Source organism: Polaribacter sp. Z022 (genome assembly GCF_023555495.1).
In the GTDB taxonomy this organism is placed as follows: Bacteria; Bacteroidota; Bacteroidia; order Flavobacteriales; family Flavobacteriaceae; genus Polaribacter.
On record NZ_JALCZO010000001.1, the window covers coordinates 403,699 to 461,252 of the forward strand.

61 protein-coding genes (1 of these 61 running past the window's edge) are annotated in these 57,554 nt (G+C 28.3%); 28 read left to right on the forward strand and 33 right to left on the reverse strand.

Annotated elements, in window-relative coordinates:
* A protein-coding gene (locus MPF13_RS01755; RefSeq protein WP_249980594.1) for a lantibiotic dehydratase family protein crosses the window boundary here: on the reverse strand, positions 1-1,509 show its 5' portion. The gene continues 714 nt to the left of window position 1, outside the view; only the first 1,509 of its 2,223 coding nucleotides appear in the window; the start codon lies at positions 1,507-1,509; its stop codon lies off the left edge, out of view.
* A gap of 285 nt (positions 1,510-1,794) precedes the next feature.
* Between MPF13_RS01755 and MPF13_RS01760 the strand changes: the two genes are divergently transcribed.
* From MPF13_RS01760 to MPF13_RS01825, 14 genes are all read left to right on the forward strand, one after another.
* Positions 1,795-2,955: an HlyD family secretion protein gene (locus MPF13_RS01760; protein ID WP_249980595.1), complete on the forward strand. Its 1,161-nt coding sequence runs from the start codon at positions 1,795-1,797 to the stop codon at positions 2,953-2,955.
* 55 nt (positions 2,956-3,010) lie between these two features.
* Positions 3,011-3,328 carry a DNA-binding protein gene (locus MPF13_RS01765; RefSeq protein ID WP_249980596.1) on the forward strand — a complete coding sequence of 106 codons (318 nt, stop codon included), beginning with the start codon at positions 3,011-3,013 and terminating at the stop codon, positions 3,326-3,328.
* Between the two features lie 177 nt (positions 3,329-3,505).
* Positions 3,506-3,661: a hypothetical protein gene (locus MPF13_RS01770; protein WP_249980597.1), complete on the forward strand. Its 156-nt coding sequence runs from the start codon at positions 3,506-3,508 to the stop codon at positions 3,659-3,661.
* Positions 3,662-3,671: 10 nt separating this feature from the next.
* Complete coding sequence (locus tag MPF13_RS01775) at positions 3,672-3,809, forward strand: hypothetical protein (RefSeq protein ID WP_249980598.1); 138 nt, start codon at positions 3,672-3,674, stop codon at positions 3,807-3,809.
* 217 nt (positions 3,810-4,026) lie between these two features.
* Positions 4,027-5,139 carry a hypothetical protein gene (locus MPF13_RS01780; RefSeq protein ID WP_249980599.1) on the forward strand — a complete coding sequence of 371 codons (1,113 nt, stop codon included), beginning with the start codon at positions 4,027-4,029 and terminating at the stop codon, positions 5,137-5,139.
* Between the two features lie 295 nt (positions 5,140-5,434).
* Positions 5,435-5,632 (forward strand): hypothetical protein, encoded by a 198-nt coding sequence (locus MPF13_RS01785; protein WP_249980600.1) that lies wholly within the window; start codon positions 5,435-5,437, stop codon positions 5,630-5,632.
* 20 nt (positions 5,633-5,652) lie between these two features.
* Complete coding sequence (locus MPF13_RS01790) at positions 5,653-5,850, forward strand: hypothetical protein (RefSeq protein ID WP_249980601.1); 198 nt, start codon at positions 5,653-5,655, stop codon at positions 5,848-5,850.
* Positions 5,851-5,907: 57 nt separating this feature from the next.
* The gene (locus tag MPF13_RS01795; RefSeq protein ID WP_249980602.1) at positions 5,908-6,285 is read left to right on the forward strand and encodes a hypothetical protein; all 378 of its coding nucleotides are present in this window, start codon (positions 5,908-5,910) and stop codon (positions 6,283-6,285) included.
* Positions 6,286-6,318: 33 nt separating this feature from the next.
* On the forward strand, positions 6,319-6,756 hold the full coding sequence (locus MPF13_RS01800; protein ID WP_349666015.1) for a cysteine peptidase family C39 domain-containing protein: 438 nt from the start codon (positions 6,319-6,321) through the stop codon (positions 6,754-6,756).
* A 70-nt stretch (positions 6,757-6,826) separates the two neighbouring features.
* Entirely contained in the window at positions 6,827-7,153 is a 327-nt protein-coding gene (locus MPF13_RS01805) for a hypothetical protein (protein WP_249980603.1), read from the forward strand.
* A complete protein-coding gene (locus MPF13_RS01810) occupies positions 7,146-7,445 on the forward strand; it encodes a type II toxin-antitoxin system RelE/ParE family toxin (protein ID WP_249980604.1) in 300 nt (99 codons plus the stop codon). The genes MPF13_RS01805 and MPF13_RS01810 overlap by 8 nt, the downstream gene beginning before the upstream one ends.
* A 66-nt stretch (positions 7,446-7,511) precedes the next feature.
* Positions 7,512-9,674, forward strand: a complete 2,163-nt coding sequence (locus tag MPF13_RS01815) for a peptidase domain-containing ABC transporter (protein WP_249980605.1) — start codon at positions 7,512-7,514, stop codon at positions 9,672-9,674.
* Positions 9,675-9,714: 40 nt separating this feature from the next.
* Entirely contained in the window at positions 9,715-11,946 is a 2,232-nt protein-coding gene (locus MPF13_RS01820) for a peptidase domain-containing ABC transporter (protein WP_249980606.1), read from the forward strand.
* A 1-nt stretch (position 11,947) separates the two neighbouring features.
* A complete protein-coding gene (locus MPF13_RS01825) occupies positions 11,948-13,240 on the forward strand; it encodes an HlyD family secretion protein (protein WP_249980607.1) in 1,293 nt (430 codons plus the stop codon).
* Positions 13,241-13,281: 41 nt separating this feature from the next.
* Here the strand turns inward: MPF13_RS01825 and MPF13_RS01830 are convergent, their stop codons facing one another.
* Genes MPF13_RS01830 through MPF13_RS01840 form a run of 3 tightly spaced genes read right to left on the reverse strand, consistent with a single transcriptional unit; the run spans position 13,282 to position 14,057 of the window.
* Positions 13,282-13,617: a single-stranded DNA-binding protein gene (locus tag MPF13_RS01830; RefSeq protein WP_249980608.1), complete on the reverse strand. Its 336-nt coding sequence runs from the start codon at positions 13,615-13,617 to the stop codon at positions 13,282-13,284.
* Positions 13,604-13,849, reverse strand: a complete 246-nt coding sequence (locus tag MPF13_RS01835) for a helix-turn-helix domain-containing protein (RefSeq protein WP_249980609.1) — start codon at positions 13,847-13,849, stop codon at positions 13,604-13,606. Before MPF13_RS01835 ends, MPF13_RS01830 begins: the two co-directional genes overlap by 14 nt.
* Positions 13,842-14,057 carry a single-stranded DNA-binding protein gene (locus tag MPF13_RS01840; RefSeq protein ID WP_284041122.1) on the reverse strand — a complete coding sequence of 72 codons (216 nt, stop codon included), beginning with the start codon at positions 14,055-14,057 and terminating at the stop codon, positions 13,842-13,844. Before MPF13_RS01840 ends, MPF13_RS01835 begins: the two co-directional genes overlap by 8 nt.
* A 157-nt stretch (positions 14,058-14,214) precedes the next feature.
* Between MPF13_RS01840 and MPF13_RS01845 the strand changes: the two genes are divergently transcribed.
* Genes MPF13_RS01845 through MPF13_RS01855 form a run of 3 tightly spaced genes read left to right on the forward strand, consistent with a single transcriptional unit; the run spans position 14,215 to position 15,869 of the window.
* Positions 14,215-14,769 (forward strand): GNAT family N-acetyltransferase, encoded by a 555-nt coding sequence (locus tag MPF13_RS01845; protein ID WP_249980610.1) that lies wholly within the window; start codon positions 14,215-14,217, stop codon positions 14,767-14,769.
* Positions 14,759-15,109 (forward strand): hypothetical protein, encoded by a 351-nt coding sequence (locus tag MPF13_RS01850; RefSeq protein ID WP_249980611.1) that lies wholly within the window; start codon positions 14,759-14,761, stop codon positions 15,107-15,109. Before MPF13_RS01845 ends, MPF13_RS01850 begins: the two co-directional genes overlap by 11 nt.
* Positions 15,110-15,164: 55 nt before the next feature.
* Positions 15,165-15,869, forward strand: coding sequence for a hypothetical protein (locus tag MPF13_RS01855; protein ID WP_249980612.1), 705 nt, complete (start codon positions 15,165-15,167; stop codon positions 15,867-15,869).
* A gap of 5 nt (positions 15,870-15,874) precedes the next feature.
* Here the strand turns inward: MPF13_RS01855 and MPF13_RS01860 are convergent, their stop codons facing one another.
* The gene (locus MPF13_RS01860) at positions 15,875-16,339 is read right to left on the reverse strand and encodes a CBS domain-containing protein (RefSeq protein WP_249980613.1); all 465 of its coding nucleotides are present in this window, start codon (positions 16,337-16,339) and stop codon (positions 15,875-15,877) included.
* 106 nt (positions 16,340-16,445) lie between these two features.
* On the opposite strand from MPF13_RS01860, the gene MPF13_RS01865 reads away from it, so the two are divergent.
* Entirely contained in the window at positions 16,446-18,743 is a 2,298-nt protein-coding gene (locus tag MPF13_RS01865; protein ID WP_249980614.1) for a M28 family peptidase, read from the forward strand.
* Positions 18,744-18,800: 57 nt separating this feature from the next.
* Here the strand turns inward: MPF13_RS01865 and pyk are convergent, their stop codons facing one another.
* From pyk to MPF13_RS01890, 5 genes are all read right to left on the reverse strand, one after another.
* On the reverse strand, positions 18,801-20,228 hold the full coding sequence (pyk, locus tag MPF13_RS01870; RefSeq protein ID WP_249980615.1) for a pyruvate kinase: 1,428 nt from the start codon (positions 20,226-20,228) through the stop codon (positions 18,801-18,803).
* 2 nt (positions 20,229-20,230) lie between these two features.
* On the reverse strand, positions 20,231-20,680 hold the full coding sequence (locus tag MPF13_RS01875) for an IPExxxVDY family protein (protein ID WP_249980616.1): 450 nt from the start codon (positions 20,678-20,680) through the stop codon (positions 20,231-20,233).
* A 113-nt stretch (positions 20,681-20,793) separates the two neighbouring features.
* Positions 20,794-21,531 carry a ribonuclease III gene (gene rnc, locus MPF13_RS01880; protein ID WP_249980617.1) on the reverse strand — a complete coding sequence of 246 codons (738 nt, stop codon included), beginning with the start codon at positions 21,529-21,531 and terminating at the stop codon, positions 20,794-20,796.
* Positions 21,532-21,537: 6 nt separating this feature from the next.
* Positions 21,538-22,791, reverse strand: coding sequence for a beta-ketoacyl-ACP synthase II (gene fabF / locus MPF13_RS01885; protein ID WP_249980618.1), 1,254 nt, complete (start codon positions 22,789-22,791; stop codon positions 21,538-21,540).
* Positions 22,792-22,798: 7 nt separating this feature from the next.
* Positions 22,799-23,035 (reverse strand): acyl carrier protein, encoded by a 237-nt coding sequence (locus tag MPF13_RS01890; protein WP_004569249.1) that lies wholly within the window; start codon positions 23,033-23,035, stop codon positions 22,799-22,801.
* A gap of 172 nt (positions 23,036-23,207) precedes the next feature.
* Here MPF13_RS01890 and purN point away from each other — a divergent pair, with 172 nt between their 5' ends.
* Both purN and MPF13_RS01900 read left to right on the forward strand, forming a co-directional pair.
* On the forward strand, positions 23,208-23,780 hold the full coding sequence (purN, locus tag MPF13_RS01895; protein WP_249980619.1) for a phosphoribosylglycinamide formyltransferase: 573 nt from the start codon (positions 23,208-23,210) through the stop codon (positions 23,778-23,780).
* Complete coding sequence (locus tag MPF13_RS01900; protein ID WP_249980620.1) at positions 23,773-24,408, forward strand: ribonuclease H1 domain-containing protein; 636 nt, start codon at positions 23,773-23,775, stop codon at positions 24,406-24,408. The genes purN and MPF13_RS01900 overlap by 8 nt, the downstream gene beginning before the upstream one ends.
* Before the next feature lies 1 nt (position 24,409).
* On the opposite strand, the gene MPF13_RS01905 is transcribed toward MPF13_RS01900, so the two are convergent.
* Positions 24,410-25,789, reverse strand: coding sequence for a TlpA family protein disulfide reductase (locus MPF13_RS01905; protein ID WP_249980621.1), 1,380 nt, complete (start codon positions 25,787-25,789; stop codon positions 24,410-24,412).
* 510 nt (positions 25,790-26,299) lie between these two features.
* Between MPF13_RS01905 and MPF13_RS01910 the strand changes: the two genes are divergently transcribed.
* Entirely contained in the window at positions 26,300-26,527 is a 228-nt protein-coding gene (locus tag MPF13_RS01910) for a helix-turn-helix domain-containing protein (protein WP_249980622.1), read from the forward strand.
* Between the two features lie 83 nt (positions 26,528-26,610).
* Here MPF13_RS01910 and MPF13_RS01915 read toward each other — a convergent pair whose 3' ends face one another.
* Both MPF13_RS01915 and MPF13_RS01920 read right to left on the reverse strand, forming a co-directional pair.
* Complete coding sequence (locus MPF13_RS01915) at positions 26,611-27,423, reverse strand: SMP-30/gluconolactonase/LRE family protein (RefSeq protein WP_249980623.1); 813 nt, start codon at positions 27,421-27,423, stop codon at positions 26,611-26,613.
* A 16-nt stretch (positions 27,424-27,439) separates the two neighbouring features.
* Complete coding sequence (locus tag MPF13_RS01920) at positions 27,440-28,189, reverse strand: SDR family NAD(P)-dependent oxidoreductase (RefSeq protein WP_249980624.1); 750 nt, start codon at positions 28,187-28,189, stop codon at positions 27,440-27,442.
* 352 nt (positions 28,190-28,541) lie between these two features.
* Between MPF13_RS01920 and dgoD the strand changes: the two genes are divergently transcribed.
* Positions 28,542-29,699 (forward strand): galactonate dehydratase, encoded by a 1,158-nt coding sequence (dgoD, locus tag MPF13_RS01925; RefSeq protein ID WP_249980625.1) that lies wholly within the window; start codon positions 28,542-28,544, stop codon positions 29,697-29,699.
* A gap of 80 nt (positions 29,700-29,779) precedes the next feature.
* Here the strand turns inward: dgoD and MPF13_RS01930 are convergent, their stop codons facing one another.
* From MPF13_RS01930 to dinB, 11 genes are all read right to left on the reverse strand, one after another.
* On the reverse strand, positions 29,780-30,955 hold the full coding sequence (locus MPF13_RS01930) for a carboxypeptidase-like regulatory domain-containing protein (protein ID WP_249980626.1): 1,176 nt from the start codon (positions 30,953-30,955) through the stop codon (positions 29,780-29,782).
* 129 nt (positions 30,956-31,084) lie between these two features.
* Complete coding sequence (locus tag MPF13_RS01935) at positions 31,085-31,828, reverse strand: succinate dehydrogenase/fumarate reductase iron-sulfur subunit (protein ID WP_249980994.1); 744 nt, start codon at positions 31,826-31,828, stop codon at positions 31,085-31,087.
* A gap of 22 nt (positions 31,829-31,850) precedes the next feature.
* The gene (locus MPF13_RS01940; protein WP_249980627.1) at positions 31,851-33,863 is read right to left on the reverse strand and encodes a fumarate reductase/succinate dehydrogenase flavoprotein subunit; all 2,013 of its coding nucleotides are present in this window, start codon (positions 33,861-33,863) and stop codon (positions 31,851-31,853) included.
* 12 nt (positions 33,864-33,875) lie between these two features.
* The gene (locus tag MPF13_RS01945) at positions 33,876-34,553 is read right to left on the reverse strand and encodes a succinate dehydrogenase cytochrome b subunit (RefSeq protein WP_249980628.1); all 678 of its coding nucleotides are present in this window, start codon (positions 34,551-34,553) and stop codon (positions 33,876-33,878) included.
* A gap of 276 nt (positions 34,554-34,829) precedes the next feature.
* Positions 34,830-36,692 carry an SLC13 family permease gene (locus MPF13_RS01950; RefSeq protein WP_249980629.1) on the reverse strand — a complete coding sequence of 621 codons (1,863 nt, stop codon included), beginning with the start codon at positions 36,690-36,692 and terminating at the stop codon, positions 34,830-34,832.
* A 216-nt stretch (positions 36,693-36,908) separates the two neighbouring features.
* The gene (locus MPF13_RS01955; RefSeq protein WP_249980630.1) at positions 36,909-37,526 is read right to left on the reverse strand and encodes a DUF6973 domain-containing protein; all 618 of its coding nucleotides are present in this window, start codon (positions 37,524-37,526) and stop codon (positions 36,909-36,911) included.
* Positions 37,527-37,541: 15 nt separating this feature from the next.
* Positions 37,542-38,000 carry a 3-oxoacyl-ACP synthase gene (locus tag MPF13_RS01960; RefSeq protein ID WP_249980631.1) on the reverse strand — a complete coding sequence of 153 codons (459 nt, stop codon included), beginning with the start codon at positions 37,998-38,000 and terminating at the stop codon, positions 37,542-37,544.
* A 3-nt stretch (positions 38,001-38,003) separates the two neighbouring features.
* Positions 38,004-38,525: a YceI family protein gene (locus MPF13_RS01965; protein WP_249980632.1), complete on the reverse strand. Its 522-nt coding sequence runs from the start codon at positions 38,523-38,525 to the stop codon at positions 38,004-38,006.
* Complete coding sequence (locus MPF13_RS01970; RefSeq protein WP_249980633.1) at positions 38,507-39,619, reverse strand: NAD(P)/FAD-dependent oxidoreductase; 1,113 nt, start codon at positions 39,617-39,619, stop codon at positions 38,507-38,509. Before MPF13_RS01970 ends, MPF13_RS01965 begins: the two co-directional genes overlap by 19 nt.
* Positions 39,620-40,069 (reverse strand): GNAT family N-acetyltransferase, encoded by a 450-nt coding sequence (locus tag MPF13_RS01975; protein WP_249980995.1) that lies wholly within the window; start codon positions 40,067-40,069, stop codon positions 39,620-39,622.
* Positions 40,053-41,144, reverse strand: a complete 1,092-nt coding sequence (gene dinB, locus MPF13_RS01980) for a DNA polymerase IV (RefSeq protein ID WP_349666016.1) — start codon at positions 41,142-41,144, stop codon at positions 40,053-40,055. The genes MPF13_RS01975 and dinB overlap by 17 nt, the downstream gene beginning before the upstream one ends.
* Positions 41,145-41,227: 83 nt before the next feature.
* Between dinB and MPF13_RS01985 the strand changes: the two genes are divergently transcribed.
* Positions 41,228-44,335, forward strand: coding sequence for a BspA family leucine-rich repeat surface protein (locus MPF13_RS01985; protein WP_249980634.1), 3,108 nt, complete (start codon positions 41,228-41,230; stop codon positions 44,333-44,335).
* On the opposite strand, the gene MPF13_RS01990 is transcribed toward MPF13_RS01985, so the two are convergent.
* From MPF13_RS01990 to gdhA, 4 genes are all read right to left on the reverse strand, one after another.
* Positions 44,324-45,166, reverse strand: a complete 843-nt coding sequence (locus MPF13_RS01990) for an alpha/beta hydrolase family protein (RefSeq protein WP_249980635.1) — start codon at positions 45,164-45,166, stop codon at positions 44,324-44,326. The genes MPF13_RS01985 and MPF13_RS01990 overlap by 12 nt on opposite strands.
* Before the next feature lie 9 nt (positions 45,167-45,175).
* The gene (locus tag MPF13_RS01995; protein ID WP_249980636.1) at positions 45,176-45,787 is read right to left on the reverse strand and encodes a LysE family transporter; all 612 of its coding nucleotides are present in this window, start codon (positions 45,785-45,787) and stop codon (positions 45,176-45,178) included.
* A gap of 58 nt (positions 45,788-45,845) precedes the next feature.
* On the reverse strand, positions 45,846-46,466 hold the full coding sequence (locus MPF13_RS02000; RefSeq protein ID WP_249980637.1) for a LysE family transporter: 621 nt from the start codon (positions 46,464-46,466) through the stop codon (positions 45,846-45,848).
* A gap of 107 nt (positions 46,467-46,573) precedes the next feature.
* Positions 46,574-47,929 carry an NADP-specific glutamate dehydrogenase gene (gene gdhA / locus MPF13_RS02005; RefSeq protein ID WP_249980638.1) on the reverse strand — a complete coding sequence of 452 codons (1,356 nt, stop codon included), beginning with the start codon at positions 47,927-47,929 and terminating at the stop codon, positions 46,574-46,576.
* A gap of 196 nt (positions 47,930-48,125) precedes the next feature.
* On the opposite strand from gdhA, the gene pheS reads away from it, so the two are divergent.
* From pheS to MPF13_RS02020, 3 genes are read left to right on the forward strand one after another with little or no spacing between them, the layout of a single operon-like run.
* On the forward strand, positions 48,126-49,145 hold the full coding sequence (gene pheS, locus MPF13_RS02010) for a phenylalanine--tRNA ligase subunit alpha (protein WP_249980639.1): 1,020 nt from the start codon (positions 48,126-48,128) through the stop codon (positions 49,143-49,145).
* Positions 49,145-49,405, forward strand: a complete 261-nt coding sequence (locus tag MPF13_RS02015; protein WP_249980640.1) for a hypothetical protein — start codon at positions 49,145-49,147, stop codon at positions 49,403-49,405. Before pheS ends, MPF13_RS02015 begins: the two co-directional genes overlap by 1 nt.
* 31 nt (positions 49,406-49,436) lie before the next feature.
* Positions 49,437-49,832 (forward strand): hypothetical protein, encoded by a 396-nt coding sequence (locus MPF13_RS02020; protein ID WP_249980641.1) that lies wholly within the window; start codon positions 49,437-49,439, stop codon positions 49,830-49,832.
* Between the two features lies 1 nt (position 49,833).
* Here MPF13_RS02020 and MPF13_RS02025 read toward each other — a convergent pair whose 3' ends face one another.
* Positions 49,834-50,322, reverse strand: a complete 489-nt coding sequence (locus tag MPF13_RS02025; RefSeq protein WP_249980642.1) for a hypothetical protein — start codon at positions 50,320-50,322, stop codon at positions 49,834-49,836.
* Positions 50,323-50,331: 9 nt separating this feature from the next.
* A complete protein-coding gene (locus MPF13_RS02030; protein ID WP_249980643.1) occupies positions 50,332-51,807 on the reverse strand; it encodes a Na+/H+ antiporter NhaC family protein in 1,476 nt (491 codons plus the stop codon).
* A gap of 91 nt (positions 51,808-51,898) precedes the next feature.
* Here MPF13_RS02030 and MPF13_RS02035 point away from each other — a divergent pair, with 91 nt between their 5' ends.
* A complete protein-coding gene (locus tag MPF13_RS02035) occupies positions 51,899-52,441 on the forward strand; it encodes a pyridoxamine 5'-phosphate oxidase family protein (protein ID WP_249980644.1) in 543 nt (180 codons plus the stop codon).
* 133 nt (positions 52,442-52,574) lie between these two features.
* The gene (locus MPF13_RS02040) at positions 52,575-54,221 is read left to right on the forward strand and encodes a glycerol-3-phosphate dehydrogenase/oxidase (protein ID WP_249980645.1); all 1,647 of its coding nucleotides are present in this window, start codon (positions 52,575-52,577) and stop codon (positions 54,219-54,221) included.
* Here the strand turns inward: MPF13_RS02040 and MPF13_RS02045 are convergent.
* The 3 genes from MPF13_RS02045 to MPF13_RS02055 are packed head-to-tail and all read right to left on the reverse strand — an operon-like array spanning position 54,208 to position 57,535.
* Entirely contained in the window at positions 54,208-55,554 is a 1,347-nt protein-coding gene (locus tag MPF13_RS02045; RefSeq protein ID WP_249980646.1) for a Kelch repeat-containing protein, read from the reverse strand. The genes MPF13_RS02040 and MPF13_RS02045 overlap by 14 nt on opposite strands.
* 49 nt (positions 55,555-55,603) lie before the next feature.
* Positions 55,604-56,872 (reverse strand): MFS transporter, encoded by a 1,269-nt coding sequence (locus tag MPF13_RS02050; protein ID WP_249980647.1) that lies wholly within the window; start codon positions 56,870-56,872, stop codon positions 55,604-55,606.
* Positions 56,873-56,875: 3 nt separating this feature from the next.
* The gene (locus tag MPF13_RS02055) at positions 56,876-57,535 is read right to left on the reverse strand and encodes a hypothetical protein (protein ID WP_249980648.1); all 660 of its coding nucleotides are present in this window, start codon (positions 57,533-57,535) and stop codon (positions 56,876-56,878) included.
* Positions 57,536-57,554: the final 19 nt, after the last annotated feature.

Sequence of the window (57,554 nt, forward strand, 5' to 3'; positions counted from 1 at the left end):
CTCTATAGCTACTATTTCATTAATATGACTTAAAATTTCTTCATTTCCAGAACCAAATCTCCCCAAAAGATAGGTTGCACTTGCTCCTCCAGCATTACTTATATAGATTTTTTCTTCTTTATCTATATTGTAAATTTCAATAATTGAGGAAAATGTGTCTGTTAAATCATTCCAGTTAATTGGTAAGTTTTTAAAATCACCCTCATCTAAATATATAGTGTAAGAGTTTTCTTGAATGGATGATATTAATTTATGATGTAGAATAGTATCAAAATCAGACCAAGTAACATATTGATATCTTTTTTTTACTTTTGATATTATTAAATCATCTAATAAATCATTAGAATCTTCTTTTTTACTACCATAACCTATACCAGTTTCTGAATCTAAAACTAAATTTAACGGAAGTTCTTGTGAATCTTCAAAACGGCTTAAAAAATCTCTTTTAAATTGTTCTAAATTACCATTTGCATTAGGTAGCGTAATTTTATTTAAGATTACTAATGCTTTACTTAATTGTTTTTTTATACTTCTTTGTAAAGTATTGTTTTTAAAAGATGAAAATGTATCCGTTTGAAATAAATACTTACTATTTAAATTTGGTATTAAACTTTTTGCATCGTTGGTTATAGAAGTATAAGTATTTAGGTTGTTACCTAATTTTTTATCTAATTCTAATAACTGTATGTTTAAAGCGTTTAGCTTATCGTATGTAAAGGAAGTTTCAGGGATTTGTCCGATTCTTTTTAATAATTTTTCTAGATAATCCTCACCAGTTATCGTTAATTCTAATTCTGAAACCAAAATCTGATTGTCTATCAATTCTTTTACGAAATATAGAGCCTTAGGTTTGGTAACTTCATCATTTATTAGATTTAATAATAATTCATTTAAAGTTTTACCCTCAACAGCTTTATTTAAAATAAGTTCTAAATATTCAGAATGTTTTAAACCCTCAAGCGAGTAGGTTCTTTTTTTATTCTCAATTACATACTCTACATATCTATAATGATTGCCTATTTTATAAATACTAGTATTGGGGTAAAACAACACGTTTTCTTTAATAATAGGTTTTTTAAGTAATTCTTGAAATAATTGATTTAGAAAAGTAGTATCAAAACGTGTATGCCTTTTGTATTTATTGGTTTTATTTAATTGGATATTTGTATCTAATCCAAATTCTCCAACACCACAAGTTGCAAATAAACCAAAAGGGGTACATCTTGTAGAAATTCGAGTAATATATTTTAAAAGTGAAAATTGTAGTTTCTCAATTTTTTTTGAATCCAACAATGCACCTTTTTCCCACTTTATAATTTGAGCATACAATTCTGGTGATGCTAAAAAAACAGCTTCTCTAAAAATGACATTACCAAGAATTTCTTTAAAATCATTATCATCTAATGTATCCTTTTGAATAAATTTTTTATAATAACTAAATGAAAACAATGGAGTTCTTACACAATAATTATTAAATATTTGATATGTTTTTAAACTTTTTCTTAGCAAATTCTTGTTTTTTAACACACAAATATACATAAACTATAAAAATTTTAACACATTAATTTAAAGCATTGTATTTCAGTTATTTATAACTATATATTTTACAGTAAATTCATAAAAAACGAGTCTATATTTATGAATACCGACTTATAGTTCTTGTTTACTGTAATTTTCTTGCATTGATTTGTAGTGTCTTCAATATTTGGGGGAATTGTATATGAATTATTAAAAGTAGAACCTCTTACTTATTTTTAAAATTAAATAAGTAAGAGGTACTTTAAATCAAATTAAATGGCAAAACAAATATTTCCAAAAGAAATTATAGAAAACACAGTTGAGGTACATCAATTTAAACACACTAATAAAAGTAAAATTATTTACAGCATTATTTTGTTAACCTTAATTAGTGCATTAATTTCATTGCCTTTTATCTATGTAACTATATACAATACTTCTCAAGGTCTTATTAGATCTGACAAAGAAAGAATACTTTTAGAAAGCAGTAATAGTGGAAAAGTAATTTTTCATCAACTTAAAAACAATCTTCAAATAAGTAAAGGAGACACCCTGTTACTAATAAATAATTTGGCAATTACTCAACAAATACATACAACTACAAGCTTAATAAGTGAAACCAAAAAATTTGTAGAAGATTTAAAACTATTATCTAGTCAAAAAAGAATTTCAAATAAATTACAATCTTTAAAATATAAACAAGAGTTTAACTTCTATCAACAAAAATTAAATGAATTAAATACTCGTTTTCAAAAAATAAAAGAGGACTTCAATCGGAGTCAAAAACTATTTGATAAAGGAGTAATAGCCAAAGTAGAGCTAAATAATAGCAAACTAGAATATGATTTATCTTTAAATGCTATTCATCAATATAAGAAACAACAAAATAGTAGTTGGCAAGCTGCATTAGTGAATCAACAAAACCAATTAAAAGAATTAGAAAACAATCAAGTTCAATTAGAAGAAACGAATAACTTATCTGTTATTAAAGCTCCTGTTTCAGGAACTTTATTAAATGTAAAAGGTATTGAAAAAGGAAGCTTCGTACAAAATGGCATTCAATTAGCAGAAATTTCACCCAAATCAGATTTGATTGTAGAATGTTATATAAGTCCAGCAGATATTGGTTTGTTAAAAAAGGAAAACAAAGTAAATTTTCAAGTTAGTGCTTTTAATTATAATCAATGGGGCTTAGCTAATGGAAAAATCGAAGAAATTGGCAACGATGTACAAATGGTTAATAATACGCCAATGTTTAAAGTTTTATGTACACTAAACCAAGATTTTCTACAGTTAAAAAATGGATTTAAAGGTGATTTTAAAAAGGGTATGCTAGTAAATGCTCGATTTGAATTAACAAAACGAACACTATTTGATTTATTGTATGACAAAGTAGACGATTGGGTAAATCCTTCTACACAAATTGCTAAAAACTAATTTTATTGTCATTCCTGCGAAAGCATGAATCTCTTGAATAACAAATGTAAAATCTATGAAAAACCTAAAAACATTAGAACGCTTACAACAAATCCATAATTTAATTGCTATCGAAAATACAGGTTCACCAAGAGAGTTGTCTAATTTATTGCAAATTAGCGAACGCTCAGTACATTTATTACTAGAGCAGTTAAAAGACTATAATGCAAATATTTGCTACAGCAGAAGTAGAAAAACCTATTATTACTGTGAAGACTTTGATCTACAAGTATCTATTTCTGTAAATGTATTAACAAACAATGAAGTAACCCAAATTTTCGGAGGGAGTTATTTTTTACAAACAAAATTGCACATTGCAAGTTATTTGCAGTGAGTGACTTTATATTTAAATTATCAAAACATTATTAGATGCATATAGTAACATTTTGATACGGTTTGTAAAAAGTTCTTAATCTGTCATTCCTGCGCAGGTAGGAATCTCATTATAATAAAAGAAACAAAACTTTTACAACCAAAAAATAAATTAATAATTTTTAAAAAACGTAAATTTATGACAAATTTAGAAAATTTTGGTGTTCTTGAGTTGAATAGTCAAGAAATTAGGGAAACAAACGGAGGTTTAGACTTAAAATTAACTGCATTATTAGTTATTGCAGCATTTGGTATAGGAATTCAGGTCGGTAAATGGTTAAAAAGCTTATTTTAAAATATTTTTTATGAAAAATTTAAACGATTTAAATGTAACGGAATTGACAATAGAAGAAAAAAAATCTATAGAAGGCGGATTAACTTTCCTCGGTCTTTTAGGAATTGGGTTTTTAATTGGTATTGTTGTAGGAATAATAGCTGATTAAAGATTAATTAAAAGAGGTGGGAAAAATCCATCTCTTTTAATTTAAAAAATATTCTAATTTACTGTTTTTAAATCAAATTATTATGTTTAAAGTTATTACAAAGAATCTAAAAACGAAGTTTAATATTTGTTTTATCCTTCTCCTTTACTTATCAAATACTCATTCTCAACAAAAAATATACGAGTTTACAATTTACGATGGTTCAGAATCTTCAACAATGAATCAGTTTAGTAAAAACTACTTGTCTAGCTATAGAATATTTTCTAGAACATTAGATGAATTAATTCCGAATAAAAAAATTAATATGATTGTTAAGCTTTCATCTATTTCCTTATTTGGTCTACCCTTCACTCACGAAGAAGGTCATCGTTCTGTTTTAACACATAAAGGAATAGGAAGTATAAGTCAACCTTTTTTTAATAGTAAAGGTGCTGCATACGTAAAAGGAGTTAGAGATAATGAACTGATTAAATTAAGAAATACAGATTTACCAAATTTTGCTCGCTTACATTCTGCAGGTTTAGAATCTGATTATATGATTGCTAATAGAATTGAAGAATTGATTGTCTTTGAAGAAGAATCCTATAAAGTTTTAAAAGAAGAATATCTTTTAAGAAAATTTGGAATAATAAGCTATCATTTAACAACGCTTATTCCAAGTTTATCACCAAATATAAAAGAGGAGGATAACGAATTGAAAAGAGATATTGTTGGTCACGATATATGGGGTTTTGTTCGTTATTTACATAGACCAAATATGCCTTTTTACAGGTATACGCAATTTGATGACCTAACGAACATTGAGAAAAAATATGCAAAAGGTTTAGCTTTTAAATCTTTTACAAACTTATTATCACCTATACTTTTGGGAAAAAGTAGTTTTGATATATATCCTGATTTAAAAGGAAATTTTTCAATAGGTCATTCTTTATCTCCTTTTGGAGATTATTTTGAGCAAAACTTTTATCTATTCTATAAGAATAAATATAAGATAATTTTTTACATAAGAGAATTTATGAACAGAGATAAAACCTTTCTCGCAAGTGGTGTTAAACTTCATAACTATAAATGGTCTAAAAAAGTGGCTACAAGTTTTGGGTTAGATATTTGGAATCAACCAGATAATTTATCTTTTACAACTACTAATAATAAATTGGGTGGTAATATATATTTAAAATTAAATCATTTTACTTATCAAAATAAAGGTAACTTTATAAAAGGTATAGGGCTATTTACCGAAATTTTTTATAAAACAGATGGATTTTTACCTGAGTTTGCTTCTTTAGAAAGTGACTTTGGGCTTCGATTTGGGCTTTCTATTTCATACTAATTCTTAAGTATGTTTGTAACAAAAATAATTTTTTAACTTAAAAACATCAATCTAACCTCAATGTTTGATGGTAGTTATTTTTTACAAACAAAATTGCACATTGCAAGTTAGTTGCAGTGAACCAATTTATATTTGAATCATCAAATTATTATTAGGTGCACATTATAGTATTTTGATACGGTTTGTAAAAAGTTCTTAATCTGTAGTTCCTGCGCAGGCAGGAATCTCATTATAAGAAAAGAAACAAAACTTTTACAACCAAAAAATAAATTAATAATTTAAAAAACGTAATTTTATGAAAAATTTACAAAATTTTGGTGTTCAAGAGTTGAGCGTTAAAGAGATTAGAGAGACAGATGGAGGTATTTTACCTTTTTTGATTTACGGAGCAGCATTATTAGTTGAAGTAGCCTGTTATTCTGCCGCAGGAGATTTAATATTAAATTTCGATTATTATTCTGATAGGTTGGAAAAAGCAATGAACTGCGAATAAATTTAAAATTATAAATAATTATGAAAAAATACAATGTAAAAGAGTTAAATAAAATTGAAGCTACTATAATAAATGGTGGGGGTGGAAGCAGTTTTGGAAATTGGTTAATAGACTCAATAGGCTCTATCGTTTGTACAATAAGGAGTACAGATTGGAGCTTTGGAGATCCACATAGTGGATATAGTGATAAAGCAAAGGAATATTATTCAACTCATTAATAAATTTAAAGTTCAGGTAATTATTATTTAAATAATTATCTGAACTTATTAATAAATATGAAAAAAAAGTATTTTATTCTATTTCTTATAGCTATTGCTTTGTTTCTTTTTTTTAGGCTCCCTTATAGGAACTATATATATTCAAATAATTTTTTTGATTTTTATATTGCTGATACATCACCTAATTTTTTCACCGTATTTCTTTTTGTTTTTTTAAAAAAAAGCCAAAAAAAGAATCATAAAAATTTACAATTATGTTTTTTTACATTTTTTGGTCTTATATTATATGAATTTTTTATTCAAACTAAAATTTATAGAGGAGCAACTATTGATAATCTCGATGTTATTGCTTCTTTGATTGCGGCAGTTCTTTGTTATTTTGTTTGTGAAAAAATAGATAGGAAGTTATTAGACACTGCAAACAAATTACAGTAAACAAACCTTTCTTTGCCATAATAAATTCATTAAATGGCAAAAATCACTATCAAACAACACGATATTACAGATTATGGAGCAGCTTGTTTAGCTTCTATATCTGCGCACTACAATTTACAACTACCCATTGCACGTATTAGACAATATGCAGGTACGGATAAAAAAGGAACAAATGTTATAGGGCTTATAGAAGCCGCAGAAAAATTAGGTTTTGAGGCTAAAGGTGTACGTGGCGAATTAGATAGTTTGTTTAAAATACCAAAACCTGCTACTGCTCATATAATTGCAAAAAAACAGTTACATCATTATGTAGTTATTTATGAAGTTACCAAAGATTTCATTAAAATTATGGATCCAGGAGATGGGAAAATTCATAAAAAAACACATGAAGACTTTTTAAAAGAAACAACAGTTGTTTTAGTATTACTTTTACCAAAAGTAAAATTTACAACTGGTAATAAAAAAAGTTAAGTTATTTCATATTAGTCCCTATGAAAATAAAGTAAATTTGGTATATTTGTAACGCAAATACTTCACAAATATGAATACTTTAGAAACTATTTATAATTACGACACTATAATAACACAACTTATAAAAGATATTAAAAAAAGTGATTTTAAAACAGTTTATTTTTTAAAATTACTTAATATAAAAGATAGCTTTTTTTATAAAAAAATGCGCGAAAAACGCTTTACTACTCAAGAAGTAAAATTACTCAGTCAGCATTTATACCCAGAGCAATACCAAGAATTTAAGGACCATTTAATTGGTAAATTAATTGAAAAATCTAAAGAGCAACTTAAAGAAGGTAAGGCAATAAATTTTGAAGAAGTACTGGAAAACTCTAAACAAATGTATAATGTTTAGCATTTATGCATCTCCTTTAGCAACAGCAACCTACCAACAAAATATAGATTTTCTAGAAGAACGCTGGACAAAAAAAGAAGTGATAAACTTTATTAAAAAAGTAGCAGACGTTATAGACATATTAAAAATTAGTCCGCAAACTTTTCAAAAATGGAGTAAAGATACTACCATTTATAAAATTGAAATTGTAAAACAGATAACACTTTATTATCAAATAAAATCTAAAAACGTAGAATTGTTGCTCTTTTTCAATAATTTACAAGATCCAAATTTGTTGCACGAATTGTTGTAAATTTTCTTTTTCCTTGCAAAAAATTTGCAGTAAGAAAACCTTTCTTTGCCAAAAGAAATTCTTATAATGGCAAAAATTACCATAAAACAACACGACATTACAGATTGTGGCGCAGCGTGTTTAGCATCTATAGCTGCACACTACAATTTACAACTCCCAATTTCTCTTATTAGACAATATGCAGGTACAGACAAAAAAGGAACTAATGTATTGGGTTTAATTGAAGCCGCAGAAAAATTAGGTTTCGAAGCCAAAGGTGTACGTGGCGAATTAGACAGTTTGTTCAAAATACCAAAACCTGCAATTGCGCATATTATTGTAAAAGAGCAATTGCATCATTATGTAGTTATTTACGAAGTAACCAAAGAATATATAAAAATTATGGATCCTGGAGATGGGAAAATCCATAAAAAGACACACAAAGAGTTTTTAAAAGAATGGACAGGTGTTTTAGTGTTGCGATTACCAAAAGAAGAATTTACACCAACCAATGAAAAAGTATCTGTTTTAAAACGTTTTTGGTTTTTATTAAAACCGCATAAATTTGTTTTATTACAAGCTTTAATTGGTGCAGTAATTTATACCTTATTAGGGTTTTCAACATCCATTTATATACAAAAGATAACAGATTATGTTTTAGTTGGTGGCAATACAAAACTGTTAAACTTATTAAGTGTAATAATGTTGCTATTATTGGTATTACAAATTGTAATAGGTGTTTTTAAGGACAAGTTTCTTATTAAAAGTGGGCAACAAATAGACGCTCGTTTAATTCTAGGCTATTACAAACATTTATTAAAATTACCACAACAGTTTTTTGATACAATGCGTGTAGGAGAAATAATTTCTCGTATAAATGATGCTGTTAAAATTAGAGCATTTATTAATGATGTATCATTAAGTTTAACAGTAAACATACTTATTTTGTTTTTCTCTTTTGGTATTATGTTTCTGTATTACTGGAAATTGGCTTTAATTATGTTATTGGTTATTCCTTTGTATTTGGTGGTTTATATAATTATAAACAAACTTAACAAGAAAACAGAACGTAAAATAATGGAGAGTTCAGCAGAATTAGAAAGCCAGTTAGTAGAATCTTTAAATTCGGTAGGAACTATAAAACGTTTTGGTTTAGAAAGTTTTGCAAACATAAAAACTGAAACACGTTTTATCAACTTATTACATATTGGTTATAAATCTGCTTTAAACTCTATTTTTTCAGGTACTTCAACAACATTTATAGCACAGTTATTTACTATTATTTTACTTTGGTCGGGTTCTTATTTTGTAATAGAAAGAGAAATTACACCAGGAGAATTATTGTCTTTTTATGCAATTATCGGCTATTTTATGAATCCTGTTGCAAGTTTAATTGGCGCAAATAAACAAATACAAAATGCTTTGATTGCAGCAGACCGTTTGTTTGAAATTATGGATTTAGAAAGAGAAGAGAACACTGAAAAAGTAGTTTTAAAAAAAGAAAAAATAGATGATATTGAGTTTAAAAATGTAGCTTTTAGATATGGCACAAGAGTACAGGTTTTTATAGATTTTAACTTAAAAATAAAAAAAGGAAATATTACTGCAATTGTTGGCGAAAGTGGTTCAGGTAAATCTACTTTAATCTCATTACTACAAAACTTATATCCTATCCAAAAAGGAGGCATTACCATTGGTGATTTAGACTTAAAATATATTCAACATGAAAGTTTAAGAGATTTGGTAAGTGTTGTACCACAAAAAATAGATTTGTTTGCCGGAAATGTAATCGACAATATTGCTGTTGGAGATTTTGCTCCGAATATGGAATTGATTATTGATATCTGTAAGTCGATTGGTATATTGGAATTTATAGAAAGTTTACCAAACGGTTTTAACACCTATTTAGGAGAAAATGGAGCAACACTTTCTGGAGGTCAAAAACAACGAATTGCTATTGCAAGAGCCTTATATAAACAACCAGAAGTATTAGTTTTAGACGAAGCCACTTCTTCTTTAGATTCTACTTCAGAAAATTATATTCAAAAAGCAGTAGAAAGGTTACGACAAGACAATAAAACGATTATCATTATAGCTCATAGATTAAGTACCGTAATTAATGCAGATGAAATTGTGGTTCTACAAAAAGGAGAAGTTTTAGAACAAGGAAACCATAAAGAATTGTATTCTAAAAAAGGAAAATATTATAATTTATGGCAACAACAGATGCCGCAATTAGACTTAGAATAAAAAAGTTAAATTTGTTCCTAATTATTGTAAAATTTTCTTTTTGAAAAAGTTTCCACACTATAAACAATCCGATAAAAAAGATTGTGGCCCCACATGTTTAAAAATAACTGCCAAACATTTTGGTAAGTTAATCTCTGTTCAAGTATTAAGAAAATTAACAGAAACTACAAGATCAGGTAGTAGTTTATTAGGTTTAAGTGAAGCTGCAGAAAAAATAGGTTTTAAAAGTTTAGGAGTAAAAATTTCTTTAGAAAAACTAGAAGAGGCTCCTTTGCCTTGTATTTTACATTGGAATAAGAGGCATTATGTAGTTCTGTATAAAATAAAAAGCCCATCTTCCGTCTTCCCAAAAGGAAGAAACCAAAAAAAGTATGCGACATTTTTTGTTAGCGACCCTGCACATGGTTTGTTAAAATATACTCAGGAAGATTTTATAAAAAATTGGATTGGAAACAATGCAAATGAAACTACAGAAGAAGGCGTTACTTTATTGCTAGAACCTACACCAAAATTTTACGATTCAAAATTTGATATAGAAGAAAAATCTTTAGGTTTTTCTTTTTTGTTTAAATACCTTTTTCGCTATAAGAAATTGCTGATTCAGTTAGTTATTGGTTTACTTGCAGGAAGTTTATTACAACTCATTTTTCCATTTTTAACACAAAGTATTGTAGATGTTGGTATTAATAATCAAGATATTCATTTTATATACTTAATTCTTTTTGCGCAATTGGCTTTATTTTTAGGAAAAACAGCAGTTCAAGTAATTAGAGGTTGGATATTGCTACACTTAAGCGCAAGGATTAATATATCTTTAGTATCAGACTTTTTTATAAAGCTTATGAGTTTGCCTATTTCGTTTTTTGATACGCGAATGACAGGAGATATTCTACAACGTATTAATGACCATAAAAGAATAGAACGCATTTTAACAACTTCTTCTTTAAACGTTCTGTTTTCTTTAATGAATCTTATTATTTTTAGTTTAGTACTTGCCTATTATAATTGGCAAATTTTCGGCATTTTTATAATAGGTAGTGTTTTTTACTTTTTATGGATCACTATTTTTTTAAAAAAACGAAGAGATTTAGATTACAAAAGGTTCTCTCAAGTAAGTCAAGAACAATCCAAGGTAATTGAATTGGTTAATGGAATGCAAGAAATTAAATTACACAATGCAGAAAAGCAAAAACGTTGGTCTTGGGAATATTTACAAGCTCGTTTATTTAAAATTTCTATAGAGGGATTGGCTTTAGATCAATATCAAAACGTAGGTTCTGGTTTTATAAATGAACTTAAAAACATTTTGATTACTGTTCTATCAGCAAAATTAGTTATTGATGGAGACATTACTTTAGGGATGATGTTAGCTATTACTTATATTGTTGGTCAATTAAATTCTCCCATTGCTCAATTAATAGGTTTTATTAGAGAATTACAAGATGCTAAAATCTCCTTAGAGCGCTTATCTGAAATACATGATAAAGAAGATGAAGAACCTGAAAATGAAGAGCATATTTCTGAAATCCCTAAAAGCTCTAATATCTATTTAAATAAAGTTTCTTTCAGATATATTGGTTCTGATCAATTGGTATTAAAAGAGTTAGATTTAGAAATTCCTGCAAATAAAATTACTGCGATTGTTGGTGTAAGTGGAAGTGGAAAGACAACATTAATGAAGATGTTATTAAAATTCTATGAGCCTAATTCAGGAGAATTACAATTAGGGCATCATAATTTAAATTCTATTTCACAAAAAACTTGGAGAGACAACTGTGGTGTTGTAATGCAAGAAGGCTATATTTTTAGTGATACTATTGCTAACAACATAGCCGTTGGCGAAGATTATGTAGATAAACAAAAATTGGCTCATGCAGTAGATGTTGCAAATATTCAAGAATTTATAGAAAACTTACCACTATCTTATAATACAAAAATAGGAATGGAAGGTGTTGGTTTAAGTACTGGTCAAAAACAACGTTTATTAATTGCAAGAGCAGTCTATAAAAACCCAAATTACTTATTTTTTGATGAAGCTACAAGTGCTCTAGATGCCAATAATGAAAAAGTAATTATGGAAAAACTACATACTTTTTTTGAGAATAAAACGGTTTTGGTAGTTGCTCATCGATTAAGTACAGTAAAAAATGCAGATCAAATTGTGGTCTTAGATAAAGGTAAAATAGTAGAAGTAGGTAATCATCAATCACTAATTGAGAAAAAAGGAAATTATTATCATTTAGTAAAAAATCAATTAGAGTTAGGTAAGTAAAATGTCAAACAAAATAGAAGATATAGAATTAAGAAGTGAAGAGGTTCAAGAAATTCTTTCAAGAGTTCCTAATTGGATGATTCGTTGGGGTAATACTCTTTTTCTGCTACTTATTGTAATGCTTTTACTTCTATCTTGGTTCGTAAAATACCCAGATGTTATTACTTCTGATGCTATAATCACTACAAAAATACCTCCTCAAAAAGAGTTTGCAAGAACTACAGGTAAAATTGATACACTTTTTGTTAAAGATACTCAAATAGTATTTGATAATCAACCTTTAGCCATTATTGAGAATACTGCTAATTACAAAGATGTTTTCTTTTTAAAATCTATAATAGATACTATTAAAGTTCAAAAAGAAAACTTTAGTTTTCCAATTAATAAAATACCTATATTATTTTTAGGAGATATTGAATCTAGTTATGATTTATTTGAAAATAATTATATCAATTATATTTTAAATAAAGAGCTAGATCCATTTTCTAATGAAGCAATCGCAAATAAAATTACAACTTCAGAATTAAATAGAAGATTGATAAATATGCAATCTCAAAAAACACTAAATAAGAGAGAATTAGAATTTAACCAAAAAGATTTAGAAAGAAGTAAATCATTATTTGATAAAGGCGTAATTTCTGAAAAGGAATATGAGATTAAACAATTAGAATATTTACAAGCAGAGCGTAATTATAAAAATATTACCGTTTCTATTTCTCAAATTAGAGAATCTATTTCTAATAGTAAAAAAACATCAAAAGGAACAGAAATCTCTCGTATTAGAGAAGAAATGACTTTACTTAAAAATACAATTCAATCTTTTAACCAATTGAAGAAATCAATCAAAGATTGGGAAATGCAATATGTATTAAGTTCTAAAATGGATGGTAAAGTTTCTTTTTTAAATTATTGGAGTCAAAATCAAACTGTTTCTCAGGGAGATTTAGTTTTTACAATTATTCCAAAAAAAAGTTCTTCTTTTATTGCTAAATTAAAAACTCCTGCTCAAAATTTAGGGAAAGTTAGAATAGGACAAATGGTAAATATTAAACTTCAAAATTACCCTGATTACGAATTTGGAGTTTTAAAAGGGGAAGTAAGAAATATTTCAGAAATATCAAACAAAGATGGTTTTTATACTATTGATGTTTCTTTACCAACTAAATTAATTACTTCTTACAATAAAGAAATAGAGTTTAAGCAAGAAATGAGAGGAACTGCTGAAGTTATAACAGAAGATTTAAGATTAATTCAACGTTTCTTTTATCAGTTTAGTAAAATAACAACACGTTAATTTTTAATTATAATAAGTAACGTGTTGTTTTAGAATATTAATTACTTATTCCCCAACATCAAAAGTTCATTCACAACAACTTCAGTAACATATCTTTTTTCACCTTCTTTGGTTTCATAAGAACGAGAAGTTAGTTTCCCTTCAATGGCAACCTCTTTACCTTTGGTTAAGTATTTTTCTATGATGTCACAAGTCTTACCCCAGGCAATTAGATTATGCCATTCAACTTTATCAATCTTTTGACCTGATGCATTTGTATAGCTCTCATTTGTTGCCAATGAAAACTTTGCTAATTTCTTTCCTGATTCTAAGTTTATAATTTCAGGATTGTTTCCTAAATTTCCTATTAATTGTACTTTGTTTCTAATTGAGTTCATAATATTTTGTATTTAATGGTTTGTGAATTCTTGGGTCATAACCCATAAATTCTATGATTTTATGTAAGTTTTTTCCTTTCGGATTTGATTCGTTGTTTTCCCATTTATAGATGGTGGTTTGGTAAACATCAAGCTCCAATGAGAGTTCAAAAGTTGTATATCCGTTTTCTAATCTATATTGTTTTAGGTAGTCTCCTAATGTAACTGGATTTATGTTATACCCACTAGGCATGGGCTTTGGAGCAGAAAGTCGAATTTCGCAAATGGTCAACGACGTGGTGCCATTGTGTGTCTGTTACCTTTTCTCCTTGTGCATTTTTATAACTTTCATTTGTAGCAATAGAAAATTTCGCTAATTTTTTACCACTATCTAAAGTGATAATTTCTGGGTTGTTTCCTAAATTTCCAATTAACTGTACTTTGTTTCTTAACGTACTCATAAGATAAGTTTTAAATTATTATTTTGTTTATGTCAATTCGTTTTGACTCTGCAAAGTTGCAACACCAATGCAGTTTTATTCGGTTACAAAGCAATTACTTTCGGTTGTAATTATTTGTAGTCGTTTGTAAACGGATATTTTGACTTATATTTGTTACATGGAACACCAATTAGAAACTGATAGATTATTTCTAAGAGAAATTAAAAATTCTGACTTAGAAGGAATGTTTGCACTAGATTCTAACACAGAAGTGCATAAATATCTTGGCAATAAACCCGTTAAAACATTAATTGAAGCTCAGAAAAATATAGATTTTATTAGACAGCAATATAAAGAAAGAGGTATAGGAAGATTTGCAGTTATAGAAAAAAAATCTGGTAATTTTATTGGTTGGTCTGGTTTAAAACTTAATATAGATGAAAAGGAAGCTTTAAATGGTTTTCAAAATTTTATTGATATTGGCTATCGATTTATACCTAAATATTGGAATAAAGGATATGGTTTAGAGTCTGCAATTGCTTGTTTAGAATTTGGGTTTAATACAATGAATTACACAACAATTTATGGTGCTGCAGATGTAAAAAATATTGGTTCTAATAAAATTTTAAAGAAAATAGGATTGCAATTTATAAACGAATTCCCTTATAAATTTAAGGAAGAAACAGTAAATGTAAATTGGTATGAACTAAAAAAAGAAAACTATGGAAAATAGAAAATGTTTAGAGTGTGAAGAAGTTGTAAAAGGCAGAATAGACAAAAAATTCTGCTCTGATTATTGCAGAAATGCTTACAATAATCGTGTAAACAAAGACAGTAAAAACCTCATCAGAAATATTAACAATCGTCTTAGAAAAAATTATAAAATTTTATCAGAATTAAACGTTTCTGGTAAAACTAAAGTAACTAGAACTAAATTATATGATAAAGGTTTCGACTTTCAGTTTTTTACTTCAATTTATAAAACAAAAACTGGAAACACTTATTTTTATATTTACGATGAAGGCTATTTACCTTTAGAAAACGAAACTTTTCTATTGATAAAAAGGGATTAATTGTTGTAACAAAACAAGAAAAATTACTTCTAATAATTGTCTAAAATTTTATAAAATGTTCTTACTTTCTAATGATAATTCCTATTTAGTTCCAATTATATTTATTTCTATTGCTGCAATTATTGGCGTTTTAAGTTACTTTTTTAGTACAAAGCAAAAAATTATTAGAACACTATCTAAATTACCAATTAAACAAATAGGTAGTTTAAGAAATAACGAATTAACACGTTTTTCTGGAAAAGCATTACATGTAAAAGAACCATTAATTGCACCTTTTAGTAAAAGAAAATGTGTGTTTTATGTGATGAAAATTGAGCAGAAAAAAAGTAATGGAAAAAGTAGTTCTTGGAGAACTATAGTTAATGAAGAAAAGATTCAGGAATTCTTTTTAGAAAAAAATGGAGATTTTGCAATTGTTAGACCAAGCCAAAATCCTAAAAATTATGTCAGTCATTTAGTAATAGACAAAAAAGTAAATTCTGGATCATTTAATGACCCTTCACCAAAATTTAAAGAATTATTAAACCATTACAATATAGAAAGTGAAGGCTTTTTTGGATTTAACAAATCTCTAAGATATTCTGAAGGAATAATAGAAATTGGCGAACAAATTACTGTTGCTGGTGTTGCAAAATGGAAAAGATTAAAAGAGCCCATTGAAGGCTATTCTTATTCTAAAATAGCAGAATTAGAAAGTTCTGATAAACAAAAACTAATCATTACAGATTTACCAAATATTAAATCTAAAAAAAGATTCTAATAAACTTACCAAGTATTCCCTTTTACACTTATTGCTGCTTTTAAAACGTCTTTCTGACTTAATTGTCCAATCAATTTTCCGTTTTCAACAACAGGAAACCTTCTTCTGTGAGAACTAATAAATTTAAATGCAGCATCAAAAATGTTCATATTTTTATCAATAGTATCTACATCTGTAACCATGTATTTACCTACTGTATTATTAACATCAGATGGCATATTATAATATTTACTCTCAGAAATATGTTTAATACAATCTGTTTCAGAGATAATTCCAATTAAATCGTTTTTATCATTTACAACAGGTCCTCCAGAAATTTTATTAGAAATTAATTGATTAATTACATAATCTAAAGAATCATCAGCCTTAAAGGTTATCAATTTTTTAGTCATATAATCAGACACTAAAATTTGTGCATCTTCTTTACTTTGACTTGTATCTCTTTTTCCTTGAAAGCTTTTAATACCCATAATAGTTTAGTTTTTAGTTGTTTTAAATTTAACAATTTTTCTGTTTTATCCAACATTAACATCATATTTTTTTTATTTACTACATTTATAAAAACTAAAATATCTAATGAAATCCTTTTCTTCTCTTGTTTCTGTACTTATTATTCTTGGTGTAATTTATTGGAGTTTTTCTGATTTAAAACCTTCTTTTAACGCTAAAAAAATTGAATCTAAATCAGAATTTTCTATTAATAATGCTCTTTTTCACTTAAAGAACATTAGTAAAAAAACACATTTTACAGGCTCTACAGAACATAAAGAAGTTCAAAATTATATTGTAAACGAACTTCAAAAAATGGGTTTAGAAACAGAAATTCAAACTCAAACAGCCATTAATAAAAAATGGTTTGCAGCAACAACTACCGAAAATATTTTAGCTAAAATTAAAGGTTCTGAAAAAGGAAAAGCATTAATGTTATTAACTCATTATGATTCTAATCCTCATTCTTCTTTAGGAGCAAGTGATGCAGGTTCTGGAGTAGTAACTATTTTAGAAGGTGTGCGTGTTTTTTTAGAAAAAAATAAACAACCAAAAAATGATATTATCATTTTAATTTCTGATGCAGAAGAATTGGGTTTATTAGGTGCACAAGCATTTGTAGAAGAGCATTCTTGGGCAAAAGATATTGGTTTGGTTTTAAACTTTGAAGCTCGTGGAAGTGGTGGTCCAAGTTATATGTTAATGGAAACCAATGGAAAAAACAGTAAACTTTTATCAGAGTTTTTAAAAGCAAAACCAAATTATCCTGCAGCAAATTCTTTAATGTATAGCATTTACAAAAAATTGCCAAATGATACAGATTTAACAGTTTTTAGAGAAAATGGTAATATTAATGGATTCAATTTTGCTTTTATTGGCGATCATTTCGATTATCATACAGCACAAGATTCTTTTGAAAGATTAGATAGAGAAACACTTGTACACCAAGCAGATTATTTTACAACAACTGTAAATTATTTTGCAAATTCTGATTTAACAAATTTAAATTCTGATGAAGATTTTGTGTATGTAAATTTTCCGTTTGTAAAATTAGCTACTTATCCTTTTTCTTGGGTTTCTATTATGTTTTATGCAACAATTCTTGTCTTTTTTATTCTAATTTTCTTCGGAATTTCTAAAAGAAAACTTTCTTTACACGGAATTTTAAAAGGATTTGGAGTATTTCTTTTAGCAATTCTTTTATGTGGTGGAATTTCTTTTGGTCTTTGGAAGTTGTTAATTCTTATTCATCCTCAATATAAAGACATTTTACACGGTTTTACTTATAATGGATATCAATACATAGCTGCATTTGTATTTTTAAACCTATGGATCTTATTTAAGGTATATAAATACATTTCTAAACACGAAAAAACTACAGACTTATTAATTGGCCCAATTTTAGTTTGGTTAATCATTAACTTCTTTATAGATGTTTATTTAAAAGGAGCTGGCTTTTTTATAATTCCTGTATTTTCTGCTTTAATAATTTTAGCAATTTCCATTTTTATGGATTTGGAAGAAAAATCGAAACGTATTTTATTTACCATAATATCCATCCCTACAATCTACATTTTTGCACCATTAATTAAAATGTTTCCTGTAGGTTTAGGGTTAAAAATTTTGTTTGTTAGCGGTGTTTTAATTGCATTAGTTTTTGGATTAATGATTTTAACTTTTCATCAGAAAAAAACGTTTTGGATGCAGAAAATGGTATTTATTTTTGCTATAATTTTCTTTGGAATTGCTACTTACAATAGTGATTTTTCTGTTGATAAGAAAAAACCAAATAGTCTAGTTTACATTCAAAACTCTGATGATAAAACTGCTTATTTTGGTACTTACAACACTACTTTAGATGATTATACTAAACAGATTTTTGACAAAAAAGCAACTAAAGGGAGTATTGCAAATGCAGAAACTAAAAGTAAATACAATACTCGTTTTAAGTATCATAAAAAAACCGAATTTAAAAATATTAAATCTTCTAATATTATAACAGATTTAGATACCGTTATTGGTAATAAACGCTTTTTAGAATTTACAATTATACCAGATAGAAAAGTAAATAAGTTAGAGTTTATCACTAAAAAAGAACTAAAGTTACATCAATTTAAAGTGAACGATGTTTTAGCAAATGAAGGTAAAAACTATACTGTAAAAAAAGGAACTTTCTTAGTTTATCATCTTGCAAACCAAGACAAAGAGGTTACATTGTCTTTTAGTGTTTTAAAAGATTATGAAATTGATTTTATTTTAAATGAAATATCTTATGATTTATTAGAAAACCCAAACTTTTCTATAACACCAAGAACACAAGAAATGATGCCAACTCCTTTTGTTACCAATGATGCAATTATTATAACAAAGAAATTAAGTTTATAACGCAAAAAAGCATTCTAAAATTTAGAATGCTTTTTTAAAATTATTTTTAAGAAATAATTACTCAATTTCAGATACACGTAATGTGTTTACCATTCCTTGAGCTTCTACTGGCATAGAAGTAAGATTAATCATTAAATCTCCATCTTTAACTATACCTATTTCTTTTGTTATTTTATTAATATCTACAACAGTATCATCTGTACTTAAGTGCTTATCATAAAAGAATGCTCTAACACCCCAAAGTAAATTTACTTTAGCTAAGATTCTTCTTTCAGAAGAAAATACTAAAACCTCAGCTTTAGGTCTCCAAGCAGAAAGTTGAAATGCTGTATAACCACTTCTTGTTAATGTAGAAATTGCTTTTGCATCTATATCATTAGATAATAATGCTGCATGATGACATACAGATTTTGTAATAAATCTATTGGTTCTAATATGAGGAGCTTCATGAGGAACTTTAATCATTCTAGAGTTTTCTACAGCTCTAATAATTTCTGCCATTTTTTGAATAACTCTTACAGGGTGTTTACCAACAGAAGTTTCTCCAGAAAGCATTACTGCATCAGCACCATCCATAATAGAGTTTGCAACATCATTTACTTCTGCTCTTGTAGGTACAGAATTATCAATCATTGTTTCCATCATTTGAGTTGCAATAATTACAGGAATTCTTGCTCTCTTTGCACGTCTAACTAATTTCTTTTGAATTAATGGAACGTCTTGCATAGGAATTTCTACTCCTAAATCTCCACGTGCAACCATTAATCCATCACAATAAGGAATTAATGCGTCCATATTTGCAACTGCTTCTGGTTTTTCAATCTTTGCAATTACAGGTACTCTATATTCTGAATGTTGAGTAATTAAATCTCTTAACATTCTTAAATCTTCAGGTGTTCTTACAAAAGAAAGTGCAATCCAATCTACTTCTAAACCTAAAGCAAAAACTGCATCTTCTTTATCTTTTTCTGTTAAAGCTGGTAAAGAAATTGCTGTGTTTGGTAAGTTTACACCTTTTTTAGATTTTAAAGGACCACCAACAATTGTTTTTACAACTACTTCTTTGTCTTTATCTGTAGATACTACTTCAAAAAGTAGTTTACCATCATCTACCATTATTTGCTCTCCAACTTTTACGTCTTTAGGAAAACGTTGGTAAGTCATAAAAGCTTTTTTGTTAGTTCCTACACATTTTTCTGTAGTAAATGTAAAAGTGTCTCCATCTTCTAAAACAACACCATCTTCCATTACACCAACTCGTAATTTAGGACCTTGTAAATCTGCTAAAACAGCAACATTATAACCTTTTTCTTTATTAATTTCTCTAATTGTTTTAACAGTTTTTTTAACGTTCTCATAATCTGCATGAGAAAAGTTAATTCTAAAAACATTAACCCCTTGTGTTGCTAACTCAGTTAAAGTTTCTTTACTATCTGTAGCTGGTCCTAGGGTTGCAACTATTTTGGTCTTTTTAAATTCTGTCATTTTTAAAATATTAAAAAGTCTTTAGACTTTAATGTGTTTTTATCTATTGAGTATGCTGTAATAACATTGTCAATATTTTTAATTGTATTTATTGTTTTCATTACAAACTCATATTCAGATTCTCCAGATATTTTTAAAAAAAAATCTACTTTTTTCTTTTCTGGAATTAAATATGTTTTTGTTTCTGATGTTAATAATAACTCATTAGAAACTGTTTGGTTTTCTCTTCTATAGCTATTAGCTATTAAAAACCAATCAAAATCATATTCTCTGTTTTCAAAGTTATAAATAGAAAAAGAAGCTTTTTTGTTTTCTCTAACAAACTCTAAATCTTCTTTTGCTTTATAAAACCTAGTCTTTAGGTTTTTGTTTAGTAAGTAGGCAAGTTTATAGTCTTCTAATGTAGAATGGATTCCTATTAAAGAATATTCTTCTTCGCAAAAATCATCCATTTCTAAAGAGTACACCTGCATAAATTATAACTAAATACTAGTTTTTATGAGGTAACAAAAATACTAATTGTTTATGAGTTTTAGTGTTAATTTAACGAAAACGTTATCGTGATTTATGTTAAGTTTATTTGCTCTTGAAATGCAAAATATACTCTTTTAGATGCTTGCTCTTCTGCTTTTTTCTTAGATGTTGCTCTACCTTTTGCAATTTGCTCTCCATCTATACTTATTTTAACACTAAAATGTTTAATTGACTCATTGCCAGAATCTTCGTAAGTATCAAATGTATATTTTTTCTTACGTTTTTGGCACCACTCTATAATAAGTCCTTTATAACTAGTAATTTTTCCTTCTAGCTTTTCTATATCTACATAAGGATCTATTACATTTTCGTGTATAAACTTTTGGCAGGTATTATATCCTTTATCTAAATAAATAGCACCAATTAATGCTTCAAAAATATTTCCATGAATATTATCGCCAACATTTGCTTGATCTATATTGCTTTTTACAAATCTAATTAGATTTAAGTCTTTACCTAATTCATTTAAATGATCTCTACTAACTATTTTAGAGCGCATCTGTGTAAGGTAACCTTCTGTACCTTTGGGTACTTTTTTATATAAATAGGAAGCAATAACAGAGCCTAAAATAGAATCTCCTAAAAACTCTAAGCGTTCGTAGTTAATAGGCATGCCTTTACTATCTAGCATTTGCACAGATCTATGTGTAAATGCTTTTTTGTATTTATTTAATTTTTTTGGTGAAAAATTAAGCAGTATTTTTAATTCGTTATAGAATTGCGCATCCTCTTCAGAATGTGGCTTTACTATTTTACGAATAAAATTCATAGAATATTAATCATCTAATTTCTTAAATGCAACACAAGCATTGTGTCCTCCAAAACCAAAAGTATTACTCATTGCTACTTTAATATCTCTTTTTTGAGCTTTATTTAAAGTTAAGTTTAGTTCTGGATTAATATTTTCATCTACATTTTCATGATTAATTGTTGGTGGCACAATACCATGTTGCATTGCTAATATAGAAGCAATAGACTCAATAGCACCAGCAGCACCTAACAAGTGACCTGTCATAGATTTTGTAGAATTGATATTAATATTTTTAGCATGATCTCCAAAAACACTAGAAATTGCTTTTAGTTCTGCAACATCTCCTAAAGGTGTAGAAGTACCATGAGTATTTATATGATCTACTTCTTCAGGTTTAATACCTGCGTTTTCTAAACAGTTTTTCATTACTGCAATTACTCCAATTCCTTCTGGATGTGGAGCAGTCATATGATATGCATCAGAAGACATTCCTCCTCCAATAACTTCGGCATAAATTTTTGCGCCTCTAGCTTTAGCATGTTCATATTCTTCTAAAACAATTGCTCCTGCACCTTCTCCTAATACAAAACCATCTCTGGTTGCATCAAATGGTCTTGAGGCAGTTTTACAATCGTCATTTCTTTCAGATAGAGCTTTCATGGCATTAAACCCTCCAACACCTGCTTGTGTTACAGCTGCTTCAGATCCACCAGTAACAATAATATCACAATGTCCTAATCTAATGTAATTTAAAGCATCTATCATTGCATTTGCAGATGATGCACATGCAGAAACTGTAGTATAATTAGGCCCCATAAATCCATTTTTAATAGAAATATTACCTGGAGCTATATCTGCAATCATTTTTGGGATAAAGAACGGATTAAATCTTGGTGTACCATCTCCAGCTCCAAAATTCATAGCTTCGTTTTGAAAAGTTTCTAAACCTCCAATTCCTGCTCCCCAAATTACACCAACGCGTAATTTGTTAATTTTTTCTAAGTCTAGATTTGAGTCTGCAATTGCTTCATCTGAAGCCACCATTGCATACTGCGTAAATCTATCCATTTTACGTGCGTCCTTTCTATTAATAAAGTCGGTAACGTTGAAACCTTTTAATTCACATGCAAAACGAGTTTTGAACTTGGCAGCATCAAAACATTCTATGGGCGCTGCTCCGCTAACTCCGTTAACTAAAGCGTTCCAATATTCTTCAATATTATTCCCTATTGGCGTTAATGCGCCAAGTCCAGTGACTACAACTCGTTTTAACTGCATATAAATATTACTTTTTTGCTTCTTCTATATAGCTAACTGCTTGACCAACTGTACCGATGTTTTCAGCTTGATCGTCTGGAATTTGAATATCGAATTCTTTTTCGAATTCCATAATTAACTCAACAGTATCTAAAGAATCTGCTCCTAAATCGTTTGTGAAGCTAGCTTCTGTTGTTACTTCATTATCGTCTACTCCTAATTTGTCTACGATAATAGCTTTTACTCTTGATGCAATGTCTGACATAATTTTTTGTTTTTTAAAATTTAAATCGGGGCAAAAATACGAATCTTAACAATTAAAACTAATTTTTGCTCGAAAAATGATTACTAAAAGTAAATAAAATTTATTTTCTTACTTTAAAAATAATCAAATTGTTAATAATTATTCTTTTTTTTGTAACCTAGATTTATAGTATATGAAGCGTATTGTAATTTTTGCATCTGGTTCTGGAACGAACGCAGAAAATATTATTAAGTTTTTTAATCTAACTAAGACAGCTATTGTTACTAATGTATTGTGTAACAATGAACATGCCAAAGTTTTTGAAAGATGTAAAAGACTAAATGTTAATAGTTTACATTTTAATAGAAATGACTTTTTTAAGTCTGATAAAATTTTAAACATCTTAAAAGAAGATGCAGATTACATAATTCTTGCTGGTTTTTTATGGAAAATACCAGAAAATATTATTGATGCTTTTCCTAATAAAATTATTAACATTCATCCTGCATTATTGCCAAATTATGGTGGAAAAGGCATGTATGGAATGAACGTTCATAGGGCTGTAAAAGAAAATAATGAAACTGAAACTGGTATCACAATTCATTATGTAAATGCCAATTATGATGAAGGAGCCATCATTTTTCAGGCAAAAACTGCCTTAAATGAAGATGATTCTCCAGAAAAAATTGCTGAAAAAATCCATATTTTAGAACAAGAACATTTTCCAAAAGTAATTGAAGACGTAATTTTAAAAGAAAATGCCTAAAAAAAAGTTTTATGTTGTGTGGAATGGACGAAAAAAAGGGGTTTTTACTTCTTGGAAAGTCTGTAAAGCTCAAATTGACGGTTTTGAAGGTGCACAATACAAGTCTTTTGCCAATTTAAACGAAGCAGAAATTGCCTCTAAAGGTAAATATGATGATTACAAAGGAAAGGATACTAAAAAACCAACCTTATCATCTAAAGAAAAAGAAAAAATAGGAAGACCTAATTTAGAAAGTATTTCTGTAGATGCTGCTTGTTCTGGAAATCCTGGGAAAATGGAATATAGAGGTGTTTTAACTCATAATAAACAACAACTTTTTATAAAAGGCCCTTTTGCAAAAGGAACTAATAATATTGGCGAGTTTTTAGCTTTAGTGCATGGTATTGCTTTATTAAAAAGTAAAAACCAACACAACCTCCCTATTTATTCTGATTCTAAAATTGCCATGAGTTGGGTAAAAAAGAAACAATGTAAAACCAATTTACATTTTGATGCTTCTAACAAAGATTTATTAGAACTCATAAAAAGAGCCGAAAAATGGCTGAAAGAGAATACTTACAAAAACCCTATTTTAAAATGGGAAACCAAAGCTTGGGGAGAAATTCCTGCTGATTTTGGGAGGAAGTAAATTAGTTATTAACAATAAATCTTTCAATATCTATAAGAGCTTCTTTACCAGACCCTCTATATATTATTTTTCGATTATCATCTAATAAAATAAAAGTAGGATAACTAACAATCTTTAAGTCTCTAATTATACCTTCTCTACCTTTAGAGTATACATGATGCCACTCCATCTTATTATTTTTAACATATTCTTTAGATTTTTCTAAAGAGCTTCTATAAGCTATACCTAAGATATCTATTTTATCTGCTAAATCTTTATTGAACCTTAACAATTCAGGAGTTAATTCTTTACATGGTGCACACCATGTTCCCCAAAAATCAAGAAGTAAATATTTCTTAGTTGATAAATCATTTATTTGGAGTTCTTTATTATCGAAACTTTTTAATTTGAAATTTTTAATAGTATAACCTAACCTATAACTATAAAATGGTTTATTTTTTGTGATTTTTTTTAAAATTAACTTAGACATGTCGTCTTGAATACTATCAATTTTATATAATTTATCAGATATTTTAATAGTATCATTTAAATAGTAAATAAAGTTTTTATTATATGCTTTCCCTATATTATCATTTAAAGTTTTTGGTCTAATTAAAAATATATTATTCTCAAATTTATTTTCACCTTGTATTGCAATATCATAAATTGTGTTTTTAATGTTAATTTCCCCTTTCCAATAATCTTTAACCTTTAACAACAAAGCATATCCTCTTAGTTCTTTGGTTTTAACAAGATGATGTATCCATGGATGATTAGGATTTGGTAAAATCTGAAATTTTCTTTTAAAATTTACAATAGTATCATAACTTGCGATATCATAATTTAAGGTTCTTATTGGTAGTTTATTTACTTTTTCAAAGTTTTCAATATCGATTTTTTTATCAAATACAATCACTTCATCATCACTGTAATTATTATTACCTTGAGTATCCACGATAATTACCTGTTTTCCATCTTTAAAACCCGAAATAGCATTAACTTGATGATTAATTTTTTTATCAATCATTTTAGTTGTATCCTTTAAATAGTAATGCAGTTTTAATTTATCAGTCTCACTTTCAAAATAATTGTTTTTTGTTAGGTCATGTAACAATTTTCCTCTCTGAAATGAATAAGATACAATATGAAATGAATCTAATTTTGGAATATTATATGGTCTCTCTCTTAATTCTGCATAATATTTTGGGTATTTTTCTTTAAAGGAATACATAAGAAAATCCGTTACTCTAAAATCGAATTCAAAATCAGTATTGATTGTTTTTTCTAATTTTACAACTAGGTAATCATTCTCATTTTTTAAATTAGAAACTTCCTTTTTATTACAACTAATAAAAAAAGTGATTATAATTATTTGTAGTAATATTTTTATTTGACTGTTCATAGCAATTTCCTTTTCCAAATTTGAACAATATATTTCTGATTTACAAACAAATAACTTTCCATTTTAGACTAACTGTTTTCAGGGATATAAAAAAACTCACGGTTTTCCGTTAGTAAAAAATGGATAATCAGTAACTATTTATATTATTGAAATTACGAATCATTTGAGTTTTACAAAAAATATTTCTTACAGAAATAAATGAATTACAAGTTGCTCTTGTTTCTTTCTGTACAATTTTTAAACGAATTCTATAATTAAAAGACAAACCCCAAACTATAAATAGTTTGGGGTTTTTTAAGTTTAATGGGATAATTTTTCTTTTCATAGCAATGCTCCCACAATTCAAAATTCGGGAAGTTTTTTAAGGTAACCAAAAAACTGTTTCTTCTTTTTGGACTAACGGTTTTCCGTGATAAAAATCTTCTCACGGTTTTCAGTTAGTCGAAAATGGAAAGTGAAAAAACACATTTTAGCACTATCTTTGATGGTAGAAAAGAAAAAGAATAAAAAGTGAAAAAAGTTACTACAGAAAGACCTCAAGAAAAAGCTGAAAAAGTTTTACAAAAAATTATTGATAAAAGACAAGAACTAGGTTTGTCTCAAACAGATTTAGCCTTAAAATTAAACATGACAATTAGTGGTTATTTTAAAGTTGAAAAAGGAGACTCTAAACTAGATTTAATTCGTCTTTTTGAAATTGCTGAGGTTTTAAATATTGAAGTAAAAGAGTTTTTTTAAAAAAATAAAACTTTATTCTATAAAAAAAAGGCATTTCTTTTAGAAATGCCTTTTTTTTAATTTTGAAAAGATTTTATTAAGCTTTAATTTAAAGCTACATAATATAAACCACCTCCGTTTATATCTTCTTTATTATCTTCTTTAGCTGTAGAAATATATAAATTACCATCATTATCAAAACAACAAGATGTAACGTTTTTACAAGGTAATTTTATTTCTTTTACTTTTTCTCCATTTAATGGATTCCATTGAGAAATACAAGCACCTCCCCATTCTGCAATCCATAACATTCCGTTTTTATCAATACACATTCCGTCTGGAAAAGCATCGTGTTTAAATTCTATAACATAAGATAAAAAAGCTACTTCTCCTGTTTCTATTTCATAAGAATATTTTGCAACTTTTTTAGTTGGTGTATCTATAAAATACAAGAATTTATGATCTGCAGAAAAAGCCAAACCATTTGAAATGGTTGTGTTTTTAATTATGGTTTTATACTCTCCTTTAAAATAAGAATAAACGTTTCCTACACCTTCTTTTACTTCTGGATATCCCATTGTTCCAATAATTATTCTACCTATTGGGTCTGAGATTCCGTCATTATATCTTACTAGATTATCAATATCAATTTGAAAAACAAATTTTTGTTGTAACGTATTAAAATCTATTTCAAAAAAACCATTTTTAGAAGAAACTAATATTTTTTTTCTTTCTAAAAAGAATATACAACTTACAGGTGAATCTAATTTTACACTTAGTATTTCTTTAGTTGTAGGGTTATAACAATAAACCAAACAATCTAAAATAGATACAAAGTATAAATAGTTGTTTTCTTTATCAAAAACAGGACCTTCTAAAAGCTCTGAATTTGGATTAAAAATTAAAGATGGATTCATAAAAATATTTTATTTATTAAATATATTCTCCAGCAGTGATTCTAATTTTAGAACCAGTTGTCATTGCTGAATCATCAGAAATTAAATACATTACTGCTGGCACAGGGTCAGATGGAGTTAACATACGTCCCATTGGTAATATAGCTGCTGCTTTACTTTTTAATTCTTCTGCACTTATACCTTCTTCTTTTCTTAATTGTAATTCTCCTTCTGTATGTGTCCATCCCATTACTACATAATTAGATCTAATTCCATAACTAGAATAATGACGAGCAATGTGTCTAGAAAGTGTGTAAAGTGTACCTTTAGTAAGTGCATACGCAGTTCTGTCTATTTGACCATAATCCATATGAGCAGAACCAAAAAATACAATTGAACCTCCATTTCCTGCTTCTTTCATAGACTTAATAACATGTTTTATTAAGAAATAAGGTGCTTTAAGATTTACATTAAAAACACTATCATAAACATCTTCTTCTGTTTCTGTTAATGATGCAACAGGTGTTATTCCAGAATAAATTACTAACGCATCTATACCACCAAATTTCTTTTTAGTTTGAATAACAAAATTTTCTAGTTCATTTATCTCATTTAAATCAACTCTATGAAAGTAGAGTTTGTCTTCTGCATTTAAAGACTTAATAATTTGTTTACCTTCTTCTTCGTTTCTACTGCAAAAGGCAACATTATAACCTTTATTTAAAGAAGCCATTAAAATTTCTTTACCAACTCCTTTGTTTCCTCCTACAATCATTACTGTTTTCATACTAAATATATTCAAATTTAATTTCTGTAAAATTCTACATATTCTAAATTGACAAAGTATTTTTGAGTCATTTATTTGTTACCCTCAGTAAAAACTGATTGAAATATTATTGATAAAAACATCTGAATTTTAATGTATACACAATTATAACTCTATTCTTATAAAGATCTATTTACATACTTTTCATTTACTAATAGATACAAAAATAGAACCCTAAGAAACTTCTTATAATTTTTATTAACAGATCTTTGTTGCCTTAGCTTTTTTTATAAAAAGAGTAAATATTACTTAAATAACATTTGTACAAACACTTACTAAAAATTAAAGTGTTTTCAATTAAAAATTAGAATTTATGAACGATTTAAAAATTGTTAAAATAGAATTATTTAAAGCACCTCCACGTTGGTTATTTTTAAAAATAACAACTCAATCTGGAATAATTGGTTGGGGAGAACCTGTGGTTGAAGGTAAAGCTGATTCTGTTGCTGCTTGTGTAAAAGAATTAGAAAAATATTTAATTGGTAGAGATGCTAGTAAAATAGAAGATATTTGGCAAGTATTATACAGAGGTGGATTCTATAGAGGTGGTGCAATTTTAATGAGTGCAATTTCTGGGATAGATCAGGCTTTATGGGATATAAAAGGAAAACACTTGGGCGTACCAGTTCATGAACTTTTAGGTGGTGCTGTTCGTAATAAAATGAAAATGTATTGTTGGATTGGTGGAGACAATCCAGATGTAGTATTAGAACAAGCACATCAAAAAGTAAAAGATGGTTTTAAAGCTGTAAAGATGAATGCTACAGGAGCTATGGAATGGGTTTCTTCTATGAAAGATGTTAAAAAAATAGCTCATAATATTAAACTTTTAAGAGAAGAGTTTGGATATGATTTAGATATTGGTTTAGACTTTCATGGTAGAGTTCACAAACCAATGGTTAAAAGATTAATTGATGAGTTGGCTCCTTATGAACCAATGTTTATTGAAGAACCTGTTTTAACAGAAAACAATGATGCTTTAAAACACATTTATGGTTATACAAGTATACCAATTGCTACTGGTGAACGTATGTTTTCTAGATGGGATTTTAAAGATGTTTTACACCAAGGTGTTGTAGATATTATTCAACCAGATTTAAGTCATGCAGGTGGTATTTCTGAAGTTAGACGTATTGCTACAATGGCAGAAGCTTATGATATTACTTTAGCTCCACATTGTCCATTAGGACCAGTTGCTTTAGCTTCTTGTTTACATGTAGATTTTGTATCTGCCAATGCAATTATACAAGAAAGTAGTATTGGCATACATTATAATAAAGGGTATGATATTTTAGATTATATGTCTAATCCAGAAGTATTTGATGTAAAAGATGGTTATATAGATTTACTTAAAAAACCAGGTTTAGGTGTTGATATTGATGAGGATAAACTAAGAGAGGCTCAAAAAATTGGTCATGATTGGTCTAACCCAATTTGGAGACATGAAGATGGAAGTTTTGCTGAATGGTAAAATAATTATTATTTAAGATAAAAAAGAAAACTCAAGATTTTATATAATCTTGAGTTTTGTCTTTTTATAGAAATTATATACTATTTATTAACTGCTTTAAATTGATCTTTTAATGAAACTCCATATATAGCTTCTAATTCTTTTACACTTTTTTTATAAAATTTAGTTGCTGGTGGCAAACTAAAATTTTCCCAAAAACTAGCATTGTAATTTGCTTTAATATCTCCAATATCTTCATTAAAAGTTTTATATTCTGAAGCTTTAATTGTTTTACTGTCTTTTTTTACACCTAAAACAAAAACCTCATGTTTATAAGATTCATTTACAAATTCTTTATCGGTTCTTAAAATAGCTTTTTGTTTGCTATTTATAAACACTTTACCATTTCTTGTTCTATTATGATAACTTAAGTGTAACTTACCATCTGCATCTTTTTTATATACATAAAGAGCGCTTAATATAGAAGTTTCTACTCTATATACTCCATAAGTATCCATACCCACATACAACCTAACAAACCTTCTGTTATTACCTTTAAACCTTCCTTCTACAATTAAAACATCTTCTCCATCATAAGAGGTATCTCCTTTACGTTTCCAATTGTAATCTTTTAAACGAAAATCATTTCTTAGCGGACTAAATCTGGTTATTACATTTATAGGATGCCCTTTTAATTTTTTCTTTACAAATCTATAATCTGCAGATTTTCTTGCAGCAACAATTTCTACTCCTAAAAACTTTCCTTCTAATGGTCCTTTATCTAATACATTAATGTAATGCTCTACTAAAAATCTTGCTTTGCCTTCTTCTACAGAAAACCTTCTGTATAAAATATTTAATTGATGTTCATCGTTTATAGTTGTTTTCCATAATTTTTTAATAGCAAGTTTTGCATAATCTTTTGGTTTTTTACTTAAAACTATTTCATCTAAAGACATTACTGCTTCTTTAATAACAATCTTCTTTTCTTTTAAATTGATAAAATCTTGAACCTTAATTTTAAAAGTTTCGAAACCTATACTAGAAACTTCTAAAAAATCTGACAGATTGTTTTTTGATACAAATAATAAAAATGTACCTTCTTCTGTAGTAGCTGTACCTAGAGATTTTGATGGTATTCCTATAGCTGCATAAGGTATTGGCTCGTTATTTTCATCAACTACTAAACCATTTAATTTAATATTTTTTTGTGAATGAATTGAGAAAGAAAAACCAATAATAAAAAGAAATAATAAATATTTTTTAAAAAATTGCATGTTTACAAATTATGAATTCTTGAGTAAGATAATCATTTTAAGACATAAAAAAACTCCTTAGTATAACACTAAGGAGTTTATATTATAATTTCGAAATAACTAATAAAGTCAATTTCGTTTTAATTACTATTATTGAATTTTAGCTTTCATAAGCTCTCTATTCATTCTTGCAATGTTGTCTAAAGAAATTCCTTTAGGACACTCAACCTCACAAGCACCTGTATTTGTACAGTTTCCAAAACCTTCTAAATCCATTTGTGCAACCATGTTTTGAACACGATCTGCAGCTTCTACTTGACCTTGAGGTAATAAAGCATATTGAGATACTTTTGCTCCAACAAATAACATTGCAGAAGAGTTTTTACAAGTTGCTACACAAGCACCACAACCAATACAAGTTGCTGCATCCATAGCTTCATCTGCTGCATGTTTAGAAATAGGAATATTGTTAGCATCTTGTGTATTACCAGAAGTGTTTACAGAAATGTAACCACCTGCTTGTTGAATACGCTCAAAAGCATTTCTATCTACAATTAAATCTTTAATTACAGGAAATGCAGCAGCTCTAAATGGCTCTATTGTAATAGTATCTCCATCTTTAAACATACGCATGTGTAACTGACAAGTTGTAATACCTCTATCTGGTCCATGAGCTTCTCCATTTATGTACATAGAACACATACCACAAATACCTTCTCTACAATCATGATCAAAAGCAACAGGTTCTTCACCAGCATTAACTAACTGCTCATTTAAAACATCCATCATTTCTAAAAAAGACATATGTTCTGAAATATCGGTTACTTTATAATCGACCATTTGACCCTTTGTACTTGAGTCTTTTTGTCTCCAAATTTTTAACGTTAAATTCATTCCTTTACCTGACATATCTTTCTTATTTATATGAACGTTGTTTCAATTCAATATCGTTAAACTCTAATTCTTCTTTGTGTAAAACTGCGTCTGCAGGTTCTCCTTTATACTCCCAAGCAGAAACAAATGCAAATTCTTTGTCATTACGTTTTGCTTCTCCTTTTTGTGGTCCATCTTCTTCTGCAGATTCTTCTCTAAAGTGACCTCCACAAGACTCAGCTCTTACTAAAGCATCTTTAGCAAATAATTCTCCTAATTCTAAGAAGTCTGCAACTCTACCTGCTTTTTCTAACTCAGGATTCATTTCATCTTTTCCTCCAGGAACTTTTACATCTTTCCAGAATTCTTCACGAATGGCTTTAATTTCTACCATTGCTTCTTCTAAACCTTTAGCATTTCTAGACATACCTGCTTTATCCCACATTACTTTTCCAAGTTTTTTGTGGAAATAATCTACAGATTTTGTTCCTTTATTATTTACAAAGAAATCAATTCTGTCTTTTACTTCTTTTTCTGCTTCATCAAACTCAGCAGTATCAGTTGGTATTTTACCTGTTCTAATATCATCTGCTAAATAATCTCCAATTGTATAAGGTAATACAAAGTAACCATCTGCTAAACCTTGCATTAATGCAGAAGCTCCTAATCTGTTTGCACCATGATCAGAGAAATTTGCTTCTCCAATACAGTAACAACCAGGAATGGTTGTCATTAAGTTATAATCAACCCAAACACCACCCATTGTATAGTGCACTGCAGGATAAATCATCATTGGAGTTTTGTATGGATCTTGATCTACAATTTTCTCATACATTTGGAATAAGTTTCCGTATTTAGCTTCAACAATTTTTTGACCTAATTCGTATATTTTAGCTGCTGATGCATTTTCTATATTTTGAATTTTAGCTTGCTCTTTTCCATAACGATCTATAGCAGATGCAAAATCTAAATATACTGCTTCACCAGTTGCATTTACACCATAACCAGCATCACAACGTTCTTTTGCTGCTCTAGATGCAACATCACGTGGTACTAAGTTACCAAATGCAGGGTAACGTCTTTCTAAATAGTAATCTCTTTCTGCTTCAGATAAATCTGTAGGTTTTTTCTTACCTTCTCTAATTGCTAAAACATCTTCCATGTTTTTTGGAACCCAAATACGACCATCATTTCTTAACGATTCTGACATCAATGTTAATTTAGATTGATAATCTCCAGAACGTGGAATACATGTTGGGTGAATTTGTGTATAACAAGGGTTTGCAAAATAGGCTCCTTTTTTATGGATTTTCCAAGATGCAGTTGCATTAGATCCCATTGCATTTGTAGATAAGAAATATACATTTCCATATCCTCCAGAACCAATTACAACAGCATGAGCAGAATGACGCTCAATTTCTCCAGTAATTAAGTTTCTAGCAATAATTCCTCTTGCTTTACCATCAACAATAACAACGTCTAACATTTCGTGTCTGTTAAACATTTCTATTTTACCACGTGCAATTTGTCTGTTCATTGCAGAATATGCACCTAATAATAATTGCTGACCTGTTTGTCCTTTTGCATAAAAAGTTCTAGAAACTAAAACTCCACCAAAAGAACGGTTGTCTAACAAACCACCATAATCACGTGCAAAAGGAACTCCTTGTGCCACACATTGATCTATAATGTTTGCAGAAACCTCTGCTAAACGATATACGTTTGCTTCTCTAGAACGATAATCTCCTCCTTTTACAGTATCGTAAAATAATCTGTAAGTAGAATCTCCATCTCCTTGATAGTTTTTTGCAGCATTAATACCTCCTTGAGCTGCAATTGAATGCGCTCTTCTTGGAGAATCTTGATAAGCAAATGCTTTTACATTGTAGCCTAATTCTGCTAATGTTGCTGCTGCAGAACCACCTGCTAATCCTGTACCTACAACAATAACATCTATGTGACGTTTGTTTGCAGGATTTACCAAGTTAATTTTGTTTTTATAATCTGTCCATTTATCTTTAATTGGACCTTGAGGTACTTTTGAATCTAAAGCCATATTTATATAAGATTAATGGTTGTTAAATAAGTGATGAAACAATGCAATAATTATAAATCCTAATGGAATAACTATTGAGTATATTTTACCGAAGTTTTGTAATGCTTTTTTACGTCCTGCTGTTACTCCCATAGATTGGAAAGCAGATGTAAAACCATGTGCTAAATGTAATCCTAAGAAAACAAATGCAACAACGTAAGCACCAACTCTTAATGGACTATGAAATTTTTCTACCAATTCATGGAAATATCTCATTTCACCATTGTGTAAACCAGACATATCTCCCATAACGTATTTAGTGTTTAATTCTGGAATCCAGAAATCTATGAAGTGTAAAACAATAAAAGCTAAAATAGCAATACCACTATAAATCATGTTTCTACTCATCCAAGTAGAATTAGCTGCACCATTGTCTTTTGCATAGGCAACTCCTTTTGCTTTTTTGTTTTTCAATTCTAACACAAACCCCATTACAAAGTGAAAAACAACACCAAAGATTAATACAGGTTGCAATGCAAATTGTACTAAAGGATTTGTTCCCATAAAATGTGAAGCTTCGTTAAATGCATCTTCACTTATAAGTGAAAGTAAATTTACTGATAAATGCATTATTAAGAAAAACATGAGGAAGAATGCAGATAGCGCCATGGCTATTTTCCTTCCGATTGAAGATTTGAAAAATCCGCTCATTGTATAAATTAGTTAAAAGTTCGTTAACAACAAAAATAAGGCTTATCTATTACCTTTACAAAGAAAGAGTCGTATTTTAAACTGTATTTAGAACTATTATAAATAATTAATTTAAAGGTTTTAACCATTTAATTTTAGCTCTTTAAAATTATTTTAACACTTAAAAATCTACGTACGTAACTAAGTATTTATCTAAGTACAAAATAAGTACAGTTTAAAATCACCAAATAATCATCATTTTTATTATTTTTTTTAGTGTTTATTAATATTAAATTTTTAATGATATGGCCATATAATTGGTATTAAAACTACACTTACTATAAAAAATATTAGTAGTAAGATAGATCCACTTTTCATATAATCTGTAAACTTATAATTACCAGCATTCATAACCATTGTATTGGTAGGTGTACCAAATGGAGTTAAAAAAGCTGTTGAAGCAGAAACTGCTAATGCCATCATAAATGGTTGAGGAGAATACCCTAACTGTAATGATGCTACTAAAACAATTGGAGCCATTAAAATAGCAGTTGCTGTATTACTCATTACTTGGCTTAAGAATGATGTAATTAAAAATATACCCGCTAAAAAATAAGTTGGATGCATGTCTCCTAATAATGATATCATAGAATCTGCAATATATTTAGCTCCTCCTGTTTTTTGTAATGCAACACCCATGGGTATCATACCTGCCATAATAATTATTACATTCCAGTTAATAGCTCTATAAGATTGGTTCATATTTATACAACCTCCCATAACCATTATAAAAGCAGTAAGTATAACAGTAATTGCAGATGAAAATGGCCCCCAAATAAACATGGTTACCATAAAAACCATTGCTAAAATAGAGATAACACCTTTTCTTGTTATTTTTCCAACTTCTTTAGATAATTCTTCTGGAGAACCAATAATTAAGAAGTCTCTACTTTCTTCTTGTATTGCTTTAATATCTTCCCATTTTGCTCTTACTAATAAAGAATCTCCTTCTTGTAAATCAAATTCTCTACCTCTAATTCTCTTATTATGTCTGTTTAAAGCCATTACTTGAAGGTTGTATTTTTCACCAAACCTACCAGTGTTAATATGTTTTCCTTTATAAGAAGATTTTGGAGCTACAATCATTTCGCAAATACCAACCTCATCTGAAAGTACATTTTCTTTCATAAAATCTCCATCTACTTCTTCTTGTTTTGTAGCAGCAACATCATATTTTTGAATAAATCTATTAATTCTGTTTTCACTACAGTTTACAATTAATTCATCTTGCGCATGTAATTCTCTGTCTAAATCTGGAAATTCATCTGGATCACTCTTTTTTAAACCAACTTTTTTAAGAATTGTAGTAGCTTTCTTTTCATGTGGAATAATTTTAATAATATTAACTCCCATTCTAGAACCTAATTGCATTTGCTTAATTGTTTTACCAATTGCAGAAGAACTTGGTCTAATTCTTACTCTCCAAAACCCTTCATATAATTGATAAGAATCTTCAATATTTTGAATTGACTCATCTATATCTTCTAATTTTCTTGATTCGTTATTTGGTAATAATTTTTGACCAAAATACCTCATGTAAATAACAGTTAAAACTAATAGAGGAACACCAATGTATGCGAATTCGAAAAATCCAAATTCTTGCACACCACCTTCTATCATTGCTTGATTGGTAACAATATTAGTTGGAGTACCTGTTAACGTTAATAACCCACCTGTAGCAGCTGCAAATGATAATGGAATTAGCATTTTTGAAGCAGATGTTTTTAGCCTCCAAGCAGCAGCAATAATAACTGGCATTAACGATGCTACTGTACCTGTGTTACTCATAAAAGCAGAAAGAACTGCTGAACCAATGATTATTAAAATTAATAACCTGTTTGAATTATTTTTTGATAATGTAATTATTTTATTTCCAAGCCAAGAGGTAAGTCCTGTTCTACTCATAGCCTCACCAACTATAAATAAACCTGCAATTAAAATAATACTAGAATTACTAAACCCAGAAAAAGTTTCTTTGGTTGTTAAAACTCCAGTCATACTTAATGCCATCATACTAGTAACAGCAACAATATCAGGTCTTATTTTTCCTGATACAAATAAAATAATGGTAATTCCTAAAATAATAAATGTAATAGTCATGTTGTTTATTTAAGTATACAAATGTAAAAACATACCAAATAGCAGTTTTATGACAAATATCACTTAAAGTCTTACCACTACTGGTCTCAATTAAATATATCTCTCTAAAGTACTATGTAGGTTGAGCGAATACGTTATCGTAAGTTTTCTCTTTATTTTAAAAGAAAATTCAACTATTTCTAGTCTTATTTTGTAAAAATTTAATAAGGATTGTTTTTATTCTTTTTTAGAGGTTTCTAAACACTTATTATTCTTCCATTTACCTCTAAGTTCTTCATTTTTGATAATTTTTCCATCACAAGTTAAAAAATTTCCATTTTTATCTTTTTTTATGATTTTCATTTTACCAGATTTTATAGCATTTACGATTCTGTAAATTAGTCCGTTTTTAGAAACTTTACTTTTTTTAGAAATAAGGTTTAATCCTTCTTCATTATTATGTAAATCCATTATTGATGAAATTTCATCAGGAATTACACCATCTTCTAACTTGCTTTTTTTATACGTTAAGTAATTTTCTCTTTCATGGGCTTTTCCTAAAGAACGTGCAGCTCTTTTTCCTAATTCTTGAGTTAATCTTGCCATCCAATAAGCATGCCTAAAAGCATCTACTTGTCCTCCAGAAGCATCTCCATCTAACAAATTAGATTTCTTAATAGAATCTGCCACTCTCTTGGTTTCTTTAGAAATTTGTAAGGCTTTTTTTGCTTTAAAAGGATGGAATAAAACCCAAGTTCTTTTTGGACCCGAAAGCTTAAAAAAGCTTTTTAAATTAGATTGAGAGTAAGTTTGAAATGTAAGTATTAATGTTAAAAAAAGAAACATTTTTTTCATACTGAAGATATGGTTTTATTGAATACTTTTTATTTGAACTTGATTACCATTAAAAGTAAAAACATCTGAAATTGTTTTCCCTAAAAGATGTTTTCCTATAGGTGAAGAGACAGAAATGGCGTAAAATATTTTATTGTTAAATATTAATTTTCCTGCTGAAATAGACAAGAAGTAATTTGCAATATTTGTTTCTATTACACTTCCTAAATGGGCAATATTTGAGTTTTTAGAATCATCAATTTTAGCTAAAACCTCTTTCATTTGAGTTATTCCTAAAAGTTGCTGACCCGCTTTTTCCATTTCTAACTGTAACATTGCTCTACCAGTTTCATGCTTATCTCCAGCAGAACTTTTTGTTTCTGATTGCAATGCTTTTTGGTTTGATGAAATAATATCTTGAACTGTTTGTAAACGATTATTTACAAAATTTTGACATTGTTTATAAAGCTCTTTTTTAATTTCTTTTTGCAACATAAATCATATTACATTTACTTTTTTAGAAAGTACTAAACTACTGCCTCCAACATTAAAATCTTTTCTATTTAAAGTAAAATTCGCTTTAATTATTAACTTTTTATCTATTTCTTTAATTGTTAGAGGAACTTCAAAATGTTTTTTTATTCCTTTTATATTCAAGTCTCCTTTTATGATAAAAACTCCTTCTTTATTTTTAATTATTTCTTGAGATTTAAAGATAATTTTGGGGTGTTTTTCAACATCAAAAAAATCTGATTTCATAAGATGATCTCTCATTGCTTTAGATTTAGTGAATATCGATTTTACACTAATATCTGCATTTAAATAACTTTTTTTTAACTGCTTTGGGTTGAAGTTACAATCAAATTTAATGTCTTTAAATAAACCCTCAACTGTAACTCCAAAATTTTTTATTTTAAAAGTTATCGTTGTTTCATTTTTGTTTTGAACATATTCTTGCGAAAAGCAAGTTGCTACACTAAAAATAAATATAAAGACACTTTTTATGAATCTATTAAACATGCTAATTCTTTTCCTATTAAACTACCTATTGCAACTCCCATGCCACCCAAACGTACTCCACAAAAAACGTTTTCTGACACTTGTTTTACAATGGCTTTTTTTTGATTTCCAACACCCATAATTCCACTCCAAGAATGTTCTATTTCAAAATTAATATTTGGTAAAATGGTTTCTTTTAAAATGGTTTTTAATTGAGTTTGTATAATTTCTGTCTGACCAAATTTAGTAGTTTCTTCTGTTTTAAAATCTAAATTTCTACCTCCACCAAACAGAATTCTATCATCAATATTTCTAAAATAATAATAACCTTTTTCTAAATGAAATGTTCCTTTTATATGAAGGTTTTTTATTGGTTTTGTAATGACAACTTGTGCTCTTGCTGGTTTAACTTTTTCATTTAATAATTGCTTTGCAAAACCATTGGTTGCAATTAATAATTTACCTGTTTTAAAAGTAAATTTATCTGTTTTAACTTCAACTTTATTTGTGTTTTCTATAAAACTTTCTACAACACTATTATTTAAAATTTTTATGTTATTCTTTTGAGCTTTATGCAACAATTCTGACATCATTTTACCTGTATCAATCTGACCTTCAAAATTATTTACAATGTATTTAGAATGAACTTTTTTAAAATTGAATTTGTTTTCTGAAACCGAAAAAACATCTGCCTTAAAAATTGGTTTTAAAAGTTGATTTATTTCTTCTTTTTTAGCCATACATTCTTCAAAAAAAACTTCAGAATTACACAATTCAAAACCTTTGTCTTGCTGAAAATCAATATTAATATCTCCTAAATTATTTCTTAAAAGTTGTAATCCTTTCCAACGTTTTTCAACTAAATTATAAACTTCTTGTTCTGAGTGAGAATTTAAGTCATCAATAATTTCAGAAAGACTTCCAAAACAAGCAAAACCCGCATTTTTTGTACTTGCTCCTTGAGGTAATATTCCTTTTTCTAGAATTATAATTTTAGCTTTTGGGTATTTATTTTTTAGTTCTAACGCACAGTTTAAACCTACAATTCCACTACCAACAATTGTAAAATCTATGTTAGAAAACCACTCTTTTATTTCCCAATAACTATAATTCATTTAAAGTTGTTTTTCAAAACAAATACTGTTATCCATTGCCTTATATTGCCCGTAATTTGGAATCACTTTATAGTTACATTTATGATAAAAATTTACAGCTTCTATTTGTCTTTTACCTGTTTCTAAAACACAACTTTTATAGCCTAATTCTTTTGCCCAAACTTCTAGTTCTAACACTATTTTTTTTGCAATTCCTTGTCCTCTATTTTCAATAGAAACAAACATTCTTTTTACTTCCATAGAACTTTCATTAAACTTTTTTATAGCTCCACAACCCACAGCAACATCATTAACATAAATAACTACAACATTTTTTAACACATCAATATTGTTATATTGATTGTAAAAATCGTGTTCATCTCCATCCGTAATTTTTAGATAAGCATCTAATTTTTTTACTAATTTTATAAAGTCTATATTTTCTGAATTGGTTCTAGTAATCTTCAAAATTTAATTTTAATTGTATCCAAACTGGTTCTTTTTTTATGGTGTTTAAATTGCCAAAAGAAAGCCCCAAAAGACGAACTGAATTTAACAATTTATCTTGAAACAACAACTCTCTTACAACAGGAAAAAACTCTTTTTTAGTTTGCATAAAGTAAGGTTTTGTTTTACTTCTTGTTTGTTGTGTAAAATCTGAATATTTAATTTTTAAAGTTATTGTTTTTCCTTTTGTGTCAGATTTTATCATTCTTCTTTCTAATTCATCTGCTATTTTTTCTAATTTTTCTAGCATAAAAATTTCTGAAGAAATGTTTTCAAAAAAAGTACGTTCTGCAGCTAAAGATTTTCTAATTCTATTTGGCTTAACTGGACTATTGTGAATACCTCTAACAATATTATAATAATGTGCGCCAGATTTACCAAATAGTTTTGTTAGTTCTTCTAAAGATTTTTTCTTTAAATCATTACCTACAAAGATGCCTAAGTTATACATTTTAGCTGCAGTAACTTTACCAACTCCATAAAATTTATTGACTGGTAATTCTTCTAAAAATTGAATTACCTCATCTGGATGTACCGTTTTTTGTCCATTAGGTTTATTAATATCTGATGCAACTTTTGCAATAAATTTATTAATAGAAATTCCTGCAGAAGCTCTTAAACCTGTTTCTTCATATATACGTTGTCTAATTTCTCTTGCAATATCATTTGCAGATGGATTTGCCTTCTTGTTTTCTGTAACGTCTAAATAAGCTTCATCTAAAGAAAGTGGTTCTACCAAATCTGTATAGTCATAAAAAATTTCTCTAATAATTGAGGTCAATTCTTTATAACGAGCAAAATCTGAATTCACAAAAATTAAATGTGGACATTTTTGTTTTGCCAACACATTACTCATTGCAGATTTAACTCCAAATTTACGAGCTTCATAGCTAGCTGCAGATACCACACCTCTATCTCCACCTCCACCAACAGCAATTGGTTTTCCTCTTAATTCTGGGTTATCTAATTGAGCTACAGACGCATAATATGCATCCATATCTACATGAATAATCTTTCTATTTTGTTTGTTTTCGCTCACTTCACTATAAAATTACAATATATATTAACTTTATGTTTTGTATAAGTAAATAAAATTTAATTAGTTTTGTAAAAACTAACGCTATGTTTACCCGAAAAAACATTTTATTAGTTTTCTTGTTTATAAACGTCTGTTATTCTGGTTTTACTCAAAACTTTGTAACCACATGGGCTACTACAACTGCAAGTGAACAAATAACCATTCCCACCTCTGGTGGAGGGTATAGTTATACAGTAAATTGGGGTGTAGGAGAACCTATAGATGCTACAGTTTACACGGGAAATGCAAGTCATACTTATGCAACAGCAGGTACCTATACAGTAACAATTACAGGTACTTTTAGGAGAATATATTTTAATAACACTGGAGATAAAGACAAAATTCAGTCTATAGAAGAATGGGGTTCTAATCATTCTTGGACAAGTATGGCAAGAGCTTTTGAAGGTTGTACAAATTTAGTTAACAATGCTTCTGATACACCAGACTTATCTAGTACATCTACTTTAGCTAGAATGTTTTATGGGGCTTCATCTATAGGTGGAGCATCAGAAACAGGTAATTGGGCATGGGACTTAAGTGTAAGTTCTATTGCAAACTTATCTCAAATGTTTAGAGATGCTACTGTTTTTAATAAAGACATTAGTGGATGGTATATTACAAATATTACAAACTTATCAAACACATTTAGTGGTGCTAATGCTTTTAACCAAGACCTTAGCATGTGGGATACTTCTTCTGTAGCCAATATGTCTGCAACATTTAGAAACGCTAATGCTTTTAATCAAGATCTTAGTATGTGGGTTACTTCTTCTGTAACAACCATGTCTAATATGTTTAATAATGCTACAGTTTTTAATCAAGATATTGATGGTTGGGATGTTTCTTCTGTAACAAACATGGATAATATGTTTTATGGAGCAGCAGCTTTTAATCAAGATTTAAATAGTTGGGTGGTTACAAGTGTTACAAATATGAGTGACATGTTTAGAGAAACCCCATTTAATGGAAATATTGTAGATTGGGTTACTTCTTCTGCAACAAATATGTCTAACATGTTTAGAGATGCTACTTCTTTTAATCAAGATATTGGTGGGTGGACAACTTCTAGTGTTAATAATTTTTCAGTAATGTTTAGAGGTGCTACTTCTTTTAATCAAGATATTAGTATGTGGAATACAACTGCTGCTATTAATATTTCTCAAATGTTTTATGATGCTACTTCTTTTAATCAAGATATTAGTGGATGGGATGTTTCTTTAGTAACAGTTATGAATAATATGTTTAGAGGTGCAACTGCTTTTAATCAAGATATTGGTGGATGGGATACAAGTAGTGCTACAAATATGAATAATATGTTTAGAGGTGCAACTGCCTTTGACCAAGATCTTAGTGGGTGGGATGTTTCTTTAGTTACTAACTTTAATAACATGTTTAGAAGCGTAACATTATCTCCTGCAAATTACAATGCTCTTTTAATTGGTTGGAACGCTCAATCTTTACAACCAGGAGAAGCTTTTCATGGTGGTAATTCTAAATACTGTTCTGCTGCTGCAATTGCTGCTAAAGCAAATATGATTTCTTCTGATGGGTGGAGTTTTACTGATGGAGGTGAATTAACCAGTTTTACTTGGAGTGGAGCTACTGATACAGATTGGAACGACCCTTCTAATTGGCAAGATGGTTATACACCAGATTGTTCTATTGATATAAGTATCCCTTCTGTAACTAATCACCCAATAATTGATGTAAGTACAGAGGTAACAGTTGATAATTTAACCATAAACTCAGGAGCTACTTTAACCATAGAAGGAGGATTAACTGTTGAGGGAGATTTAACCACAAATGATGGTTTAACTATAAATTCTGGAGGTTCTATAATTGTTAACGGAACTTCAACAGGAAATTTAACTTACAATAGAAATATTCCTGTTGCAAACAAATGGTATCAAATATCTCCTCCAGTAAGTGGAGAAACTATAGAAAACTATATAAGTAACAATAGTTTACAAACTGGAAATGGAAATGTTGGTTTATATTATTACGATAATAGTACTGCTTTAGGATTTTTAGGCACAGGTTATATTTTTTATACACCTTCTTCTACAGGAAGTTTTATTGCAGGTAAAGGTTATGGAACTCAGGTTTCTAGCTCTAGTGATGTTACTTTTACAGGTACAATGCCAACTGCAGATGTTGGTATTACTGTTGCCACAGGAACAATAGATAATTCTAATTTAGTAGGAAACCCTTTTCCTTCCTATTTGCCCGCAAATACAAATGCAAATGCAAACAACCTTTTAACTAATAATACTGGGGTATTAAGTGAAGAAACCTTGTGGATTTGGGATAATACTATAAATGATTATGTTGCTATAAATAATGCTTCTGCAGCTACTTACGTTGCTCCTGCCCAAAGTTTTTTTGTTGATGGTTCTGGAAGTGGAACTTTTAATATGAATGAATCTTGGCAAAGTCATCAATCTACAGATGTATTTTATAAAAACACCAATGAAATTAGCTCTATAAAACTAACAGTTAAAAACATACAAAATGAAATAAAATCTACAGAAATTTATTACTATAATAATAAAACAATCGGTTTTGATAACGGTTTTGATAGCTCTCAACTACCTAGTGGAAGTAATTTAAATATTTATACAAGATTAATTGATAGTCCTTCTAATACAACAAAACTAGCTATTCAAACTTTACCAAAAGAAACTATAGAAGATCATATTATTCCTATTGGAATTTCTGGTAGTTCAACAATATCTTTTAATGCTGATTTTAACAATATCTCTAAAGATGTATTTATAGAAGATACTTTTAATAACACCATTACTAAACTAGAAAAAGGGAAAAATATTGACCTTATATTAGGTGAAAACAGTAATAACGCTAATAGATTTTATCTGCGTTTTAATTCTAAATCTTTAAGTTTAGAAAATGAATCATTAAACTTAATAGATGTATTTTTATCTGAAAACAAAACCTTAAATCTAAATAGATTACCACTAGAAAACATATCTATAAAAGTTTATAGTGTGTTAGGAAAACAAGCTTATAACAATAGTTTTATCAATAAAACTTCTCATCAAAAGATATCTTTATCTACTTTAAAAAACGGCGTTTATTTCGTTAAAATTAAAACTAACAAAGGGTCTTATGTTAAGAAAATTTTACTTCAATAAGAAAGTTTTACAATCATCAATTACTTCTAATAACTCTTTAGAAACTGATTTTTTTGTCCAAGGATGAGAAACATTAAAAACATGGTTAGCTCCTTCAATAATTTTAAATTCACTTTTAAGATTCCATTCTTTTAAGCTTTCTGCTTCATTAATTAATACAGAAGTATCTGCATTTCCGTGAATAATTAAGTGAGGAATTTCTAAATTTTCTGTTGCTTTTCGCACATTTAGACGTTCTTTATTTTGAATAAAATCTTCATAAAACTGATAAAAATGAGGCATATTTTGTTTTGTTCTTCCATTTAAAACATATTTTACACCTTCTTTTTTCCACTGGTCTAAATCACCAACAGTAGCTGTTCTTTTTTCAAAATCACAAACACCTGCTAACGTAATTACCTTTTTTACACGAATGTCTTCAGCAGATTTTAAAAGAACAATTCCTCCACCTCTACTATGTCCAATAATAGAAATATTATTTATATCAACTTCATTTTTATAATTTTCTTTAGCCGAAATCCAATCTATAACAGCACCCAAGTCATCTAATTCTTTAGAATAATTATTGTTACCAAAAGCATCTAAATCTGGAAAATCTATAGGTTGTTCTAGAGTTCCTCCATTATGAGAAAAATTGAATTTTATAAAGAAAAAACCTGCTTTTGCAAAATCTTCTGCCATTAAATTCCAAGCTCCCCAATCTTTAAAACCTTTGTAACCATGACAAAAAATAATTACTTTTTTGGGTTGATGATCTTCTTTATAAAAAACATCTGTTACAATTGGTTTTTGGTGTTTTCCTTCAATACTAAAATTCTTAACTTTTTTCATTTTTGTAATTTATATTACAAATTTAAGTAAAGTAAACAAACCAAAACCTGCAGTTATAAAACATAAAATTAAATTGATATTATTTGTTAAGTTTCCTGTTTTTTGCTGAATTACAAATGCATATTTTCCATATAAATTTAGAATAAAAAAAGTGCCAAATACAGAGCCTACAACAAAAAACAAAACAGATATAGTATCAAAACTCATTAAATTATAGGTAGCCAACAATAGCACTATACCAGAAAAAAAAGGAATAGCAAACATATTTAATATTGATAGAGTTATTCCTGTTAATAAAGAGTTTTTAATATTTTGTTTTACTTCTTGTTCTTGTTTTTCTTTCTTATTCTTTTTAAAAAAATAAAATGATAAAAAGAACAAAACTATAATTCCTGTTTTATTTAATAATTCTAAAAAAATAGGATTATTAGAAAGGTAATTTGTTAAATAAATAGAAAGATAAGCTTGTAAAAAAACAACTAATAAAACTCCTATTATAAATTTATTAAACTCTCTTTTATCTTCTTTCAGTTTAATTTTTAAAGCAGTCATATTTAATACACTTGGAGGTGTATACCCTAAAAATGAAAACACAAAACCAAATACAAAAATTGATATCATAAATAGTTATTTACTATTAATAGTGTCGTTATTAATTTTATAGAATTACTTCTACTTACTAAAAAACAAATTTTAACAAAGTAAAAATAGCTACAAACCCAGTTAAAATAGATAAAACCAAATTAATGTCTTTAGTTAGTTTTCCTGTTTTTTGTTGAATTATTTTAGCAAATTTTCCATATAAAAAAAGAATATAAAAGGTCCCAATTACAGAGCCTAAAGTAAAAAACATAACTGGTATAAAATCATAATTAAATAATTTAAAAAGATCTAAAGTTACAATTGTACCACTATAAAAAGGAACAGCAAACATGTTTAAAACCGATAATATTACTCCAGTTAAAAAAGCATTTTCTTTTTTTAATTTTTCTGTATTAATATTTACCTTTCCTTTCTTTGATTCTCTATAAAAATAATAAGACAAAAAGCTAAAAATTACAATTCCAAATTTTTCTAAAGTTTCTATAATAGTAGGGTTGTTTAAAATATACTTTGTTAATATTACTGCAACTACAACCTGTATAAAAACAATTATAGAAACTCCTAAAGCATAATTATTTGCGGCTTTTCTACCTTTATCTAAACTTACTTTTATAGCAGTCATATTTAGCATACTTGGTGTTATAGAACCAATGAATGAGAATATAAAACCAAAGAAAAAAAGTAAAATTATGGTCATTAATAAAAATTCTTTTGGTAAAGATTAGTTTTTAAAATTAAGTGTACAAAAAAACGCATCAAATAAATTGATGCGTTTTATAACCTTTAACTTAAAAAAATTAATTACTAAACAACTCCTTGTGCTAACATTGCATCTGCTACTTTAACAAAACCAGCAATATTTGCACCCGAAATATAATCTATAGATCCATCTTCTTGTTTTCCATATTGTACACAAGAATCATGAATATCTTCCATAATATCTTTTAGTTTTTCATCTACCTCTTTACGAGACCAACTTAAACGTAATGAATTCTGACTCATTTCTAACCCAGAAGTAGCTACACCACCTGCATTAGATGCTTTTCCTGGAGCAAATAAGATTTTTGCTTTTTGAAATTCTTGAATTGCTTCTGGTGTAGAAGGCATATTTGCACCTTCAGAAACACACATACATCCGTTTTTAACCAATTCTTTAGCTTCTTCACCATTTAACTCATTTTGAGTTGCACATGGCAAAGCAACATCACAAGCAACAGACCAAGGTCTTTTTCCTGCAACAAATTCAGCATTCGGATATTTTTCTACATATTCACTAATTCTTCCTCTTTTATTGTTTTTAAGATCCATTACAAACTGTAATTTTTCTGTATCAATTCCTTCAGAATCATAAATATAACCACCAGAATCTGATAAAGTTAAAACAGTTGCGCCTAATTCTAAACATTTTTCTGCAGCATATTGTGCTACATTACCAGAACCAGAAATAACAACTTTTTTTCCTTCAAAAGAATCGTTATTAACTTTTAACATATTTTGAGCAAAATATACATTTCCATATCCTGTTGCTTCAGGTCTAATTAAAGAACCTCCCCAAGAAGCTCCTTTACCAGTTAAAACACCAGTAAAAGTAGTTTTTAGTTTTTTGTACATACCAAACATAAAACCAATTTCTCTTGCACCAACACCTATATCTCCAGCAGGAACATCTGTATTATGACCAATATGTCTAAACAATTCACTCATAAAAGCATGACAAAAACGCATAATTTCATTATCCGATTTTCCTTTAGGATCAAAGTCAGAACCTCCTTTTCCTCCACCCATAGGTAAAGTTGTTAAAGAGTTTTTAAACACTTGTTCAAAAGCTAAAAACTTTAAAATACTAGCATTTACTGATGGATGAAAACGTAAACCTCCTTTATAAGGACCAATTGCAGAATTCATTTGAATTCTATAACCTCTATTTACCTGTATTTCTCCTTTATCATCTACCCAAGTAACTCTAAAAGATATCTGCCTTTCTGGTTCTACCATCCTTAAAAGAATGTTTTTACCAAAATAAATATCATTTTTAATGATATAAGGAATTACAGTTTCTGCTACTTCGTGAACTGCTTGTAAAAATTCTGGCTCATGTCCATTACGTTGTTTTACCAACTCCATGAATCCGTCAATTTTAGATTTGATATTATTACCCATGTTTTTTTATGATATTAATAAAAATTTAACTGCGCAAAGATACTAAATTTTCAATATCACAATATTAAAATAATAAAAATAATTATTCTATAATCCCTTATTTCAATCGATTTCGGTTACAATTAAGGTTTTCTTAATAAATACGTTCTAAAACTCTTTAAAAAAGAGTAAATTTGCGCCTTAATTATCCTCGAAAATGTTAGACAAGGTAAAAGAACTTATTGGTGATGTAAAAGCATTTAATGCTACAACTAAAGAAGAAGTTGAAACTTTTAGAATTAAATACTTAGGAAGCAAAGGTTTATTAAAAGACTTATTTGCAGAATTTAAAAATGTTGATGCTGCAATGCGTAAAGATTTTGGGCAAGCATTAAACAATTTAAAAAAGTCTGCAGAAGGTAAAGTTGTAGAGTTAAATGAAGCTTTAGAAAATTCTGTTGAAGAAAAAGGTTTTTATGGAGATTTAACTAGACCTGCAGAACCAATTAACTTAGGTTCTCGTCATCCAATTTCATTGGTAAAAAATCAAATTATTGAAGTTTTTAACAGAATTGGTTTTACAGTTTCTGAAGGTCCAGAAATAGAAGATGATTGGCATAATTTTACTGCTTTAAACTTACCAGAATATCATCCTGCAAGAGACATGCAAGACACGTTCTTTATTGAGCAAAATCCAGATATTTTATTAAGAACACATACTTCTTCTGTGCAAGTACGTTACATGGAAGAAAATCAACCTCCTATTAGAACTATTTCTCCTGGTAGAGTTTTTAGAAACGAAGATATTTCTGCAAGAGCACACTGTATTTTTCATCAAGTAGAAGGTTTGTATATAGATACTGATGTTTCTTTTGCTGATTTAAAACAAACGCTTTTATACTTTACAAAAGAAATGTTTGGTAAATCTAAAATTCGTTTACGTCCATCTTATTTCCCTTTTACAGAGCCAAGTGCAGAAGTAGATATTTATTGGGGATTAGAAACTGAAACTGATTACAGAATTACAAAAGGTACTGGTTGGTTAGAAATTATGGGTTGTGGTATGGTAGATCCTAATGTGTTAAAAAACGCAAACATAGATCCTACTAAATATTCTGGTTACGCATTTGGAATGGGTATAGAACGTATTGCAATGTTATTATATCAAATACCCGATATTAGAATGTTTTATGAAAACGATAAACGTTTCTTAGAGCAATTTAAATCGGTTATATAATGAACTACTTTTCACAGTTTTGGGACGAAAATAGAGATGATGAATATGCAAGTTGGGGAACCTCAACTTGGTATTTTGAAACTAATGATACTGATGAGGTTTTAAAACAAATTACAGTTTATAAAAACGGAAAAATTGTAAAATATAGTGATGATAAACTTGAAGATGAATTTGGTGGTTTATGTGATCAAACACTAACTATTGATGATTGTGATGGTTTAGAGATTACCAAAGAAGAGTTCTATAAACTTTGGTCTTAATTTAAAATTCTAAAACAAGTTTTCTACCTACATGAAAAAAGACATCCAAATACCAGAAGTAACAGGTGTAGAAATGGCAGTTGTTTATGAATACAATGATATTTATAAAACTGATGATTGGAACGTGTACATTATCAACAACAAAAATGTTGATTTAGAAATGATGGTTATTGTTACACAAGGATTTTCTGACACCAAAATATCTTCTTTATTTCGTAAAAAATTAGACAAACTACCAGCAAATTCTTTTGCTAAAATAGAGTTAATTCAACCAGAATTATTTAAGTTAAATAATCGTTTTCAAGTTACTTTCTTTGAAGGTAATACTTTGTATGAAAAAACATATATGTTTAAAGAAAATACGATTAAAGAAGGTGGCTTAAGAATGATTGATGAAATTAAAAAACGTGGAATTTTAGCTAGTTAGGTTAATCAAAATCAGCTTCAAGCCTATTTATATTTGCAATATCTTTATTTAAGTATTTAATACTCACTTTTGGTGGAATTGAAATTTCTATACATGTTTCAGTAAATAGTAAATTATCTGTAGATAATTTAGACTGAAAATCATTAGCAACTAATAATGATTTTAAAATTAGTTTAAACATTTTCTTGTCTTTGTATTCTTCATACATAGTTTCAATTTCTTCTTTTGATACTTCTTTAAATCTACTAAAATGTATTTCTATTGATGGTGGGACAGAAACTCCAACAATTAATCTGTTGGTTTTAAAACCTGCCTTTTCTAAAAAAGGTAAAACATTAAAAACATCTTTAACGTAGTTTATAAATTTATCTTTTGTGCTTGTACCAATATCTCCTATTTTTGAAATTCCACTTTTAAATTGTTCAAAAACTTGGTCTGCTCCAACAGAAATTGATTTACTTGTTTTTTTAAGAATATTTTTATCTTTCATTCTACTTTATTACCCTAAAAATCCAATAACTAAATACAATAAAACAGTAATTACACCACCAACTAAAGCATAGGGTAGTTGTGTTTTTACATGGTCTATATGATCACTTGCAGAAGACATTGATGATATAATAGAAGTATCAGAAATTGGCGAACAATGATCTCCAAAAATACCTCCACCTAAAGTTGCTGCCACAACAATAGTAATATCTGCTCCATGAATATTAGCCATTGGTACAGAAATTGCCAACATAATTGCAAAAGTACCCCAAGAAGTTCCTGTAGAAAAAGCAATAAAAGAACTGATTATAAAAACTACTGCAGGTAATAATTCTGGAGATAGCCAATCTTTAGTTGCATTAGCAACATAAACACCTGTTTCTAATTCTTTACAAGCATCACCAATTGCAAAAGCTAACAGCATTAACAAAGCCAAAGGCATTAACTCACTAATTCCTTTTAAAGTTAAATTTACAGCTTCTTTTGGTTTCATAATTCCTTGTACAAAATACATAATCATTGCTACTAAAAGCGATGTAATTACAGCATATAAAACCGATGAAGAACCAGATCCTTCACCCATTGCTTGTTGTACATGATTTAAAAATGATGTTGATTCTTTTACAGCAGACCAACCTGTATACGCTAAATTTATTGGCATCATACAAACCATTACCAAAAGTGGCACAATCATATTATACGCTTTCGCTTGAATTCCTTCTTTTGGAGGAAAAGAAGTAATTTCATCAGAAATCATTGGTTTAGAACCCTCATTCATTAACAAACCTGTTTCTTTAGTTCTAATTTCTGCCTTTTTCATCGGACCAAAATCCTTCTTAAAAAGTATGATAAAAAACAAAATAGCAATTGCTAATAATGGATAAAAATTATACACAATAGAAGAAATCATTACCGAAAATGGTTTGTCTATTCCTTGAGTTAATAACAACCCCATAATAAAAGCTCCCCAAGCATTAAAAGGAATTAAAATAGAAGATGGTGCAGAACTAGAATCTGCTATATAAGCTAATTTTTCTCTAGGAATTCCTAATTTATCAAAAATTGGACGATATAAAGTTCCAACTGTTAAAGAACTAATACTTGTTTCTACAAATAATAAAAGTCCTGTAAATGTTGCCAAAACCTGCACCATAACTCTGCTATATCCAGATTTTTTTCCTTCAAGTTTTACCAATTTTTTATTGATGATATTTATAAAACCTTCTACACCTCTAGAAAACTGAATAAAAATTAACAAGGCACCCACCAAAGCACTAAACATTATGGTTCTAGTATTTCCTTTAGATTGAAAAACGTTTACCATTCCTTCAATCATTGCTAAAGTTCCGTCAATAGGATTCCAACCTTTTATTATTAACCAAGAAAACCAAATACCAAACAACAAAGCAATATATACTTGCTTGGTTCTTAATGCTAAAATAATGGCGATAATTGGTGGTAAAACTGAAAGAAATCCATATTCCATAAAAAGAGATTTTATTTTGCCTAAAGGTAACAATTATTAACACACATTATCAATTGTAATTTTGTAAATTGGTCACCAATTTATTACGATAATGTCAAAATTTTACACAAAACTTACCTCAAGACTTCAAAAGTTTATCGAAGTTCAAAAAATTTTCTTTGTAGCAACTGCTCCTGTTTCTGGACGCATAAATTTATCACCAAAAGGAATGGATTCCTTTAGAGTTATAGATGAAAACCGAGTGTTGTGGTTAAATGTAACAGGAAGTGGAAATGAAACTGCTGCTCATTTGTTAGAAAACAATAGAATTACCATGATGTTTTGTTCTTTTGAAGGTGCACCAAATATTTTACGCTTATATGGAAAAGGTAAAGAAATAAAAGAAGGTGATGACACTTGGAATGAATTAATAACATTGTTTCCAGAAACACCAGGAACACGTCAAATATTTGATATTACAATAGAATCTGCTCAAACTTCTTGTGGAATGTCTATTCCTTTTTATGAATATAAAGGCGAAAGAAACGAATTAAATGATTGGGCTACAGAACAAGGAAAAGAAGGAATTTCTAAATATTGGGAAGAAAAAAACCAAACAAGTATTGATGGTTTACCTACAAATATATTAGATTAATTTTTTCTTTAACAAAAATGTCTCCTCGAGCATTACAGAGTTTAAAATAGTTTTTAAATGAAAGTATCGAACGCAGTTCTCGAGAGGTTATTATTTAGGTTTCGACTGCGCTCAACCTGACAAAAATTAAAAAATGAACAATTTTTCATACTTCAACAGAGAAAATATTACCAAAAATTTACAAGAAACAGAATTTGATGTTTTAATTATTGGTGGCGGAATTACAGGTGCAGGAATCGCTTTAGACGCAGCTTCACGTGGAATGAAAGTTGCTTTAATAGAAAAAAACGATTTTGCTTCTGGAACTAGTAGTAAATCAACAAAACTAATTCATGGAGGATTGCGTTATCTAAAACAATTCGATTTTTGGTTGGTAAAAGAAGTGGGTACAGAACGTGCTATTGTCCACGATTTAGCACCTCACCTTGTTGTTCCAGAGAAAATGATTTTACCTCTTATAGAAGGTGGAACTTATGGTTCTTGGTTGACTTCTATTGGCTTAAAAGTATATGATATTTTAGCTTCTGTAGAAGGTGAAGACAAACGTAAAATGTTAGATAAAGAAGAGGCTTTAGATAAAGAACCTTTGTTACCAAAAAGTATTTTAAATGGTGCTGGTTATTATGCAGAATATAGAACAGATGATGCTCGTTTAACTATTGAGGTTTTAAAAACTGCATTAAACTATGATGCTAAAATGTTGAACTATGTTGAGGCTACCGATTTTATTTACGAAGAAAATAAAGTTGTTGGCGCTAAAGTAAAAGACAATATCTCTAACAATTCTTTTAATATAAAAGCAAAATATGTTGTGAATGCAACAGGTCCTTGGGTAGATAATTTGCGTCAGAAAAATCACTCTAAACAAGGAAAACGTTTACACTTAACAAAAGGAGTACATTTAGTTGTTGCTCATGATAAACTACCTGTTAAACAATCTGTTTATTTTGATATTCCAGATGGTAGAATGATGTTTGCAATTCCTCGTGGAAAAGTTACTTATTTTGGAACCACAGATACCAATTATCAAGAAGATAAAAACAATGTAGAAACTAATTTAGTAGATGCTACTTATTTAATTTCTGCTGTTAATAATATGTTTCCAGAAATTCATTTAACGCTAGATGATATTCAATCTTCCTGGGCAGGATTAAGACCATTAATTCATGAAGAAGGAAAATCTGCATCAGAATTATCAAGAAAAGATGAAATTTTTGTTTCAGATTCTGAATTAATTTCTATTGCTGGTGGAAAATTAACGGGTTATAGAAAAATGGCAGAACGAATTGTAGATTTAGTTGGTAAAAAATACAAACGTAGATTTGAGCATGAATTTGATGAGATTAAAACCAAAGAAATTGCTCTTTCTGGTGGAACTTTTAAAAATTATCAAGAAGTTTTAAGTTATACTGATGCTATTCAAAATAGAATTTCAGAAGTAGATTTCAATAGAAAAGATGCAGAATATTTAGTGCATAATTATGGAAAACAAACTGATATTATCTTGCAAAAATTTGATGATTTAATGCACGATAATATGCAAGAAAAAATGATTAAAGCAGAAGTTTGGTTTACCATTAATTATGAAATGACTTGCTCTGTAACAGACTTTTTTATGCGTAGAACTGGACGTTTGTTTTTTGACAGACCAAGTGTAGATTTGTATAAAAAACTGGTTTTAGAGTTGTTTAAAAAAGAATTTTCTTGGAATGAAATTACCCTTACACAACAACAACAAGAATTAGATAAATATTTAAAAGTTGCAACTACTTTTGAGTAAGTGTTTTTGTGTTTATGGGTTTTGTTTTTACAAATTCTGAAACGTTTATAGAATAAAATCCATTTGATGGAAATTTTCTATAATCTTCTACATGATAACCACCAACAACATATAAAGTTTCATTAAAACAATGTATTTTAGTTTCGTTTAAATTTAAATCTACTTTATACTCTTTTAAGAGGTTTGTTTTAGGTTCAAAAGTTGTTATTTTTCCTGCTTCCTTTAGGTAAATAAAATCATTATCTTTTGTAATAGCAGGTTTTTTCATCCCTCTAAAAAGGTTTCCTTCTTGTTTCCATTTTCCTGTCTTTAAATTAAAAGACTCTATTGTTGTAAATGCTTTTTTATTGAACCCTCCAAAAAAGTATAATTTATCTTTAAAAACAATTCCATTTACTTCTTTTCCTTTTGGCATTTTACTTAAAAAATACCAATAACCTGTTTCTAAATCGTAAAAATGAATATCATTAGAATACACAATATTTCCATTTTTATGCTTTTTTATAGAGCCACCAAAAACTATTATTTTATTATCGTATAAAACAGTACCAAAATCTACTGCTTGGTGTGGATTTGTTTTATCTTTTTTAATAGATAAATCTTTTAAAGAAACTACTTCTATTTGATTAACTAATAACTCTCTAGATTTCTTTTTAGATAGTTGTTTCCCTCCAATTAAAAAAACTGTGTCTTTATAAGAAATGGCATTATAATTGGCTCTATTAATTACTTTATCTTTACTAAGATTCCATTTTTTATCAGAAATATTATAGAATTGTATATCTCCTATATAATTGTTAAAACTAATAGGTTTTGGCTTTTGTAAAAACCTCATAATTTCAAGTTCATTACTAAATTGAACAGCTTCTAACCCTTCTTTATTTTTTTCTTGTTTACTAGAAACATCACCTCCAAAAACATATATTTTATTATTATTTAAAACTGAAGCAAAAGAATAGACCGCTTTTGGTAAATCTTGCAATTTTTTAAATTCTATTGCACTTTTATATTTTTTATTGGTGCTAATTTTTATGCCATCTAGTGTTTCTTGTTTTTCATGAAGATAAATAACTAGTGGTGTTTTATTTAAAGTAAAATTTATTTTTTGAGTTTCATATTTTAAGTGAGAAACAGAAAATGATATAATATTCTCATTTTTTAAATTGAAAGAAAACTCACCTTTAGAGTTTGTGTAAATGGTTTTATTAATGAAAAAAACATGAGCTCTTTCTATAGGTTCTTTCGTTTCAGAATCTAAAATTTTCCCTGTAATTTTTTGCGAAAAAGTAATTGAAGTAAAGAAAATAAATAAAAGTATAATTTGATTTTTCATAATATTATTTTTCTTTTTTACATCAAAAACTATACCTCTTTTAGAAATATTATTCTTCCTTTTCGTTGGCTTCAATATCTTCTGTTAAATCTAGTTCTCTTAAAGTAGGGTTTAAAGCTCCAGTTGCAACAACTGTAATTAAAGTCATGGTTCCTCCAAAAACTACGGCCATTACTGGTCCTAATATTTTTGCTGCTAATCCACTTTCAAAAGCACCAAGTTCGTTAGAAGAACCTACAAACATAGAATTTACAGAAGAAACTCTACCTCTCATATCATCTGGTGTTTTTAATTGTAAAATTGTTTGACGAATTACCATAGAAATTCCATCTGCAGCACCACTAATAAATAAAGCTAATATACTAACCCAAAAAATAGAAGATAATCCAAAACCAATAATACTTAACCCAAAAATAAAGACAGAAACCAGCATTTTTTTACCTGTATTTCTATTGATAGGAATATAAGTTGTTAAAAACATAGTTACAATACTTCCCATAGAAATTGAAGCATTTAAAATACCAAATCCTTCTGGACCAACTTTTAAAACATCTTGTGCAAAAACCGATAAAATTGCTACAGTACCTCCAAATAATACTGCTATCATATCTAAAGATAAAACACCTAAAATAGCTTTGTTTTGAAATACAAATTTTACTCCTGTTTTTAAACTATCCATCATAGGTTCTCCAATCTTTTTATTTAAAATTGGTTTCTTTTTAATTTGAAAAAGAACAATTAATGAAAGAATTACTAAAATAAAAACGAGCGATAATGTTTTATCTACACCAATCCAACTTATAAAAAACCCTCCAAACAAAGCTCCAGAAACAGAGGCTGTTTTCCATGTACTGGTGCTCCAAGTTGCAGCATTATGATATATTTTTTTAGGAACCAATAAAGCAACTAAAGAAAAAATTGTAGGACCAAAAAATGATCTTAAAAATCCACCAAAAAAGACCAAAGCATAAATAGAATATAAAATAGCATTTGTAGACCAGTTAGCAACAATACTTTTAGATGTTAAAAGAAATAACCCTAAACTTATTAAAGAAAATGCTGCAGTACAAATGGCTAATAAATTCCTTTTTTCGTTTTGATCTACAATATGGCCTGCAAATAAAGCCATAGAAAATGCTGGAATAATTTCCATTAAACCAATTATTCCTAAAGAAAGTGGATCTTTTGTTATAGAATATACTTGCCATTCTATAACAATAAATTGCATAGACCAACCAAAAACAAGTAGAAACCTTACAAATAAAAAAATATTAAATTCTTTTATTCTTAATGCTGCATAAGGATCGTTTTTAGCCATTAGTTAGCTTAATTTCATATCCATTAAAATAGCAAATGTTTGATTAATATCTTCTTCTTTTACAACAATAGTCATTTCGTTAGTAGTAGAAATAATTTCTTGTAAAGGAATATCTGCCCAAGCTAATTGCTTTAATATAAAATAATAAACACCAGATTGTTCTAAATTTTCTACAGGTAATTTTATTGTAATAGAAGCTAATTCTAACATACTATGTGTTAAAATTTCTTTTTCAAATATTTCTTGAACAAAAGGTTGTAAGTTTTTACTTGTAACAATATTTGTTTCAAAAATACCTTGAGAAACCGTTAAAAAGTAATCAGAATTTTCGGCAGATTTTGTAAGAATTTTTGCAATTTCTTTTAATAAAGAAGGAGTATTTTTAAAAGTAAAGTCGCACAAATCAGAACGTACAATAACATCACCTAAATCTAAAGCTAGTTTTTTAATGTTCTTTCTTATGCGTAATTCACTTGCAGGTGAAAGTCTGTTAATAGCCATCATTACTGCACCCACCTTAACATCTTTCTTTAAAATTGTAGAGACTTCTGGTAAAATAATTCTAGCTAAAGAAGAAACATTTATTAATTTTTCATTTAAAGCTTCTTCAATAAAAGGTGTTTTTCTAATTGTACTTTCTACTACTTCTTGTATTGTTTTCATAACTAATGTTTAAAAATTT

Excerpts from the sequence above, each read along its gene's own strand:
- MPF13_RS01760 (WP_249980595.1), top strand. The coding sequence starts at position 1,795 with ATGGCAAAACAAATATTTCCAAAAGAAATTATAGAAAACACAGTTGAG.
- MPF13_RS01765 (WP_249980596.1), top strand. The coding sequence starts at position 3,011 with ATGAAAAACCTAAAAACATTAGAACGCTTACAACAAATCCATAATTTA.
- MPF13_RS01770 (WP_249980597.1), top strand. The coding sequence starts at position 3,506 with ATGACAAATTTAGAAAATTTTGGTGTTCTTGAGTTGAATAGTCAAGAA.
- MPF13_RS01775 (WP_249980598.1), top strand. The coding sequence starts at position 3,672 with ATGAAAAATTTAAACGATTTAAATGTAACGGAATTGACAATAGAAGAA.
- MPF13_RS01780 (WP_249980599.1), top strand. The coding sequence starts at position 4,027 with ATGAATCAGTTTAGTAAAAACTACTTGTCTAGCTATAGAATATTTTCT.
- MPF13_RS01785 (WP_249980600.1), top strand. The coding sequence starts at position 5,435 with ATGAAAAATTTACAAAATTTTGGTGTTCAAGAGTTGAGCGTTAAAGAG.
- MPF13_RS01790 (WP_249980601.1), top strand. The coding sequence starts at position 5,653 with ATGAAAAAATACAATGTAAAAGAGTTAAATAAAATTGAAGCTACTATA.
- MPF13_RS01795 (WP_249980602.1), top strand. The coding sequence starts at position 5,908 with ATGAAAAAAAAGTATTTTATTCTATTTCTTATAGCTATTGCTTTGTTT.
- MPF13_RS01800 (WP_349666015.1), top strand. The coding sequence starts at position 6,319 with ATGGCAAAAATCACTATCAAACAACACGATATTACAGATTATGGAGCA.
- MPF13_RS01805 (WP_249980603.1), top strand. The coding sequence starts at position 6,827 with ATGAATACTTTAGAAACTATTTATAATTACGACACTATAATAACACAA.
- MPF13_RS01810 (WP_249980604.1), top strand. The coding sequence starts at position 7,146 with ATGTTTAGCATTTATGCATCTCCTTTAGCAACAGCAACCTACCAACAA.
- MPF13_RS01815 (WP_249980605.1), top strand. The coding sequence starts at position 7,512 with ATGGCAAAAATTACCATAAAACAACACGACATTACAGATTGTGGCGCA.
- MPF13_RS01825 (WP_249980607.1), top strand. The coding sequence starts at position 11,948 with ATGTCAAACAAAATAGAAGATATAGAATTAAGAAGTGAAGAGGTTCAA.
- MPF13_RS01830 (WP_249980608.1), bottom strand. The coding sequence starts at position 13,617 with ATGAACTCAATTAGAAACAAAGTACAATTAATAGGAAATTTAGGAAAC.
- MPF13_RS01835 (WP_249980609.1), bottom strand. The coding sequence starts at position 13,849 with ATGCCTAGTGGGTATAACATAAATCCAGTTACATTAGGAGACTACCTA.
- MPF13_RS01840 (WP_284041122.1), bottom strand. The coding sequence starts at position 14,057 with ATGAGTACGTTAAGAAACAAAGTACAGTTAATTGGAAATTTAGGAAAC.
- MPF13_RS01845 (WP_249980610.1), top strand. The coding sequence starts at position 14,215 with ATGGAACACCAATTAGAAACTGATAGATTATTTCTAAGAGAAATTAAA.
- MPF13_RS01850 (WP_249980611.1), top strand. The coding sequence starts at position 14,759 with ATGGAAAATAGAAAATGTTTAGAGTGTGAAGAAGTTGTAAAAGGCAGA.
- MPF13_RS01855 (WP_249980612.1), top strand. The coding sequence starts at position 15,165 with ATGTTCTTACTTTCTAATGATAATTCCTATTTAGTTCCAATTATATTT.
- MPF13_RS01860 (WP_249980613.1), bottom strand. The coding sequence starts at position 16,339 with ATGGGTATTAAAAGCTTTCAAGGAAAAAGAGATACAAGTCAAAGTAAA.
- MPF13_RS01865 (WP_249980614.1), top strand. The coding sequence starts at position 16,446 with ATGAAATCCTTTTCTTCTCTTGTTTCTGTACTTATTATTCTTGGTGTA.
- pyk (WP_249980615.1), bottom strand. The coding sequence starts at position 20,228 with ATGACAGAATTTAAAAAGACCAAAATAGTTGCAACCCTAGGACCAGCT.
- MPF13_RS01875 (WP_249980616.1), bottom strand. The coding sequence starts at position 20,680 with ATGGATGATTTTTGCGAAGAAGAATATTCTTTAATAGGAATCCATTCT.
- rnc (WP_249980617.1), bottom strand. The coding sequence starts at position 21,531 with ATGAATTTTATTCGTAAAATAGTAAAGCCACATTCTGAAGAGGATGCG.
- fabF (WP_249980618.1), bottom strand. The coding sequence starts at position 22,791 with ATGCAGTTAAAACGAGTTGTAGTCACTGGACTTGGCGCATTAACGCCA.
- MPF13_RS01890 (WP_004569249.1), bottom strand. The coding sequence starts at position 23,035 with ATGTCAGACATTGCATCAAGAGTAAAAGCTATTATCGTAGACAAATTA.
- purN (WP_249980619.1), top strand. The coding sequence starts at position 23,208 with ATGAAGCGTATTGTAATTTTTGCATCTGGTTCTGGAACGAACGCAGAA.
- MPF13_RS01900 (WP_249980620.1), top strand. The coding sequence starts at position 23,773 with ATGCCTAAAAAAAAGTTTTATGTTGTGTGGAATGGACGAAAAAAAGGG.
- MPF13_RS01905 (WP_249980621.1), bottom strand. The coding sequence starts at position 25,789 with ATGAACAGTCAAATAAAAATATTACTACAAATAATTATAATCACTTTT.
- MPF13_RS01915 (WP_249980623.1), bottom strand. The coding sequence starts at position 27,423 with ATGAATCCATCTTTAATTTTTAATCCAAATTCAGAGCTTTTAGAAGGT.
- MPF13_RS01920 (WP_249980624.1), bottom strand. The coding sequence starts at position 28,189 with ATGAAAACAGTAATGATTGTAGGAGGAAACAAAGGAGTTGGTAAAGAA.
- dgoD (WP_249980625.1), top strand. The coding sequence starts at position 28,542 with ATGAACGATTTAAAAATTGTTAAAATAGAATTATTTAAAGCACCTCCA.
- MPF13_RS01930 (WP_249980626.1), bottom strand. The coding sequence starts at position 30,955 with ATGCAATTTTTTAAAAAATATTTATTATTTCTTTTTATTATTGGTTTT.
- MPF13_RS01935 (WP_249980994.1), bottom strand. The coding sequence starts at position 31,828 with ATGAATTTAACGTTAAAAATTTGGAGACAAAAAGACTCAAGTACAAAG.
- MPF13_RS01940 (WP_249980627.1), bottom strand. The coding sequence starts at position 33,863 with ATGGCTTTAGATTCAAAAGTACCTCAAGGTCCAATTAAAGATAAATGG.
- MPF13_RS01945 (WP_249980628.1), bottom strand. The coding sequence starts at position 34,553 with ATGAGCGGATTTTTCAAATCTTCAATCGGAAGGAAAATAGCCATGGCG.
- MPF13_RS01950 (WP_249980629.1), bottom strand. The coding sequence starts at position 36,692 with ATGACTATTACATTTATTATTTTAGGAATTACCATTATTTTATTTGTA.
- MPF13_RS01955 (WP_249980630.1), bottom strand. The coding sequence starts at position 37,526 with ATGAAAAAAATGTTTCTTTTTTTAACATTAATACTTACATTTCAAACT.
- MPF13_RS01960 (WP_249980631.1), bottom strand. The coding sequence starts at position 38,000 with ATGTTGCAAAAAGAAATTAAAAAAGAGCTTTATAAACAATGTCAAAAT.
- MPF13_RS01965 (WP_249980632.1), bottom strand. The coding sequence starts at position 38,525 with ATGTTTAATAGATTCATAAAAAGTGTCTTTATATTTATTTTTAGTGTA.
- MPF13_RS01970 (WP_249980633.1), bottom strand. The coding sequence starts at position 39,619 with ATGAATTATAGTTATTGGGAAATAAAAGAGTGGTTTTCTAACATAGAT.
- MPF13_RS01985 (WP_249980634.1), top strand. The coding sequence starts at position 41,228 with ATGTTTACCCGAAAAAACATTTTATTAGTTTTCTTGTTTATAAACGTC.
- MPF13_RS01990 (WP_249980635.1), bottom strand. The coding sequence starts at position 45,166 with ATGAAAAAAGTTAAGAATTTTAGTATTGAAGGAAAACACCAAAAACCA.
- MPF13_RS01995 (WP_249980636.1), bottom strand. The coding sequence starts at position 45,787 with ATGATATCAATTTTTGTATTTGGTTTTGTGTTTTCATTTTTAGGGTAT.
- MPF13_RS02000 (WP_249980637.1), bottom strand. The coding sequence starts at position 46,466 with ATGACCATAATTTTACTTTTTTTCTTTGGTTTTATATTCTCATTCATT.
- gdhA (WP_249980638.1), bottom strand. The coding sequence starts at position 47,929 with ATGGGTAATAATATCAAATCTAAAATTGACGGATTCATGGAGTTGGTA.
- pheS (WP_249980639.1), top strand. The coding sequence starts at position 48,126 with ATGTTAGACAAGGTAAAAGAACTTATTGGTGATGTAAAAGCATTTAAT.
- MPF13_RS02015 (WP_249980640.1), top strand. The coding sequence starts at position 49,145 with ATGAACTACTTTTCACAGTTTTGGGACGAAAATAGAGATGATGAATAT.
- MPF13_RS02020 (WP_249980641.1), top strand. The coding sequence starts at position 49,437 with ATGAAAAAAGACATCCAAATACCAGAAGTAACAGGTGTAGAAATGGCA.
- MPF13_RS02025 (WP_249980642.1), bottom strand. The coding sequence starts at position 50,322 with ATGAAAGATAAAAATATTCTTAAAAAAACAAGTAAATCAATTTCTGTT.
- MPF13_RS02030 (WP_249980643.1), bottom strand. The coding sequence starts at position 51,807 with ATGGAATATGGATTTCTTTCAGTTTTACCACCAATTATCGCCATTATT.
- MPF13_RS02035 (WP_249980644.1), top strand. The coding sequence starts at position 51,899 with ATGTCAAAATTTTACACAAAACTTACCTCAAGACTTCAAAAGTTTATC.
- MPF13_RS02040 (WP_249980645.1), top strand. The coding sequence starts at position 52,575 with ATGAACAATTTTTCATACTTCAACAGAGAAAATATTACCAAAAATTTA.
- MPF13_RS02045 (WP_249980646.1), bottom strand. The coding sequence starts at position 55,554 with ATGAAAAATCAAATTATACTTTTATTTATTTTCTTTACTTCAATTACT.
- MPF13_RS02050 (WP_249980647.1), bottom strand. The coding sequence starts at position 56,872 with ATGGCTAAAAACGATCCTTATGCAGCATTAAGAATAAAAGAATTTAAT.
- MPF13_RS02055 (WP_249980648.1), bottom strand. The coding sequence starts at position 57,535 with ATGAAAACAATACAAGAAGTAGTAGAAAGTACAATTAGAAAAACACCT.